We start from the raw sequence: 56,571 nt of genomic DNA on the forward strand, positions 1-56,571 counted from the left end.
AGGGTCCGGGGCCCGGGGGCCGAGGTGCCGTAGGCGTTGACGGAGGCCCACACGTACCGCAGGGCGTCGGTGAGGTCGCCCTCCACCTCGATGCCGCCGGTGACGTAGGCGCGGGACAGGCCCAGTTCACCGGGTCGGGCCAGCACGTGGCGGAGGGCGTCGCGGTCGCGGACCGTCACGCGCGGGGCGTCCTCCGGTCCGGTCTCGCTGCCGTCCCAGGCGCGCAGCCGCACGGGCAGCACCCCGTTGAGGAAGGCCGCGACCAGGGGTCCGATGAAGTGGGCGGCGCCGCGCGGGCGGAAGGTCTGGACGGTCATGCGGCACGCTCCATGGTGATCTGTTCGACGTCGATGATTCCGGACCGGAAACCGGCTTCGCAGTAGGCCAGGTAGAAGGTCCACATGCGGCGGAAGGTGTCGTCGAAGCCCAGCTCCCGCACCCTCTCGGCAGCGTCGGTGAAGCTGTCCCGCCACAGGCGCAGGGTCTCGGCGTAGTCCTGGCCGAAGGCGAGGCGGTCGGTGATCCGCAGTCCGGTGCGTGCGGAGAGCTGTTCGCGGACGGCGGTGACCGAGGGGATGAGCCCGCCGGGGAACACGTACTTGTGCATCCAGGTGTAGGCGGTGCGGGAGGCCCGCATCATCCGGTGCTCCATGGTGATGCTCTGCAGGGCGACCTTCCCGCCGGGGCGGACGAGCCGGTCCAGGGCCGCGAAGTAGGCGGGCCAGAAGCGTTCGCCGACCGCCTCGACCATTTCGCAGCTGACCACGGCGTCGTAGGAGCCGGTGGCGTCCCGGTAGTCGCACAGTTCGACGTCGACCAGGTCCGAGAGCCCTGCGGCGGCCACGCGTTCACGGGCGAGGTCGCGCTGCTCGGTGGAGAGGGTGATGGAGGTGACGCGGGCGCCGCGCCGGGCCGCGCGGACGGCCAGCTCTCCCCAGCCGGTACCGATTTCCAACAGCGTGGTGCCTTCGGCGACGTCGGCCGAGTCCAGGAGGCGGTCGATCTTGCGTTCCTGGGCGCGGACGAGGCCTTCCCGGTCGCGCGGGTCGTCGTCGGCGAACAGCGCCGACGAGTAGGTCATGGTGCGGTCCAGGAAAAGCGCGAAGAGGTCGTTGGACAGGTCGTAGTGGTGGCTGATGTGGCGCCGGGACCCGGACCGGGTGTTGCGGTCCGAGGCCGGACGGCGGGGCAGGGTGATGTGCCGGAACGGTTGGAGGGGCTTCGGGATGAGCTCCTCGTAGTGTTCGGCGAACCGGGTGAGTGTGGCGACCGGGTCGGGTGCGTCCCACTCCCCCGCCATGTAGGACTCGCCGAACCCGATGAGGCCGTCGTGGGCCAGGCGGGCGTGGAAGGCGTCGGGGTCGCGCAGCCACAGGACCGGTGCGTCTGCCTCGGTGGGCTCCGCCGGGGGTGCCTCGGGTCCGGTGTGCACGCGGATGCCGACCGCGGGGATGGCGCGGGCGGCGAGCAGGCGCGCCACGGCGGTGCGCAGTCTCCCGGACGGGACGCGGGCCACGTCGGGCCAGCGCTGCGGGTCGACTGCGGCGGGCGGGGTCGGGTCGGTGGTGGTCATGGTCGCGTTCCTCGTGGTTCGTGGTGGCCGGGGCGGTCCTGCACGGGGAGTCCGCGCAGGTAGAGCCAGACTCCGTGGGCCCGGATGCGGACGGCGTTGACGAGCGGGGCCAAGGGCTGCCGCAGAGAGAGGCGCAGTAGCTGCGCTGCGGTGGCGGGGCGGCGCAGGCCGCGCACGGACGCGGTGAAGGGCGGCCGCCCCTCCCGGTGGAGTGCGACGGTGAGGGCGAGCCGTTCGGCGGGTTCGGGCAGGCTGAGCCGGTAGTCGCCGTCGACCCGGTTGAACGGGGAGACGTACAGGGCCTTCTCGGCGGTGGCCCGGCCGCGGCCGTCGGGGTGTAGCAGGTAGCGGTGGCGGCCCCCGTAGGTGTTGTGCACCTCGGCGACCACCGCGCGCGGGGACCCGTCGGAGTCGCTGCACCAGAAGACGGTGAGCGGGTTGAACACGTAGCCGAGAACGCGGGCGTGCGCGAGCATCAGGATGCGGCCGCCGCGCAGGTCGATGCCCCGGTCGCGGAGGAAGGCGTCCAGGTCGGCGCGGAGCGTGGGCGCGGTGCCGGTGCCGTGGTCGGCGGGGTGGAACCCGGCCAGGGCGCGGAGCGGCCACGGGAACCGGGGCGGCCGGTCCAGGTCGATCAGCCAGTAGTGGGTGCGGTGCGCGAAGGCGTGCCGGACGGGTTCGGCGCGCGCGTGGTGCACGGTCGCCTCGTACAGGGCGGGCGCCGTGGCGGTACCCGCGAGCTCCGCCTCCCCTGCGGCCGTTCCCGCGCGCTCCCCCTCCCCCGGGGTCCGGGCCTTTCGGTGGTTCCGGGTCACCACTGCCTCCCCAGCGCTGCCGCGGCCTCGACCCCGGCGCGGCATCCGTCCTCGTGGAAGCCCCAGCCGTGGTGGGCGCCGGCGAAGGCGAGGGTGGGTCCGTCGAGTGCGGGCAGGTGCTTCTGTGCGGCGACCGATGCCGGGGTGAAGACGGGGTGGGCGTAGTCCATGGCGGCCACCACCCGGTCCGGGTCCACGCCGTCGTCCGCGTTGAGCGTCACGACGAAGTCCCGGCCAGCGGGGAGGCCTTGGAGACGGTTCATGTGGTAACTGACCCGTACGGGGTCGCCGCCGGGCTCGCAGGAGGTGAGCCGGTGGTTCCACGACGCCCAGGTGTCGCGGTCCTCGGGCAGCACCGAGGTGTCGGTGTGCAGCAGGGTGCGGTTGCGGGAGTAGGTGAAGGAGCCGAGGACGTCGAGTTCGTCGGCGGTGGGCGCGTCGAGGAGGGCGAGGGCCTGGTCGGCGTGGGTGGCGACGACGGCACCGTCGAAGTCCAGCTGCTCGGTGCCGGTGCGCAGGAGGACCCCGTTTTCGGTGCGGGCGAGGCCGCGCACGGGTGTGCCTGTGCGCACGGAGTGCAGGTTCTTGGCCACGCGCTCGACGTAGGTGTGCGAGCCGCCCTCGACCGTGCGCCAGCTCGGTGAGCCCCAGATCCCGAGCATGCCGTGGTGCTCGAGGAAGGCGAACAGGTGGCGGGCGGGGTAGTCCAGGGCGGTTCCGGGCGGGCACGACCAGACCGCCGAGACCAGCGGCAGCAGGAAGTGCGCGGTGAAGTACCGGGAGAAGCCGTGCCGTTCGACGAAGGTCCCGAGGGTGGGGCCGACCACGGTCCGCTTGGTGTCCGGGGTGCCCTTCGTGTCCTGGGTGCCCTTGGTATCCGGGGTGCTCCGAGCGCCCGCCGTGTCCTTGGCCTCCACGGCCTCGGCGGTGCGCAGCAGGCGGCGGGCCGCCCGGTGGAAACGGGGTATGTCGCCGAGCATCCGCAGGTAGGCGGCGCTGCGCCGGGAACGGCGGGGCCACAGCGCCCGGAGGCCGCGCGCGCCCGCGTACTCCAGCCCGCAGCCCTCGCAGTGCACCGAAAGGCTCATCTCGGTGGGGCGGGTGGCCACTCCCAGCTCGTCGAAGAGCCGCAGGAGGTACGGGTAGGTGCGCCGGTTGTGGACGATGAAACCGCTGTCCACGCCGACTTCGCCCCCGCTGAGCGCGTGGGTGTGTGCGTGCCCGCCCAGGCGGTCGTCGGCCTCGAACAGGGTGACGTCGTCGTGGCGGTGCAGGACGTGTGCGGCGGTCAGTCCGGAGACGCCGCTGCCGATGACCGCGATCTGCCGACGCCCGGGGATGTGAGTGTTCATTCGCCCTCTCGCGAAACCGGTGTGCAGGTGACACGGGTTATTCGGAGCGGGGAGCAGGGTGGATTGGTGGTGATTGGCGAAAAAAACTTCACGGAATCCGAGCATCCACGGGAGACACTCCGGCACCGCTTGGGTTCTGGTGGTGGTCGGACCCCAGAGAGTCAGGGCACCGGTCTGCTCAGGGCCCTCCCTAAGCGCCTGTTGAGAAGGGGTGTCGGCCCCTGCCCTTGGGTCCCCTTTCCCTCTGCCGGTAGGGGCTTTCCCGCGGGCACAGGAGGTCCACGTAAGTGCGGGTTTCCCCGTTTCCTGATAGCCGCCGACCCGCCGTCGCAGCGAAGCGGGTCAAGGTGGAGCGCCACTGACGCGCGAAGCGCTCGATGGCGACGACCTTGAGGCGCGTAGCGGAGACGGCCACCATCAAGCGGCAGGAAACGGGGAAACCACCCGCACCCACCAACAAACCCCGGCCCACCGGTGCCAGCAAACCCCCACCCACCGGGTCCCGGGCTACACCAGCGCCCCACTCACCAGTACTCACCAGCGCCCCGCACCGGGGGCTCAGCGCACCGGGAGTCAGGGAACCAGGGCGCGGATATCGACCACGGAGCCGTCGCCGTCGGTGGTGTAGGACACGACCGCCCCGGGGACCGGGAGCAGGCGGTACCCCTCTTCCGCACCGGAGGAGGCGGGACCTACCTCCAGCCACGCGCCGCCGAGGTCACCCGCGGCCAACGAGGCGACAAGGACCGACACCACACCGCCCTCCGCGCCCGACTGAGGGACGACCCGGGGGACGAGCAGCGTGTCCTCCAGTACGGCGGCGTGCGCGACGTGGCCCGAGTGCACCCCCTCCTCGTCGATCGTCACCCGGGCCCTGACGTCCCCATCGGCGTCGGCGGTGAGCACCTCGAACGCTTCCCGGTCTCCGGCGGCGAACTCCCCTTCAGGGTCCTCGGCAGGCACCGCCAGAACTGCCCCGTCGGCGTCCGCGCGCAGGACGCGTTCGGCGTCCGGACTGGGCAGCCCGTCCTCGTCGAGCGCCTCCTCGGGCTGGTCGAGCGGCTCCCCCGTACCGGGGTCGAGCAGGACCTGGCCGTCGTGGTCCATGAGCCGGAAAGCGTGCTCCGCCCCGAACTCGGACGGGGTTCCGCTCACCCGGTCCAGTTCGATCCGGTCCGCGGGTTCGGTGACCGGATACTCGTGGCGCCACAGCTCCTCCCCCGTGTCCAGGTCCATGGCGGAGACCACCGCGGCCATCGAGTCCAGCTGACCGCCGTAGACGAGGATGTCCTCGACGCCACCCGGTCCGGGGGCGTCGGCGGAGCCCGTGAGCGTCCCCTCCTCGTACTCCCGGGCGTCCACACAGGCCTGGGCCACCACTACGCGTCCCGCACCGGTGTCCGGCGCGTACGCCGGCCACGGGTGGGGCTGGTACTCGCAGAGCAGGTCGTCGGCCTCGGGGACGAAGGCCCACCGGGGGTCGCCGGAGTCCGCCTCGCGCGCCTCGAACCCCTGACGCCCGTCACCGTTCCGGTACTCGTGCAGGGTGGTCGGGAGGGTGTACGCCAGCACACCCTGTTCGGCCGCCGGGCGCTCGGCGGTGATCTCACCGGTTCCGGGGTCCAGCAGCGTCTCCGTCGACGGACCGTCGCCCGGACGGTGCACGAGCAGTGCCGCACCCTCGAACAAGCGGGTCTCCAGCCCGTCCGCGCGGGGCTTCCGATAGGTCCACAGCTCCTCACCCGTGGTCCCGTCCAGGGCCGTGAACCCGTCGCTGAGCTCCATGACCGGCCCGTGTGGCCCGGATCCCACAGCGGTCACCGTGGCACCCCGCGGCGGTTCCCAATCCCAGCCCGGCTCGCGGACGTCGAAGGGGTACGGCGGCGGATCACCGGGGTCCGTGTCGGCGACCCGGTGGACCGTGCCCGGGAAGGCGACGGAGACCGCCAGCCCGGCGGCGAGCACCACGGCCAGGGTCACGGCCGTGGACCAGAGCAGGGCACGGACCGGCACGCTGCGCCCGGTCGTCTCCGTGCTTTCCGCCAAGACCGCCTCCCGACCCGGGTTCGGGCGCCGCGCGCGAAGCCCCGCCGCCCGCCGTGCGATCGACAAACTAGCAGCGGCCGACGCACCGTCATCAGGCCCCGTTCGGGGCCCGTGTGTCAGTGGTCGGCGGACGCGCGGGGCCGCGGGACCAGCCCGAGCCCGGCGCGGAGTTCGGCGCACACGTCCTGGCAAGTCTCGTCCCTGGTCACCACGTCGACATCCCCACCGCGCGCCCAGCGAGCGAGCTGGTCGGCCCACTCGTAGCGCGGCATCGACACGACGTCCGGCGGCTCGGTCCCCTCGCTGACCGCGTCGGGGACACCGTCGGTGAGGACGGTGACCCGGCAGCCGGGGTGGGTCTCGTCGAGGTCGACGGTGAGCGGTTGCTCGGAGTGCAGGACCACGACGTGGATCGGGTCGGGGTTCTCGGTGGACATGGGCGCCTTTCCAAGGGGGAACGCCGGAAATCTACCTCTCCCGGGGCCCTACCGAAACGTCATCCCAGGGCCGGATCCGGTCACCCGCACCGGAAGCGGTATCGCGCTCGGAGCCGGTACCACTGGAACCGCACCGCCGGGGATCAGGGCACCAGGCCGTAGAGGACGGAGTGGTACCTGGAGCCCACCACGTTCTCCACCTGGAACACGACGGCTCCGGGCACCGCATGAGGGCCCTGCTCCTCGGAGAAGACGAGCTCTCTGTCCAGGGGGTCCTCGACCGGGATGACCCTCTCTGCTCTCTCCGCACCGAAGAGGTGTGTCTCGACCTGGAGTTGCCGCCCGTGGTCGCCCTCGCCGTACTCCGTCACCAGGTACCGGCCTGAGAGGACAGTGTCGCGGCGGTCGCGCCAGCTGGAGGGGGCGGGATCCGTGGGCCTCGTCGCGTCCGTCCTCCGCCGACCACCGGCGGTTGGTGAGGTTTCCCTCCGGGAAGTCATCGGTCCGGTAGATCACCGTCCCGGTGTCGAACCCGTGCAGCTCGGCCCAGTCGTAGCCGGTCAGGTCCACGACGTCGTCGCCGGTGGCCGGATCGACCACCGAGGCCGTCCGCACCCCCAGAGCCGTTTCCGCACCGCTGTTCAGGGGCGGCCGTCGATCAGGTTCAACCCTGCCAGGCGCCCCACGCGATCGCTCCGTGAGATGTCGTGCTCCCAGGTCCAGTCACGGGACCAGAGCTCGTCCCCGGTGCGCGCGTCCAGCGCCACCACGGATGCCTCCACCGGCCCGGAGAGTGACTCGGGCGCTTGCCCTTCGTCGTCCTCCCACTCCTGCTCCTCCTTCCACAGGTCGGGGTCGGCACAGCGGTACCCGAGCAGCACCGTGTCCCCGAAGGGCAGCGGCTCCTCCCCGTAGCAGAGCTCTTCGGGACCGCCTTCCGGCGTGTGCTCCCACACCGGCTCCGCACTCTCCGACTCGTAGGCGAAGACGGTCTGCTCGCCGTCCACCCGGCGGGGGTTCTCGGCACGCAGGGTGACACCGGCGGCGGTCACCGGCTCGTCGAGCACGTGCTCTGGATCGCTGACCTCGGGCCACTCCCCCTCTTCGACCACCTCACCGGTGGCGGTGTCCAGCAGCACCGTCCCCTCCCCGCTCTCGAACAGGTTGCGGTACCGGACATACGCCAGCTCCCCGCCGGCGATCACACCGCCGTCCACCTCTCCAGCGTTGGGGAGACGGTAGGCCCACAGCTCCTCCCCCGCCCGACCGTCCAGGGCGACCAGCCCGTCAGTGACCGTGAACACCGGCCCCCGGGCCCCGGCATCGGTCGAGAGGAGGTCCGTGTGTTCGGGCGGCTCCCAGGTCCACCCCACCCGGGTCACGTCCTCCGGTACCGGGACCGCCTCGCTCCCGGCGGACGCGACGGTGCGCACCGCGGTGCGGTAGTGGGTCAACGGCACGGCCAGCGCCGTCAGCAGGACCACGGCGACTACCCCGGCGGCCGTGCCCACGGCGGTGCGGCGCCAACCCGGGGGCACCGTGGCGGGGAAGGTCCGGCCGGGCCGTTCCCCGACCAGGATCACCAACACACCCAGGGTCACTCCACATCTGCCGAGCCACAGCGCCACCTCCGGCACCGACGGCGAGTGGTGACTGGCGGGGTCGGCCCACCAGCTGAACGCCTCGCGCGGGGCGTCGATCCAGGTGAACACGGCGAGACCGACGGCGAGCGCCGCCAGGAGGAGGAACCGCACCCGCGTCGAGTCCCGCGGCTCCCGCGCCCGGGGCACGTCCTCGCTCCGCGAGACCGGGTAGAGCCACAGGGCCGCGGCGAGGAAGAACAGCCACCAGAGGCCGCCCATGCTCTCCGGCAGAGTGTCGGGCTGGTGGACGAACAACCCCCAGGCAAGCGAGCCCACCACCAACGCGGCCCCACGACGATGAGCCACCGGCCCACCGCACCCGCGGGTCTGCCAGCACGCTGTTCGGTCTTCTCCGCCACTCTGTCTTGGTCCTGCCTCACCTGCGAGATGGGGGATTCGGGGCCCGCGAAAAGCTACCAGCCGGTGCGCACCAGGACCAGGGACCGGGAGGGATCGGCGGCTCGGCAGGTATGCGGGTACGACTACACGGCGGGCGCTTATGGACAACACACCCCGGGGGCACCAGGCTGGCTCCATGCGACTGCTCCAGCGGCTCCACCGGTTCGACCGACGCGTGTACGACCGGGTCACCCGGGTGGGCACACCCCACCTGGACGGGTACACGCCCAAGTTCGTCCAGACCACCGACAACATGGCGCCCTGGGTGCTGGTATCGGCCACCCTCGCGGTCACCGGCGGGCCCCGGCTGCGCCGCACCGCACTGCGCGCGATCGTCGCCGCTGGGGCGGCCAACATCGGCGCCACCGCCGTCAAGTACCTGGCCCGGCGCCCGCGGCCGGACAGCTCGGCGGTGCCCACCGCCCGTTTCCCCTACCGCAGCTACCTCAGCTCCTCCTTCCCGTCCGGGCACACCGCCGCCGCGACCGGCTACGCGGGCGGCGTCATGGCCGACGCCCCGGTCCCGCTGTCAGTGCTGGTGTCCGCGATGGCGGGCGCGGTCGGCTTCTCCCGCGTGTACAGCGGGGTGCACTACCCGGGTGACGTGCTCGGCGGCGTGGCCGTGGGCGCCAGCGCCGCCGTGCTCGCCCGGGCCCTCGTCCCGCCACGGCCCGAACTCGCCTTCGGGGCGAGCACCGTTCCCGCCGGTGAGGCCGCGGTGGACCGGGAGGGGGCCGGGGTGACCGTGGTGCTCAACCCGCGCGGGGGCGACGGTACGGTGCCCACCCTGACCACCGCCGACACCACCACCCGGGTGGCCCGGCACCTGCCCCGAGCACGCATCGTCCCGATGTCGGTCGACGACGACGTCGCCGAGGTGATGGACAAGGCGGCCCGCGACTGCGAGGTACTGGCGGTGGCGGGCGGCGACGGCACCGTCAACGCCGGGGCCACGGCCGCGCTGGCCCACGACCGGCCGCTGCTGGTGCTGCCGGACGGAACCCTGAACAACTTCGCCCGTACCTTGGGACTGACCTCGGTGGAGATCGCGCTGCGCGCCTTCGCCGACCGCCAGGTGGCCCGGGTGGACGTGGGAGAGGTGGACGGGCACGTCTTCCTCAACACGGCGTCGTTCGGGTCGTATCCGCGCATGGTGGAGCGGCGCGACCGCTGGGCCGACCGGATCGGCAAGTGGCCCGCGTTCGCGTTGGCGATCTGGCGGGACCTGCGCGAAGTCCAGCCCACGGCGGCGCTGGTGGACGGGCGCCCGGCCAAGGTGTGGTGGGCGTTCGTGGGCAACTGCCGGTACCGGACCCACGCGCGGGTGCCGGGGCTGCGGGAGAGCCTGGACGACGGCCGGTTGGACGTGCGGGTGCTGTGCGCCCGGTCGCCGTTCCCCAGGCTGCGTGCGGTGGCGGACGTGCTGTTCGGTCGGCATCTGGCCGGTGGGGGCTACACCGAGCGGCTGGCCGAGGCGTTGACGCTGGCCATTCCGGAGAGGCCGCGCCTGCTCGCGGTGGACGGCGAGGTGATGGAGGGCTCGGCTACCGTGGCGTTCCGCAAGCGCCCGGCCGCGCTGCGGGTGTTCGTTCCGGTGGTGACCCACAGCTGACACAGGGGTCGGGCGGCCGGACGGGGCGGGGCAGGCGGCGGAACCGAGCGGTCAGCCGTCCAGCCCGACCAGGATCGTGCCGAGGTCCCGCCAGGCCTGTTCGGTGTCGGGGCCGCGCTGGTGCGGCGCGGCGAACCAGTCGACGAACTCCACCACGTCCTGCAGGTCCCAGCGCAGCCGGTACAGGGAGAGCAGCGCGGGGTCGGGGACGTGCCCGGCCGCGTCGGCGTAGTGGGAGAGCTCGTCGGGGTCGTCGGTGACCAGCCAGAGGTCGCGTTCGGGGACGGCCAGTCCCACGGTGTCCCAGTCCACGAACAGCGGGCCGCCGTTGCGCCACAGCAGGTTGCCGGGGTGCGGTTCGCCGTGGGTGGTGACGGCGCGGGACGTGTCGACCTCGGAGGCGTGCCGGGCGAACTGGTCGAGGCGGCCCAGGAGTGCCGTGCGGTGACGGTGGAGGAGTTCCGCTGTCAGGACGGCGAAGGGCCCCTGGTCGCCGACCTTCTCCGGGTCCGCGGCGAGCTCGGCCAGCCGGTCGGCCCCGGCCAGCTCCGGGCGGGCCGCACGGATACTGTCCGGAGGGGTGCGCCGGTGCAGGCGGGCGAGGGTGTCCAGGACCCGGATGCGCTGTTCGGGTTCGAGTTCCTGCCCGAAGTCCCCCGAGGTGCCCTCGGTGTAGGGGAAGACGCTCAACGCGTAGCGGTGGCCGACCCGCTCGACGGTGGCCCCGGCGGCCGAGCGCAGCGGCGCCACCACGAACCCGAGCCCGCCCTCGTCGTGCAGCTGGGCGGCGGTGTCCGTGGCGCGGGCCAGGTTGCCGAGGACCGTGTCGGCATCCGCCCCGAGGAAGGGTTTGTGCTCCAGGTCGGCGAGGGTGAGGAACCAGCGCCGCCCGGAGGTGTCGGTGGCGCTCCAGTGGTGGTCGCCGAACCCCAAGGGGACGTACGCCATCGCCACGGCATGGATCCCCCAACCCGCCAACGCGTCCTGGATCCGGTATTCATCGAGGTCAACAGGCCTGTCCCACATACCCGTGACGCTAACAGCCCCTCCCTCACGGAGACACCCGGTTTCCGTCAGCCCGCCGCCGGACGTCGATGCGTTGTTTCCGCCCCGACGAGAACGCCGGCACGGAGCACGGACAGCGGTATGCGGGCCGACCGGTGAGGAGGCAGGGGTCAGGGCGGTTCCGGTTTCCAGTGGGTGCCAGCCGCACCCGCTTCGGTCCCGCTGTCTGCCGACTCCAACCGCAAGTCCCACCCCTGAGCCTCGAGCCAGGTCTCCACGGCCGCCTTCTCGTGCCGCAGCTGGTGGTAGCGGGAGCGCGCCCGGTCGCGCCGCCTCGACGGTCTGCTGCCCGACTGCCTCAGGTCGCGCGCCGCCTGGGCGATGCGCCGTTCGTAGTACACCCCGATGACGGCGGCGGCGTTCACGTGGCTCAGGTAGCCGTGTTCCTGCCACGCGGCCAAGTCCTGGGAGTGCAGGGATGCCAAGGCCTCACCCGCGGCGTTCGCGCCGCTGTGCGCCCCGCGGTTTCCCCGGTGGGCACTCAGCGTCTTCTCGAGGCGGCCGGTGAGGAACTCCTCGACCGCCTCGCACGCGACAGCTTCCACGTGCTGGGCATCCCAACCCTGCGGCATCGTCGCCACCTCCCCGTCTCCTGCCGATTCTAGGAGGGGCTCACACAGGTGGCGGGCTCATCCGCGGCGTCCCGGGGTAGCGCGCGGCGAAGGTCACTCCGCCCATGGGTCGATGGCCTCCGCAGTGCCTGTCCGACGTCCCTACTGCCTTCGGGTAGATGAGGGTTGACTGGAATCAGCTCGTTCGGTCGACTGGGTGAAGTGCCGGAAGGCACGGCCCGTCCTTGGCGGAGCCGCCCTGGATGAGCTGTCGGCGGTGCGGAAACCGGATCGAGGGGGAAGATCATGGCAGCGGAGCAGGAGAACGGGTCCAAGGTCGTCGTCGGTGTCGACGGCTCATCCCATTCCCGGGCAGCCCTGGAGTGGGCCGCCGCGGAGGCCGCCCGCCGCGGGGCCGTACTGCGTATCGTGCACGCCCTCGGCCTGCCGGTGTTCGTGGCGACCGGACGGATGTCCCGCCTCTCACCGACCGACGAGATGACCGATCAGTCCACCGCCGTGCTCACCGAGGCCGACGAGCATGCGGCCCGGCTCCAGCCCGGGGTGGAGACCGAGACCGTCATGGCCATGGACGAGGCACCGTATGCGGTGATCAAGCAGAGCGACCCGCAGGATCTGATCGTGCTGGGCACCCGGGGCCTGGGCACGGTCGCCTCGGTGTTCGTGGGGTCGGTGAGCGTGCGCGTGGCCGCCCAAGCGCCCTGCCCAGTCGTCGTGGTGCCCGACGACGGCGAGGGGCGTCCGGCGACGACCTCCCTGGACCGCGTCGTCGTCGGTGTCGACGGTTCCGGCCCCTCCCGCCGAGCGCTGGGCTTGGCCGCGGACTTGGCGGCGGAGGCCGAGGGCGAGCTCGTCGTGGTCAACAGCTGGGAGGTGCCCCTCCCCTACGGCTACCCGACCGGGGCGTACGGCCCCGGCCTCCGGTCCCTGGAGGAGGTCTTCGACCAGCAGTCCGAGCAGCTGGTCACCGACTTGCTCGCGGAGGCACTCGAGGGCCGCGATGATTCCGCTGTCGAGGTCAGCGTCGTACGCACCGATTCCCACCCGGTCGACGCGGTGTTGAAGGCCGCCGAAGGGGCCGACGCGATCGTGGTCGGCTCCCGCGGCCGGGGCTCGGTCCGAGGGCTCTTCCTCGGCTCGGTGAGCCAGGGCCTCCTGCACCGTTCCCCCGTCCCCGTCGTGGTGCTGCCCAAGTCCAGCGGCGAAGACTGAGCTCACCGCAGCGAGTCCGTGCTTCCTCCCGGGCGGACTGCTCTTGAGCTGGTTCGCGGCCGAGGCCGTGGCCGACGCGGCCGCGGTCTCCGTACCCGGCGCAGCTCTGAACCTTCTCCTCGTCGCGCTCGGCAACATCGTCGGGGGCAGTCCCATGGTGACCCTGGTGTACTACTCCGTGTACCTGAGGCCGGGGGCGCTCGCCGCAGTGACCGGGGTCAGCGCGGCGCCGCCCCGCCCGGATCGGTATGGAACATGGAACGCGGTTCAGGCTGGCCCCCGTTGGGGGTGACCAGCCCGAACCCCGTCCGCCACCGCCCTGCTCGCTCCCGATTCACAGGGCCCGGTAGGCGGCCAGGCGCCGCTCGAACACCACGTCCACCGGGTGCGCCCTACTCCGGCTGCGGTCAGCGACCATGAGCAACTGGCGGGTGGCATCGCTGAGGAGTGCCGTCACCGCGTGCGCGAACGCCTCGGGAGGCAAAAGCGGTTCGGCGCCCAACACGAGGGGTTTGCGGGTCGCCCCCTCCAACCGTGCCCAGCCGTGCTGTTCGTCCCAGGACATCAGGACTCCGGGACTGTCCAGCGTGGGTTCCAGGCGCACCAGTGCGCGGCGACTGTCCCGGAGCTGGATCTGGCTCGTGGGGAGGTGGACCATCGGCTCGAAACGGACCTCCTTGCGCAACCGGTCCACGCAGGCGCGCACGTAGGCGTGGTGGTTGAGTGGCCACGGGACCGCGTTGACGTCCGGATAGGGGAGCCGTGTCCCGGCGAGGCGCGGAACCGGTTCGGCTCGTGGAGCCGGTGTGGGCTCAGGCTGGCTGCTCATGTTGCCCCCACGACAGTGAACAGCACCGTCACCGGGTAGCCGGACCGCCGTCCCTGGAGAGTCACCACGCGCTCGCGGCCTCCTCGGCGCTCGCGCCTGGACTCCTTCGGTTCGGCGAGTACCGATCTCCAGCGGGCGGCCACGCCGTCCGGTCCGAACAGCCTGTTCGCGTCGCGGCTGCCCCTGCCCGCCGCGTAGTGGACGATCAACCTCCCGTCTGTGTCGGTGACGCAGGTCGTCAGTCCGGGCCACAGGCCGGGCTCGCTTTCCAGAAGCCCTGCCACGTCCCGGGCAGAGCAGATCACCTTTCGGGGCCCGGGGATCAGGGGCTCGGAGGGGAACCCGGTCAGTGGCTTTGGCCGCGGCAGCGCTCGTGGAGCCATCGCGGGCAGTATGTTCATGTTCGTGCTCCCATCAGAGGCTTTCACGCGCTCTTCTCAGGTGGGAATCGCGCGACTCGGTGCGCGCCTTCTCCACATATTCGTTGATGGACTCGCACGTGATCCGTCGAATCCATTTTTTCGGTCCGATCTTCACCGACTCCAGTTCCTCGGTGTAGCAAAGGTCGTAGACGACACGTTCGGAGATGTCGAGGATTTCCGCAGCCTTGCGCACGCTTACCAGGAGCTTCTCATGCTCAATGACGCGGATTTCCCCCCGCGGCTCTGCCATGCTGCGAATCTAGCAACGGAGGTGGTTCCTGTACAGGGAAGGTACTGCCTTTACCCATTTCTGCCTGTTAACCTATGTCATAGTTCAGGCCTAAAGACCTGTCAGACAAAGAGGCCTTCGACTCCGGTGGATCCTGCTAACTACTGCGAGCCTCGAGAATGAACTTTTCCCGGTTGTGACCTAATCGTCAGCGAAACCCGGAGTGCAGCGGCATCCAGAACGGGGCTTCCTTCGTCCACAGGTCCCGCCCCGGGTTCAGGCATTGGCCCGGCTGGGCCCCTCAACCGAGCAGCCGCCAAGCGCAGACGGCCGCCGGGGATCTGTTTCGGTTCCCGGAAGGGCACCGGGAAGGCCGATGCTCCGGTCGGGCCACAAGGCGCCCGTGTTGCTCCGGCACGCGGCACAGTACCGGAGCCGCAAGCAAGGGTGCCCGCCCGGGGCAGCGGCGGTTCCACCGACTGGCCCCGGTTGCCACGAGGGGCCATTCCCAGCAGAAGTACCGGACGAACGTCGAAGTGAGAGGACTGAAGTCCTCGTACGTCAGGTCGGCGCCCATGGAAAGGCGCCACACAGCTACCGTGCTCATTTCCACTTAGGCGATCGGTTTCCGTGCTTCCGGCGCAAGGCCCACCATTCAGCCACGACACACCGCAGTACCCGTGAAAAACACGTGGAGGAGCACGCTGCTCTCCCCTCGCTCATTCTCCTGGTTCTCCGAGGGCAGGAAGCCTTGTTCCCCGAGCCTTTCCGGGGGCGCACCGGCCGAGGCACTCGCACCCTTGCTAGCTCCCGTCTAGCGGAAGCCTGACGCCGTCTCGCGCCTCCTGGGCAAGCAGCGAGACAGGCGGGAGGACAACGGCAATGGACGGCACCGGGACACTGGACCCGCTGGACGTGCAGTCGCCGCTGCGCACCGCGGTGATCGTGGGAAGCACGCGTGAAGCCCGCTCCGGCGGGGACATCGCCGCCTGGGTGGCCCGCGTGCTCAGGGCCCGCCCGGAGTTCACCCCCGAACTCGTCGACCTGGCGGCCTTCGACTTCCCGAACCGCTATCCGGCCGAACCCACCCCCGAGATGATCCGCTTCACAGAAGCCTTGGACCGGGCCGAGGGGTTCGTCGTCGTCACCCCCGAGTACAACCGCAGCTACCCCGCCTCCCTCAAACAGGCCATCGACTTCGGCTACGACGAATGGCGGGCCAAACCGGTGGGCTTCACCTCCTACGGCACCGGAGACACCGGCGTGCACGCCGTCGAGCACCTGCGCACCGTCTTCGTCGAACTCCAGGCGGTGACCATGCGCAACCGGGTCGGCCTGGACCTGCTCACCGAAGACCCGGCCCACCTGGGCGGTCCGCACGTCGAGAGGGCCGCGACGGCGATGCTCGACCAGCTCCGGTGGTGGGGCCTGGCCCTGCGCGAGGCCCGCGCGCGGCGCCCGTACCGGGAGTGGCCCCGATGATTCCCGCCTCCTCACACGGTCTCTCCCTACGGAGACCGACGATCCGCACTCAAGAATCCGCACTCAAGAAAGAAGGAGCCATGGCGATTCGCGACGATGACGCCGCCATCCGTGCCGAGGGCCTGGTGAAGGTCTTCGGGAAGAACCGCGCGGTGGACGGCCTGGACCTCACCGTCCCGGCAGGCCAGGTCTACGGTGTGCTCGGCCCCAACGGGGCCGGAAAGACCACGGCGGTGAAGATGCTGGCCACGCTCCTCCAAATGGACGGCGGACAGGCCCAGGTCATGGGCCTGGACGTACGCACGCAGGCCAACAAGGTACGGGACAAGGTCAGCCTGACCGGCCAGTTCGCGTCGGTCGACGAGGACCTCACCGGCATCGAGAACCTCATCCTCATCGGCAGGCTGGTCGGCTACCGCAAAGCGGCCGCCCGCCGCCGGGGCGAGCTACTGCTGGAGGCCTTCGACTTGCAGGACGCGGCCTACCGGCAGGCCAAGAACTACTCCGGGGGTATGCGCCGCCGCCTGGACATCGCCGCCAGCATCGTGCGCCCTCCGGAGCTGATGTTCCTGGACGAGCCGACCACCGGCCTGGACCCGCGCAGCCGCAACCAGGTGTGGGACATCGTGCGCATCATCGTCGCGCAGGGCACCACGGTGCTGCTCACCACCCAGTACCTGGACGAGGCCGACCAGCTGGCCTCCCGCATCGCCGTCATCGACCACGGCCGGGTCATCGCCGAAGGCACCCCGGGTGAGCTCAAGTCGTCCGTCGGCGCCGGGTCGGTTCAGCTGCGGCTGCGCGACGCGGCCCAGCTCGAGCAGGCCCGCCGGGTCCTGGCCCAGGCCATGGGCGCGGAGGTCACCAGCGGCGCCGACCCGGTGGCCCTCACCGCCCGGCTGACCGGATCCTCCGACGCCGCCGACCGGGCCGCCCACGCCTTGGCCGAACTGTCCCGCAACGGGGTGGCGGTCGACGACTTCGCGCTGGGCCAGCCCAGCCTGGACGAGGTCTTCCTCGCCCTGACCGACCACCCCGCCCACGACCAGAACACCGACGAGCAGACCGCGAAGGAGGCCGCGTAATGGCCACCGCACCGACCGACGCCGCACCCACCCCGTCGGCAACCGCCTCATCGAGCACTTCGTCGGCCGAACTGCGGGCCGTACTGATCCCGGAGGAGTGGCCCAAGCGGCCCAGCGCAGCGGCGTCCACCGCGGCCTTCGGCTGGCGTGCGATGCTCAAGATCAAGCACGTGCCGGAGCAGCTGTTCGACGTCACGGCCTTCCCGATCATGATGACGCTCATGTTCACCTACCTCTTCGGGGGCGCGATCGCCGGGGGCACCGGGGACTACATCCAGTTCCTGCTGCCCGGGATCATGGTCATGAGCGTCATCATGACCACGATGTACACGGGCTCCTCGGTCAAGAACGACATCGACAAGGGCGTGTTCGACCGTTTCCGCACCCTGCCGATCTGGCGACCCTCGCCCATGGTGGGCTACCTGTTGGGCGACGTGTTCCGCTACACCACCGCCTCGGTGGTGATCATGGGGTTGGGGTTGCTCCTGGGATTCCGGCCGGACGGGGGCCCGGCCGGAGTCGTGGCCGGAGTCCTGTTGCTGCTGGCGGCGGCCTTCTCGCTGTCGTGGATCTGGACCGCGATCGGCCTGATCGCCCGCACGGAGAAGTCGGTGATGGGCATCAGCATGCTGATCCTGTTCCCGCTGACGTTCCTCAGCAACGTGTTCGTGGACCCGCGGACCATGCCGGACTGGCTCCAGGTGTTCGTGGACCTGAACCCGATCACCCAGCTGGTGACCTCGATCCGCTCCGTGATGGCCGGAGTGCCCGACGCCGCCGCCATCACCTGGGTGGGCGTGTTCTGCGCGGCCTCGGTGCTGGTCTTCGGCTCGCTGACCATGTGGCTGTACAACCGCAAGTGAGCCGCGGTGGCGATCGACCCCGTCAACCGAGGCTGTGAGGCCGGGTCCCGCCCCGGAGAGGGGCGCTGGCCCGGCCCTACAGCCGCCAGCGGGGCCGCGTGTCCGGACGGTAGGAACAGTGCGCTCCGGTGGACACCGACTCGCGCAGATGGGCGGCGAGCTCGGGGTGGCGCCGGTCGAGGCGCCCCAGCGTGTCCCGGATGCGCGCGGTCACGGTCTTACGGGCGCGCTCGGCGGCGTCGCCCAGGCGTCGGGGGCGCCCGCCCAGACCCGCGGCCGAGCGCAGCTCCCCCAGCAGCGCCGCGCGCTCCCGGTCGCGGGCGGCGGCGCGCTCGTCGTCACCTAGCGCTTCGGCCTGCTCGATCAGCTCGTCCAGTTCGGTCAGCCTCCGCCGGAACTCCGCCTTGGCCCGCTCGTCCAGGACGTCGTCCCCGCCCATGCGGGCGGCGGACTCCGCCTCGGCACCGCCGGCCGGGTTGACGAGCCGTACCGCGGGCACGTCCACTCCGGGGCTGGACAGCAGAAGGTGCAGGTCGCGCAGGCCTTTGGCGTCCGGCATGTGAACGACCGCCCCGGCGAAGCGGAGCGACCAGGTCCCGGAGTCGAACCGGAACTCGTGGTCCGGCCCCGAATCCACCGGCGCCGGACCCGCCGCGGCCCGTTCGCGCTGCCGAGCCACGCGTGCGGGGACGTGGTGCATCCCCGCTGCCTGATCCCCGGCTTCGTCGAGGAGCGCGAGGGCCGCGTCCCCGTCACCGTCGTCCGCGCGGTCCAACAGCGTTTCGGCCAGCGCTAGCAGCGCCTCGACCGTCCACGGACGCGAGCGCAGCGCCCGCGCGGAGGCTACGGCCGCGCGCAGGTGCTCCAAGGCCGGCTCCCAGCGCCCTTGGGCGGCCTCCACCCGTCCCAGCCACAGGTCGGCCGGGCCCCCGATCTCAAAGCCGTACATCGACACCAGCCACTCTCCGGAGTAGGGGGCGAGGTCTCCGCGGGCGCGCTCGCTCAACCCCGGATCACGGGTGGCGGCGGCGACCTGTGCGCGCAGCCGCCACCACAGCGGGGCAGTGCCGTTCGGCGGCTCGCCGTCTTCGTGCTCGTCGAGGAAGGCGCGTGCGGCGGCCGCGTCGCCGCGCTGGACCGCGGCGATGGCCTGCTGCAATCCGGCCAGCAAGGGGGTGGGGCGCTGCAGGGGCCGACGGTACAGCTCCTCCAGCTCCGTGTGGCGGCCTTGGAGCAGGAGCAGGCCCCACTCCTCGTGTTTGAGCAGCTCGTCGCCTCCGCCCACCTTCTTCCCGGTTCCGGGGGCGAACCGGTGGGCCTCGGCCAAGGCTTCCGCGGACGCCCCGAAGTCTCCGAGGATCCCGGACACGATCGCTTGGTCGATCTGGCTCACGAGCACGAACAGCGGTGCGCCCTCGTTTCGGGCGCGGGCCGCGAACGTGCGGAACTGTTCCAGGTAGCGGGGGTCGCCGAGTTGCAGCAGCGCCACCCATTGCAGGGCCGAGGCGATGTGCACCAGCGGCTGGTCGTCGGTCTGCCGGGCCAGCTGTTCGATTTCCCGGCTGAGAGCGAGCCGTTCCCGCGCGCTTCCCGCTCCGAACACCGTGGTGTGCAGGAAGGACAGTGCGAAGGTCAGCGCTTCGTCGTCGTTCCGTTCTCTGGCCCGGCGGACCAGGTGTTCCAAGACCTCCCGCGCCTGGACCGCCGAGGTGCCCCGCCTCGTCCGGTCGGGCAGGAGACCGCGGTGCGCCTCCGCGACGAGCTCCTCCCATCTGCCGGAGCTCCCCTCCTGGCAGGTGTGGGGGAGGGACAGCACCACCCGCGCGAACAGTTCCGGTTCCCGGGCTTGCGAGGAGAGTTCGAGGGCCCGCTCGTACTCCCGGCCCGCGTGCGATTCCTCGCCCCACCGGCTCAGCATGGCGCTGTAGTCGAGTATGAGGAGCACGCGCGGCCGGGGTGCGAGTGAGTCCGCGCGCTCCAGGGCACGGCGGTAGTGCCGCAGGGACTCCTCCCCGGCCAGCCGACCTGCGGCGTCCTCGGCGGCCCGCGCCAGCAGTTCGACGGCCCTTTCCGCGTCCAGGTCCTCTCCGGCGGAGTAGGCGTGCCGGGCGAGGTCGGGAGGTGACATCATCCCGGCGATCCGGGGTGAGCGGTCCGCTGCCCGGACCACGCTGAGGTGCGCGGCGGCGCGGTCCCCTTCGGTGAGGTCGGCCTCCAAAGTCTCCCGTACCAGGTCGTGGGAGAAGGCGCAGTGCCCGCCGCCCTGGATCACCACCAGTTTCGCCACCGCGGCCTGCTCCAACAGGCGGTCCACCCGGGCGTCGGGCTGCCGCGACACCGCTGCCAGGATCTGGCGGTGGAACTCGCGGCCGAGCAGTGCAGCGGTGGTGAGCACGCCGCGCACCGGCTCGGGTAGTACGTCCAAGCGCCGCCGTACCGCCTCGCGCACCCCGGGTGCGAGGGTCGTGGCCCCGCTTCCGCCCTGCCACAGGCGTGCGGCCTGCTCGACGAAGAACGGGTTGCCGCCGGTCCAGCGGTGGAGCGCCTCGACGGTCTCCTCGTCCGGGCGCCGCCCCGCGGTGCGTTCGACCAGGGCACCCGTCTCCTTGGGTTCGAGACCGCTCAGCGCGAGTGTGACGGCCCTCGAAGCAAGCGACGCCAGGCGGCTCTGCAGGTGGTGGCCTTCGTTCTCCACCTCCGCGTCGCGGTAGGTCCCCACCACGAGGACCCGTTCGAACCAGGTGTGCTGGGCGACGAACTCCAAGACGTCCAGTGACGCCGTGTCCGCCCAGTGCAGGTCCTCCAGCACCACCAGGACCGGCCGGTTCCGGGCCAGGGACACCAAGGCCTCGGTCAGTGCGTCGAACAGGGCGAACCCGGCTCCCGGGTCTCCGGTGTTCTCACCGAACAGCACTGCCAGGGCCTCCCAGGTCCCCTGGTCGATCCGTGCCGCCCCCGGTAGGTCGGCCGCGCGGCGCAGCGCACGGCCGACCTGGATCCACGGCCACAGGTCGGGGACGCCATCGGAGTCCCAGCACGATCCGCTGAGCACCAAGGCCCCGGTACGGCGGGCCTCTTCCACGGCAGCGGTGGCCAGACTGGACTTGCCCACGCCGGCCTCACCGGTGATGAGCAACAGACCGCCGTGGCTGTGGGCCGTGCGCCCGATCGCCGAGTGCAGGACCGAGACGGGGTGCTCACGCCCGATAAGTCCGGTGCGGGCGCCGGGAAGGTCGTGGGAAGAGAGGGCCATGCCACTCCCAACACCACCGAGGGTGCCGGGCTTCCGCATTCCCGCACCGGAACCCGACGGGAACCCCGACTCGTCCGGTTTCAACCCACCGGGGTCGGCTGGAGTGTGCTGGCACCTCGATCAGCGGCACCGGCAACACTCTCAGCTGCGCATGACGAACGGATCCGCGACGGGTCCTTCATCGGTATTGATCCAGACGCTCTTGAGGCGGGTGTACTCGCGCATCGATTCGATGCCGTGTTCGACCCCGGCACCGCTGGCCTTGAACCCCTGCCGGGGCGACATCGGAGACATCGCCCGGTAAGTGTTGACCCATACCGTGCCGGCGTCCAAACTCCGGGACATCCGGTGCGCCCGTGCGAGATCGCGAGTCCACACACCCGCAGCGAGGCCGTAATCCGTGTCGTTCGCCAGCTGGAGGGCCTCCTCCTCAGTATCGAAGGGCATCACTGCTGCTACCGGGCCGAAGATCTCCTCCCGGGTAACCCGCATGTCGTTGGTGACACCGGTGAGCACCGTCGGGGCGTAGAAATACCCGGGCAACTCAGTGTCGGGACGGCACCCGCCGGTGAGTACCCGTGCCCCTTCCGCCGCACCGGCTTCGACATAGGAGTGCACCTTGTCGCGCTGGCCCTCGAAAGCGAGCGGCCCCAGCTCCGTCTCATCTTCCAGCGGGTCACCGATGACGATGCTCCGTGCCCGGAGTGAGACCTTCTCGAGCAGCTCGTCATAGACACTGCGGTGGGCGAAGACTCGGCTGCCAGCGATACAGGTCTGTCCCGCCGCAGCGAAAATGCCGGCGACCACGCCCATCGCCGCGTTGGAGACATCCGCGTCGCCGAAGACGATGTTCGGGCTCTTGCCGCCGAGCTCCAAGGTGCAACCGATGAACCGCGCGGCCGCGGAGGAGGCGATCGCTGAACCCGTCGCCGTCGACCCGGTGAAGGAGAGCTTCGCGATCCCGGGGTGGTCCACCAGCGGACGGCCGGCCTCTGCGCCGTATCCGGAGACGACGTTGACCACTCCGGCCGGAAACCCTGCCTCGGCGGCCAGTTCGGCAAGGCGCAGGACGGTTCGCGTGGTGTGTTCGGAAGGCTTGATGACCAGGGTGTTCCCGGCTGCCAGTGCGGGGGCCAGCTTCGAGGTCGTCAGCGTCAGCGGCGAGTTCCACGGCGTGATGGCCCCGACCACACCCAGCGGTTCCCGCAGGGTGTAGTTCAGCACGAGGTGGGAGCTGGTCGGGATCTGGTCGCCCTGCACCTTGTCGGCGAGTCCGGCGTAGTAGTAGAAGTACTCCGGCAGTGCTCTGAGCTGACCTCGCATCTCGCGCAGGAGCTTGCCGTTGTCCAAGGACTCGGACCGGGCCAGCTCCTCGGCGTTCTCCGCGACAAGATCACCCAGTCTCCGCAGCAGGTGCCCCCGCCGTGTCGGAGACAAGTCCCGCCACCGCTGGTCTCGGAAAGCCCTGTCAGCCGCCCGCACCGCCCGGTCCACGTCGACCTCGTCGCCCCGGGCGGCCTCGTAGAGGACCTCGAGCGTTGCGGGGTTGCGGCTCTCGAAATATCCGCCCTCGGTCGGAGCGACGTACCCGCCGCTGATGAAGTGGTCGTACCGGTCAGCCATACGGGTCTCCACTCGTCTCGTCGAGGAAGGTCAGGATGGTGTCGGCCAGCTCCTGGGGACACTCCGTCGGCAGCATGTGCCGTGCGCCGTCGACGACGACGCCTCGTCCGTCCGGGACGGTTCGAGCGATGCTTTCGGTCATCGCGGGCGTGGACCCGGGGTCCTCGGATCCGGTCACCGCGAGAACCGGCATCGCGAGGCCGGCGAGGTCCTCGGCGACCTGCTGGTCCGCCGTGGCGAAGACCTCGTAGACCCGAAGGTATGAGGCAGTGTCGTTGGAAAGGAGCACGCTCCGAGTGGCCTCGACCTGTTCTTCGGACACGGGGGTCCCCTCCGGGTACCACCGGCGGATCGACGCCTCCACGCTCGCGTGGAAGTCCCTGGTCGCGGTGTCGAGCCGGTCCCGCACCGACTGTGACTCGACCGGTGTGCGCTCATAGACGGAGCTGACGCAGGTCAGTGTCTCGATCCGGTCAGGGCGGCGGCTCGCCAGCCGCTCCGCGACGAGTGCCCCAACCGAGAACCCGACGAGGTGCATCCGCGCCGGCAGCCGCTCCGCAACGTCGTCGGCGAGCCCGTCGAGCGTCACCGCCTCCGGCAGAACCGGCTCCGAGCCGTGCCCCGGGAGATCGATCGCGACGACTGGACGATCGGTCCGCCGGGCGAGCTCGTCGACCAGTGGACCCCACATAGACGTGTCCAGCCCGACTCCGTGGAGGAGCGCGATGGGCACCGCCGTTTCGGTCATCTTCACTGCTCCGTGGACAGGGAGGCCAGCCGCTGTTGCGGACGGCCCTGTGCGGAGGCCGCGAGCGCGATGACGATCTCCCCGGCGTGCGGTGCGTCCGGCAGTCGGACCTCGACCGTCTGGTGGTGGGAACGGATCGTGGCATCGGTGATGTGCTTCAGCGGGATGTCGAAGACGACCCCGGCGGGTCCTCTCTTCTCCACGGCCGGGAGAAGGGTGGTCGCGGATGTGGCCTTGCGGAAGTGGTCGCCGAACTTCAGGGTGTGGATCAGGGCGGAACCGTGTTCGATCTCCCCGTCCAGGCCGACGATCGCACCCTTGCCGTAGGCCTCGACGGGAGCGCCGAGGGCATCCACGACCTTGGGTGCCAGCAGCGCCCCGATGTCGGAGGCGGTGGACTCGATCCCCTCCCCCAGGTCTTCGACGAAGCCCTGTCCTCGCCAGGGGTTGTCGAGCACCGCTGCGACCACGGCTACGCGCGCCGCGGGTTCGACCGGGCGTCCCCCTTCCTGGAGGATGTCTTCAACGATGGTGAAGGTCTTGCGGATATTCATGCTGTCACTCCTTCTAGGACATCGGATGTGACGACCGGGTCAGTGGTCCGGTCGCCCAGACGGGGGTGGGGCCGTGTCCCGGTCGAAGCCCCTGCGGCCAGGACGATTTCGTCCGGTGCGGGGCCGTCGCCGATACGGATACTGGTGGTCTGGTAGTGGTCCCGGCTCGCCGCGTGCTTCTTGTGCCACAGGGGTACGGTCAGCGGCTGGCCGGCGTCGGCGCGGTCGTCGGCGAAGCACAGCACCGACGAACCGTCCAGGAACTCACGGACGAGGTTGCCGAAGTACGGGGTGTGGATCAAGGCACCGGCGTGCTCGATCTCTCCGTGGAGTCCTACGATGGCCGCCTTTCCGAAGGCTTCGACGCGGTCGCGCCCACCGAGCGCGGCGCAGAGCCGGTCGGTCAGCAGCCGTGCCAGGCGCGGGGCGATGCGCTGGGCGTGCGGCCGGAGGTCTTCGCCTGTGCCGGTACCGGTCCACGGGTTCTTGACCACCGCGGTCACGGTCGCCTGGGTGATCGGGCGAGCGGGCTGCTCGCCTGCCTCTGAGACGGTTTCCTCGCGGAAGCAGACGATCTTTCTGAGGCCGAGGCCGTCGGCGTCGAGCAGATGTCCCTCAGGCATCAGTGGCTGCCGGCGGCGGTGTCGGCGAAGTGCGGCATCACCTCGGTGGAGAACAGTTCCAGGCTGCGCATCGCGTGTCCGTGCTGCAGACCGGGGTGCGTGGTCCAGAGCATCATGTGCTCGAGTCCCACCTCGTGCTGGAGCTCCTCGATCTTCTCCCGGACGTACTCCGGGGTGCCCACGAGCATGTTGCGCTCCATGAGCATGTCGAAGTCCAGGGTGTGCTCGTCGGTGAGCTGCTCCCCCTCCTCCATGAGGTTGCCGAGGCCCCGCCAGTGGGTGACCCAGCGGTAAGTGTTCATCACGGCCTGCTCGAACTCCTTGCGGGCCTGCTCCATGGTGTCGGCTACGTAGACGTCGCGTACGAGTGCGATGCCCTCGCCGAGCGGGACGTCGCGGCCTTGGGCCTCGGAGGCCTTGTCGCGGTAGAGCTCGAAGCGGCCCTTCAGGGCGCTCACCGGCGGAAGCCAGAAGATGCCCTGGATCCCCTGTTCAGCGGCGGAGGCGATGGAGCGCGGAGAATCGATGACCTGCCAGACGGGTGGCGTCGGCTGCTGCAGCGGACGGGGGACGAGGGAGATCTTGGTGATCTCGCCGTTTTCGGTGAACTCCGGGGTTGCCGGGGAAAGCGGATGGTCCCACTTCAGGCCCGGTTCCGGGAACTCGAAGAACTCTCCCTTGTGGCTGAAGAACTCGTTGCTCCACGCCTTCTGCAGGACCTCCATGGTCTCCTCGAAGAGCGCCCGGTTCTTAGCCTGGTCCCTGGGGTCGGCGGCGGGGTTGAGGTTGACCGCCTCGCGACCGTACAGTCCGCGGCCGACACCCACCTCCAGACGTCCACCGCTGAGCTGGTCCAGCAGAGCCAGGTCCTCAGCCAGGCGTAGGGGATGCCAGAAGGTGACGATGGAGGCCGCCTGGCCGATCCGCAGCGTGCTCGTCCGCGCGGCGATGTCGGCGCCCATCAGAATCGGGTTGGGCGTCAGCTCCTGTCCCTCGTGACCGAAGTGGTGCTCGGTGTACCACGCCGACCAGAAGCCCGCCTTCTCGGCGGCGACGGCGTATTCGCGAGCTTCATCCATGTGTTGCTGGTAGTGGGCCAGGTCGCCAGGTGCCCCGAGCCCGTGGAAAACGGAGAAGCGCACAGTAGTTCCCTTCTGTCGGCGTGTGTCGGTGACGTCGATCGCTGACCGTCGCTGTCAGTCCTCCTGCACAGCGGTCCGCGGGTCGGTGAGTACCTCGCGAACTGACGTGTACACGTGGTTGCGCATAGCGGACTCCGCCGCGAAGTGGTCCTTGGCCCGGATCATCTCCAGCACTGTGCTGTGCTCATTGGTGGAGGCACTGATCCGGCCCGGGTGTTCCGCGGTCCGCAGGACCATCCGGTGGAACGCAAGCTGGTTCATGAGCAGGTCGTAGTGCTCCACGAGCTTGCGGCTGTCCGAGCCGCGGATGATGGTGCGGTGGAACTCGTCGACCAAGTCCGCGTAGCGTTCGGCATCGTCGTCCGCCGCTGCCTGGGCTGACTCCTCGATGTTCCGGTCGAGGACGTCGAGCTCGGGCACCTGACCGCGCCGGGCCATGAGCCCCGCGGCGAGCCCTTCCAGGCTTTCCTTGAGCTGGAAGAGCTCCACGATCTCCCGACGGGTCGGCTCTCTGACGAAGGTCCCGACCTTGGGGCGGATCTCGACCAGGCCCTCCAACTGCAGCTGCTTGAGAGTCTCCCGGATGGGTGTGCGACTGACGTCGAACTTCTTCGCCAGCGAGATCTCGGAGACGGGTGCCCCTGGGGGGAGCTCTCCACTGATCACGAGCGAGCGCACCCGCTCCAACAGTGTGGGAATCGTCGGATCGATCGATGATGCCAGCTCTTTCATGCATGCAACATATCGGCGCCCGTTCAGCGGAGTCAACAGCACCCTGTCCGACAAATTCAAGGTGAGAAGAGTATTCACGCACCGAACTCACAACCATTGACGGCATACTGTGATCCGACTTACAGTCTCTTGCATGCAACAGAACCTCACAGGCGAGCTCAAGCATGCATGGCACGCCTCCTGGAACGAAGGCGACGTCGACTCCCTCACCGGTCTCATGGACGCGGAGTACGCCCGCGTCAGCCGGTCCTCCGGCGCAACCATGACGCTGAAGGAGCTCCAGTCTGAGATCCTGCGGATCCGAGAGGGCTTCCCCGACATCGAGACCACCATCGAATCGATCGTGGTCGAGGGGGACCGGATCGTCCTCTTCTGGTCCACCACCGGAACCCACACCGAGCCCTTCCTCGGCGTCCCTGCAACGGGAAAGACGGTGCGGACCTACGGCTCGAACCTGGTCACGGTCCGCGACGGGAGGATCGTCCGCGAGGAAGTGACCTGGGACGGCACCGAGATGCTGCACGCACTGGGCATCCGTCGTCTCAGCGATGCGGCGGAGCCTGTCGCGGCTCCGGTGACTGACACCCTGTCCGGGAATCCCGACCCCGAGGTGATGAAGACCTTCAACCGGCAGTTCATCACCGGTGTCACCGTGGTGACGACGCAGGACGACGGCCGCCCCCGCGGTCTCGCGGTGAACGCCTACGCCTCCGTGTCCCTGGAACCGCCGTTGGTCATGGTGTGCGTCCAGAAGTCGTCGTCGACCTATCCCGCCCTGTTCTCCTCAACGCATCTGGGCATCAACATCCTCGGCACTCAGCAGCGCGAGACGATCGCGACCTTCGCCTCCAAGGCACCGGACAAGTTCGCCTCGGTGGGCTGGCACCCGGCGCCCGAGGGCAGCCCGCTCATCGACGGGTCCCCCGCCTCACTCGAAGCGGAGATCAAGGAGAGGTTCCAGGCCACGACCCACACCGTCTTCGTCTGCCGGGTCCGCCACGCCGAGGTGACCGATGCGGATCCGATCATCTACAAGGCCGGCGGCTTCTTCGACAGCAACGGCATGCCCCAGCTGTGACGCCTGCTCTGGTCGGCCGCGCCTGAGGCGCAGCCGACCAGACCCGAATTCCCCCGGGCCGCACGGCCGCCCCTCCACCATCGCGGACCGCAGTCGGCCTCAGAGACGGAGAACACCATGCCGAGAACCACTCCATCCGGTACCGGCGGCCCGCCGCGCACCTCGGGCAGACCGCCGACCCTGGTCTTCGCCGCGTCAGTGACCCTGATCCTGGCCTTCATCCTCGCCGCGGCCGTCTTCCCGGAGACACTCAGCGCGATATCTTCGACGGGCTTGGCCTACGTCACGGAGACCACCGGGTGGTCGATGCTCCTCGTCCCGCTCGGGCTCATCGCACTGCTCCTGTTCCTGGCCGTCTCACGCTTCGGACGTATCCGGCTCGGCCCCGACGACGCCCGACCGGAGTATCCGACCTACGCCTGGATCGCCATGCTGTTGAGCGCGGTCATGGGTATCGGCCTCATCAGCTACGGCGTGGCCCAGCCCGTGTCCCACCTGCTCGTCCCTCCACACGGACTCACCGAGCCGGGCACCCAAGCGGCGGTGGTCGATGCGCTGCGCTTCTCGTTCCTGGACTGGGGCGTTCACGCTTGGGCGATCTTCGCACTCTTCGGTCTGGCCATCGGTTACTCCACCTACCGGCTGGGCAATAGGGGCCTCGTCTCCCCCGCCCTGCGCCCGCTGCTCGGCCGTCACGCAGACGGCGCGACCGGCAAGGTCATCGACGTCCTCGTGGTCATTTCAACCCTGTTCGGAACAGCAACGTCCCTGGGGCTCGGGGCAGCCCAAATCAGCCACGGGATGACGCTCCTGAGCGGTACCGACCTCACCTCCACGACGCTGCAGATCGTCATGATCGCTTCTCTCACAGTGATCTTCACCGTTTCCGCCATCTCCGGTATCAGTCGCGGTATCCGGTATCTGAGCGAGGTCACGATGGTGGTGGCGGGCCTTCTTCTCGTCTTCGTGTTCCTCACCGGCCCCAGCAGCTACCTCGTCCACGTCTTCCTCCGATCCGTCGGCAGCTACATCAGCGACTTCACCGCGTTGAGCCTGATGATGCCGACTACAGAGAACCACCTGGTCTGGATGCAGGACTGGACCTACTTCATGATGGCCTGGTGGGTCAGTTGGGGTGCTTTCGTCGGCATCTTCCTGGCCCGGATCTCCCGCGGCCGGACCATTCGCCAGTTCGTCTTCGTGGTCCTGGGCGTGCCCGCCCTGGTCTTCGCCGCCTGGTTCACCGTCTTCGGCGGCAGTGCCATGCACATGGACATCAACGACGGCACCGGAATCGGCGAGGCGGCATCGGAAGACGTCAACACGGCCTTCTTCGGCCTGCTCGAGCACCTACCGCTCACCCTGGTCACATCGGTCGTCGCCGTTCTGCTGGTGGTGATGTACTTCGTCACCAGCGCCGACTCGAACACCTACGTGCTGGCAGTGATCTCCTCGGACGGAGACATGGCCCCCCGGAAGAGAGTCCTGCTGGTCTGGGGCGTGCTCACCGGGTCGGTGGCCTCGATCCTGCTGTATGCGGGAGGACTGCAGGCCCTGCAGACGACAGTGATCCTGTCGGCGGCACCGTTCGTCTTCGTGATCCTGGCCTTGGCGGTCGCCACCGTCCTACAGCTGCGGAAAGACCCTTTGGTGCATGGGTCTGCTGACGCCCGCGGAGTTCTAGCGGACCCGGCCACACGGTCAGCGTCATACGGATCCCCTGACCCGGAGCCCGCGCCGGTGCGCCCGGAAAGGACGCGGACGGATACGGCAGACGTCCAGGACGAAGGGGGCCACTAGGGCATGTTCAGCGGACACATACCCTGCTGCGCGTCGCCCCAGCGGCACTGTCACCGCGCATCTCTCAGTCAACAGCCAAACCCGGGCGGGCCCCCGCTGTGCGATGCTGCCGAGCTTGCGAGGAAGCGCACAGCAGGGGAACTCCTTCTTCGGCCTTGTGCCAGCACCACTGGACACTCCCACCCGTCACCCGCCACCACCCTCAACGGACGCCTACGGCGCAGCACCCCCATTCGTCGCCCGCCACCACCCTCAACGGACACCTACGGCGCAGCACCTTCGCGACGGGCAGCATCCACCGAACACGCCCTTAGGCACGGAGCCCGTTCTCGACCAGGGTCATGAGTTCGAGCACGGGGTAGCCGTGGCGTTCCGAGACACCGAAGCGGACACGGTTGCGTTCGGTGTCGGGGCACTTCCGTGCGGACCCCTGACAGGAAGCGCGCAAGCGCTCACCATCCGGCCTTGGGAAACGTCCGTCGACTCAGCACCGTGCTCCGCCCCGGCAGTGTGTTCAACCGAGCATCCCTTCGCGGATGGCCCGCAGTACGGCATTGGTCCGGTCGCGGGCGCCGAGTTTCACCAGGATGGCGGAGATGTGGTTCTTCACCGTGCCTTGGGCCAAGTGGACCAGTTCGGCGATCTGACGGTTGGTGTATCCCTCGGCCACCAGACGTAGCACTTTGGTCTCACTGTCCGTGAGGCCCTCGACGACGGCGCCGGCGGGCGGCGGACCGGACCGGATCGCTCTGACCAGCCGTTCGGTGATGGACGGGCCGATCATCGTGCCTCCGGAGGCCAGGGACTCCACGGCGTGGGCGAGCTGGTCCACGGTGACGTCCTTGAGGAGGTATCCCCGGGCTCCGGCACGCAGGGCATCGAGCACCACGGTGTCGTCGTCGAAGCGTTCCAGTCCGCATGGCTGGGCGAGACAGTGGCCTGGGAGAACTGGGTCAGCCTCGGGGCCAGCACCGTGATCGGCGCCGGCGTGGCCGCCGCGCTCTTCCGCTGGGAATGACCCTTGGGCAGGCTCCTCGGCGGCCCTGCACTTGCCTCGGCACCTCAGGCCCGACCTGCCTCATAGGGGTCTGGCAGCGCCTCGTCTCCCAGGATCCGGGTCACCCAACGGGTGCCGTGGTGGTGCCCGGGGGCGGAGATGGAGTTGAGGATCTCTGCCGCGCGCGCGGTGTCCCCGCGAGCTGTCAACCATGCGGCCCGGGTCGCAACGGCGAACACCTCCCCGTACCAGAAGGCCACCGACCTGGCCAGGGCAAGCGCAGCCTCGATGGCCTGCTCAGCCGCCCCGAAGTCACCGGCGCGGAGGTTGTTCAGGGCGCGGATGGGGTACCAGTAGGCGGTTTCAGCATCCAGATCGAGGCTGGCCGCCAGCGCCAGGGCTTCTTCGGCGATGCCCTCGGCGACAGTGGTGCGGCCTTCGTTCTCCGCTCTCATGTGGAGCACCGACAGCAGCAGGATGAGGCCGTAGTGGTCCCCGCACTGGCGCAGGACGGCCTCCGCGTCATGGTCGCCGGGCAGTCCTTGTGGCGGAACATCCCAGTGGTCCAGCAGGAACCAGTCCCGCTGGGTCGTGGCGAAGGCCGCTCCGTGCAGGTCGCCGTGGTCGACCAGGTAGCTGATGGCTTCGTCTGCAAGCTGCTCGCCGGTGCGGCGGTACTCCTCGGAGACGATCAGCATGGTGGCGGGGAACCACTGCACCCGCATACGGGCCAGCACCGCCTGGTCGTCGCCGCCGAACGCGGCCAGGGCAGCGGTGATCTCCTCATACCAGTGGTGCGCGTCGTCACGCTCATCGGCCCTAGCTGCCAGGACCGCCACCTGTTTGTGGGCGTTGTCCCGCGGACCGGGACAGGCCTGGGTGGCCCGCAGCATCTGGACCAGGCCCCCCACTCTTCCGGTCATCCAGCGGTGCCAGAAGGTCGAGAGGGCCAGCCCGACGGCATTGGCCCCGTCCCCGATGCGCAGCGCCTCGGCATGGGCGTGGTCCAGGTGCGCCTGTTCCTGATCGATCCAGTCCATCCAGTCCCGGGCATGCGGGCCGAACAGAAAGTCACGGGCGCAGTCCGCCAGGGCCCGGTAGTAAGAGAGATGACGGGCCGCGACCCCCGGTCGCTCCGCGGAGTCCCCCAGCTTCTCCGTGGCATAGGTAGTCACTGTCTCCAGCAGCCGGTAACGCACTGCGGTACCGCTTCCGTTCTGGATGTGCACCGTGGAGACCAGGCTGCGGTCCACCAGTCGTGCGAGTGTGGGAAGGATTTCCGCGCGGCGCAGCCGGACACCGCGCAGCCCATGAGCCCGGTGCTCTTCCTGGTCGGCGCCTGGCGGGATCCCGCAATCCGCTGCGCCTGTGCTGGTGGCGTTGTCCGCACAGACCGCCTCGATGGCGTCCAAGGTCCAGCTGGCCGGGTGAACGGCCAGCCTGCGCAGCAGAGCACGCTCGGTCCCGTCCAGAAGCTCCCAGCTCCAGTCGAGCACACCGCGCAGAGTCTGTTGGCGGCGCGGGGCACCCCGTCCAGGCCGGGCGAGCAGATCGAGCCGGTCGGTGATGCGGTCCAGCAGACCTCGCGGTGCCAGGGCGTTCATCCGACCGGCGGCGAGCTCGATGGCCAGCGGCAGCCCGTCCAGGCGGCGGCAGAGCTCCGCGATGATGCCGAGGTCCTGGTCGCTGAGCTGAAAGTGCGGGGCGACCGTACGGCTACGGGCCAGGAACAGCGTTACCGCAGGGGCTTGGCTCCGCCACTCGGCGCCGTCCTGGGCGGAGGGGCCCTCATCGGCGGGGCCGGTGCTTTCCACCGCGAGCGGCGTCAGCGGGAACCGCTGCTCCTCCGGCAAGCCCAGCGGCTCACGGCTGGTGGCCAGTACACGCACATGCTCGGTCCTGCCGAGGAGCTCCGCGGTGAAGCCCGAGACAGCGTCGACCACGTGCTCGCAGTTGTCCAGCACCAGCAGCACCCCGCGCTCGTCCAGTACCGCGGCCACACGCGAGAGCAGCGCCTCATGGTCGCCGTAGGCCGCGGGCAGCTTGAGCAGGGCGACCAACTGCCCGGTGATGGATTCGACGGTCTCGCGCGCGGCCAGGGCGGTGAGATCGGCGAACCACGCCGAACCAGTGCCCGTCGTGGGAGCTTCAGGGTCGTCCTGCCGGGTCCGGACGATACCGGCCGCCACGGCCGTGGCCAGGCGGGTCTTGCCCACACCACCGACGCCGAGCACCGTCACCAGACGCTGGTCGCGCACCAGACTTCCCAGAGCGGCGGACTCGGTTTCCCGCCCGATCAGCGGTGAGCCGTGCCGCGGGAGATTCCCGCTCGGGCTCTCGCCGGACGCCGTGGAACCCGATACCCCGTGCTGTGCCTGTGTCTGGTCACCCGGCCCCGGAGCAGGTGTCAGCTGTGGGTCCTGCCGGAGGATCCTTTGGTGGAGCTCTTGGGTCGCGGCACTAGGGTCGGCTCCGAGCTCGTCGGCCAGGTGGGTGCGCAGCCTCTCGTAGAGCCGCAGCGACTCCGGGTGTCTGCCGGTCAGGTAGCAGGCGCGCATGGCGGCAGCCACCAGCGGCTCCCGGGTGGGGTGTTCCAGGAGCAGCGGTCGCAACACCGTGTAGGCGGATTCGGGGGACCCGGTCTCCAGCAGTGCCGCGGCCTGCAGCTCCACCGCTTGCAGACGCAGTTCCTCCAGTGCCGCGGTGTCCGCGGAGGCCCACAGCTCGTCGGCGAACTCGCCGTAGGGTCGGCCGCGCCAGAGTTCATGGAGGTCGTTGAGGAGGGCCAGCCGCTCGGCAGACTCTGCGGCCGCCCGCGCCCGGGCGACACCCCGGCGCAGCACGCCAGCATCGGTCTCCACCCCCGACGCAGGGCCCTCGGCCTCACGGTGACCGGTGACGAGCCGGTAGCCGCCCGGCTCACGGACCAGTATCGCGTGCCCGCCTCCGCCCGTGCTCTCGAGCAGGGTCCGCAGCTGGGAAAGCTTGGACTGCAGCACGCGCGCCGGATTGGCCGGCAGCGCCTCTCCCCAGACCTGGTCGAGGAGCGTCTGCGGGGACACCGCGTTGCCACCGGCAACGGACAGGGCGGCCAGCAGGGCACGGACCTTCCGCTCGGGCACCTCGACCACATCACCGGCGTGGTCCCGGAGCCGTACAGGTCCCAGCACCTCAATCCTCATGGGGCGATTCTAGGGTTCCGGTCACCCCTGCACGCCCGCGGTCAAGAGCACGTACACAAGGTCCAGGCCATGGCCCCGAGGAAGCCCCGGAGGCACGGGACTCGCACCCCCGGAGATCCTCCGGAGATCCGCCGGGGCCCTTCCGGAGACGCCGCGGTCCACGATCAGTGGCGAAAGGTTCTCCAACATGTCAGGGGCAACGATCATGCCCGCCTCCGCGACCCCCACCCTGGCCGTGGTCATCGGCAGTATCCGCCCCGACCGTTTCGGCCCCACCGTGGCCCGCTGGTTCACCGCAGAAGCCCGAAGGCACGGGGCCTTCGACATCGACCTCATCGACCTGGCCGACTACGAGCTCCCGGTAGAGCTCGCCGGCAACGACTACAGCGTCACGCCTCCTGAGGACGTCGTCCGGCTCGGCAGCCGACTGGCCAAGGCCGATGCCTTCACGCTCATCACCCCGGTCTACAACCGCAGCTACCCGGCGTCGCTGAAGACCGCGATCGACTGGTTCTACAGCGAGTGGGTGCTCCGCCCGATCTCCTTCATCTCCTACGGCGGGATCACCGGCGGACTGACCGCCGTGGAACACCTGCGCGGGATCTTCCCGGAGTTCCCAGCCATCACCACCAAGAGCTTCGTCTCCCTGGCCAACTTCGAGAAGGCCTTCGACTACGACGGGCGCCCCGTGGACTCCGCCGGTCTGCGCACACCGGCCACCGCGGTGCTCGATGAGCTCGCTTGGTGGGCTCCCATGCTGCGCGAGGCCCGCAGGACGCGACCCTACCCGGGTCTGGATTTCGAGCTTCCGGCCAGTGGCGAGAGCCACGCCAGCGCGAACACCCACAAGGTCCTCGGATAGCACACCGGGAGCCAGCCGGATCGGGACCACCCGATAAGTAGCCAGAGCGAGATTCAAGGAACTCCGATGTCTGCCGCACCCACCACCGAGCGGGCCACGAAGAAGCAATGGGCCGGGCTCATCCTGCTGGTACTGCCGATGCTGATGGTCGCCTCCGACCTGACGGTGCTGTTCCTGGCGCTGCCCTCCCTCAGCGCGGATCTGGAACCCAGCGCCTCCCAGGGACTATGGATCACCCACATCTACGGGTTCGTCATCGCCAGCCTGCTGGTGACAGCAGGACGCCTGGGAGACCGGGCCGGGCCCCGGCGGGTACTGCTGATCGGGGCTGCCGCCTTCGGTGTCCTCTCCGCCGTCGCCGCGTTCTCCGTCAACGCCGAGATGCTCATCATCGCCCGCGCCCTGCTGGGTGCGGCCGGGGCGACACTGATGCCTTCCCTGTTCTCGCTGTTGCGGACCATGTTCGCCGACGAGAGCCAACGCCGACTGGCCATCGCAATCATGCTCAGCGCACTCACCGTCGGAGGGGCGATCGGCCCCGTCATGGGCGGAGCACTCCTGGAGTTCTTCTGGTGGGGCGCGGTGTTCCTGATCAACGTCCCGTTCGTGGTGCTGCTGATGCTGCTTGGCCCCTGGCTGCTGCCTGAACGCGCCGAGCGCAACAGCGCCCGACTGGACCTGCCCAGCGTCGCACTGTCCGTGGCCGGGATCCTCGCGCTGGTCTACGGCCTACAGGAGCTGGCCGCAGGGCAGGAGACCGGGGAGGGGTCGATCCTGCCGAACCTGGCCGTCGCCGCCGCCGGGGTTCTGCTGCTGGGGCTCTTCGTCCGTCGGCAACAGCGGCTTGCTTCCCCGCTGTTCGACCTGGACCTGTTGAGGAACCCGCGGATCGGGGCCTCGCTCTGCGCGATGCTGCTCGTCGCCGTCGGCGTACTCGGGATGTTCTTCCTCCTCACCCAGTACATGCAGCTGGTGGTCGGGCTCACCCCGTTGCAAGCCGGACTGTGGACGCTTCCCTTCGCCGCGACCAACATCGTCGGAGCGATGCTCGCCCCCCAACTGGCCAAGCGGCTGCGCCCGGCGGTGGTGGTCGCGCTCGGACTCGGCGTCGTCCTGGCCGGGGCGGTGCTGATGGCCGTGACCGTCGGCCCCGACACACCGCTGCCGATCGTCATCGCCGCCATGTCGGTGCTCGGATTCGGACAAGGTCTGGCCTTCGCCCTGGTCACGGATCTGATCGTCTCCAGCGCGCCGACGGAGAAGACCGGATCCGTCAGCGCGGCACAGGAAGTCAGCGGGGAACTCGGCCACGCCCTCGGAATCGCGGCGGGTGGTGCTGTGGGCACGGTGGTCTACCGTGCCTGGCTGGAGTCGGTGATGCCGGCCGAAGTACCCGAATCCGCTGCCGATACGGCGCTCTCCAGCCTCCATGGCGGGGTCGCCGCGGCGGAAGGCCTGGGCTCGGGTGGTCCGGCTCTTCTTGATCCCGTGCACGACGCGATCGTCCTGGGACTGCAGACGTACGCGGTCATCGGGGGCGTGCTCATCGGACTCGCCACACTGCTGGTCACCGTCGTCCTCGTCATCCGGGACCGCGGACGTCACCACGACCGCGACGCCGACCGGGAACCAGACTCTGCGCAGCACGAACAGGACGCCCTGAGCGGGCACGAGGAGACATGACCATGTCGGACAACGAAGAGGCAGTTGTCGACCGAAGCGGACCCGTCACCGTGCTCGGTACCGGCGCGATGGGCAGCGCGATCGCCCGGGCAGTACTGGCGGTCGGGCGGTCGGCCACGGTCTGGAACCGGACGCCCGCACGCGCACAGGCACTTGTCGCCAACGGGGCCGACGTCGCCGAGTCGCCGGACCAAGCGGTACGAGCCGCGGAGCTGGTCCTGGTCTGCCTGCTGGACCATGCCGCGGCGACCCGGGTGCTCGGTTCTCTGGGGTCTGCTCTCGCCGACCGGACACTGGTCAACTTCACCAGCACCAACCCCGCCCAGGCCCGCGAGACGGCCCGACGGGTCGAAGCACACCGTGCTCGGTATCTGGACGCGAGCATCATGGCGGGCCCCGAGGACATCGGATCCGAGGAGGCCTTCCTGTTCTACAGCGGATCAGGGGCGGCCTATCGAGAACACGAACGCTTCCTGAACAGCCTCGGTGGTGTCACGGCGTACTACGGGGCAGATCCGGGATCGGCGGCCGCGTACTTCACGGCACTGGTGAACCTCGGATACGAGACCTGGGAGGCCCACCTGCGGGCCCTCGCCCACATCGAGGCTGAGGGCGCCGACCCCGGTGACTTCTCCCCGGTCGCGGTGGACTCGGTGATCTCCTCCGGCCCGCTGCTGGAAGCCATGACGCAAGCAGCGCGGACCGGCGTCCACCCGCCGCTGACGGGACCACTGCGCACCCACGCCGCACTGATGGGCGACCTGATCGAAAGCCGGGAGCAGGCCGGTGTCGACGCTGCACCGTTGCGCCAGCTCAAGGCATGGATCGACCAGAGCGTTCACAGGGGTCACGGCGAGGACGGCTTCTCGCGCCTGATCGATGAGATCCGGCCCGCACGCCGTCGGCCACGTGATGGCGAAGACGCTACCGACGAGCGCTGGCAACACCCCATACCCAAGAAGCAACGGGACACGCCGTGTCACTGACGAGCACCAACCCACCCGAACTGTTCGGGATCGAAGCCGTTGCGGCAAGGAGCTGAGTACCCGTGTCCCTCCAAGACGCCAACCGTGGCTCCGGACAGTCGCCGACGCCTGGCAGTCACCGTCTGGTGGCCCCTGACCTTGCCAGGGGCTTCATGCTGCTGCTGATCGTGCTCGCGCATGCACCGCTGTACCTGGTGGGTGCTGGTAGCGGCGTGCTCGGGCTGCCAGCAGGCGGGACGATCGTCGATCAGGCCGTCAGGGTCTTCAACATCCTGATGGTGGACGCACGGGCATATCCGATGTTCGCCGCCCTGTTCGGTTACGGCCTGGTCCTGATGCTCCAGCGGCGCCGGCAGCAGGGCACCGCTGAACGGATCTGCCGTCGGCTGTTGCGGCGGCGGGGTGCAGGGCTTGTGCTGCTCGGGCTCGCCCATGCGGTGCTGGTAACCCCGATGGACATCCTGGGCGCCTACGGTGTGGCTGCACTTCTGGTGGGGTGGCTGCTGTTGCGGTCCCCACGGTCACTGGCTATCGCCGTGGCGGTGCTGGCTCCCGTGTTCTTGGTGACCATTGCCGGTTTCTTCGCCTTCGGAGGGGCGGAGGGCGCCGAGGCCGATGCGTTCGCCCTGGGTGTCCTGGGTTATGGGGTCGCCGACCTGATGATCCGGGTTGCCGGCTGGGCGGTCGGCACCCTCATCATGAACCTCGCGGTGTACCCCGTCATCATTGCCATCCTGTTGGGAGCCCTTGCGGCGAAATATCGCTTGTTGGAGGAGCCCGACGCACATCGTGGACTGTTGCGATGGTTCGCGTTCGCCGGTGTTGCGGTGGCCGTCGCCGGAGCTGTGCCGCTGGCCTGGATCGAACTAACCCAGACCACAGGCGGCCTGCTGTGGGTGTGGCAGACGCTCCACGTGGTCACCGGTATCGCCGGTGGACTGGGCTACACCGCGATATTCGGCTTGCTCGGTCGGCGCCTGCAGCAACGTGCCTCCAACGGTGTCACCCTGCTGTCAGCTGCCGGCAAACGCTCTCTGACCTGCTATCTGCTGCAATCAACCGTCCTCGTTGTGCTGTTGTCGCAGACGTTCGCGGGGTTGGGAGACCGAATCAATAGTGCGGGCGCCGCGGCTGTTGCAGTCGTGGCATGGTTGACCGGCCTTCTGTGTGCGGTGCTGCTGGAGCGCGCCAACCGTGCCGGCCCCGCGGAAGTCCTGCTCCGCCGCTTCATCCACCGACCATTGGAGCGAACAACCGGACCAGCAGTGTGACCGGCGGCCTGCTGATGGCACGGCTTCCGGCGACGGGACAGGCGGTTCGAGAGAGGAAGTACGCCTAGAACTCGTGGTCCCGGACAGGCCGGTCGTGACCCGTGGTCGTCAGAACCGCCCCGTCGGGTGGCAGACGCAGCTGCCACTCCGCGGGTGTACGCACCGCCCTGTCCACGACCGCTTCGACCGCCAGCATCGCCGGAGTGGGGTGGACCGCCCACGTGTCCAGGTATATCGGCCGGTCACCGGCGACCTCGATCGCGACCCAGGGCCAGGGGTAGACGAACCGCGCGGCGGTCGCCTCGGTGATGAGGATGCCGTCAGCCTGGGTACTGGCGGCCATCAGTCCGACGTGTTCACCGAACTGCCGGAAGCGCCAGTCGATGGTCACACCCGCCGCCTGACTGACCTTCTCGAGAACACTGATCTGCCCCGACACCTCCCAAGAGGTATGCGCCAGGATTCGGGCACCGTCCAGTTCCGTCAGCGTCCGCGCGGACCGGAACCGGTGCCGCCCCGGCCTCAGGGCCACGCCGAGCGTCTGCCGCAGCACGTGGGTGCTGCGGTAACCGGAGGGGGTGTGGTGCATGAAGGCCAGGTCGAGCCTGGACCGGCCGAGCGCCCGCTCCTGCTCCGGGCTGGACAGGTCCACGAGGTCGAGCTCCACATTGGGGTACTCCTCGCGGAGCCCGGTCAGCACGCCGAGAAACCATGTCGAGGGCAGACCGGGCGGCAACCCCACCCGCACGAACTCCTTGCCCTCGAAGGCGGCCTCGACGACCTCGGGGACCCGTGCGATCTCGGCCGACACCCTTTGGTAGTGGCGCAGAAGTCCCTCACCCGCCGGTGTCGTACGGACGCCGTTCGCGCTACGCCGCAGCAGGCTGACGCCCAGTTCCTTCTCCAAGGCCCTGATCTGACGGCTGACGGAGGGCTGACTCGTACCGAGCCGGGTCGCCGCCCGCGAAATCGAACCGGTTTCGGCAGCGGCAGCGAAATAGGCGAGATGTCGGATCTCCATAACACGATGTTATGCCCTCAAGGCATGACCCCACCAGAATCCGGCAGTTCCTGGATGGCTTTCCGGGTGTCAACATCAGGAAACACAGACGTAACAAGGACGCCACCTGCACGGGACGACCGGTGACGCCGGGACCAGGACCTCATCACACGGGCTCCGCGTAGCCCAGCAACCGAGGAGGACACACGTGGAAGAGTTCGATGTGGCAGTCGTCGGCGGCGGTGCGGCCGGGATCGCGGCCGCCGTGGGCGCGGCGAGGTCGGGGGCGCGCGTGTGCCTGATCGAGCGCTACGGGTTCCTCGGCGGCGCTGCCACCGCCAGCTCGGTCCTCACGCACTGCGGCTTCTTCGACCAGAACGGCGAGCAGGTGGTACGCGGGGTAGGGCAGAGCGTCCTGGACAGACTCGCCGCCCAGGACCTCTACCGGACCCACACGGTGGCGGCAACGGGCAACAAGGTGGTCCTCCTGGACCTGGAGACGATGAAGCGGGTATACGACGAGATCGTCCTCGAGGCGGGAGTCTCCCTCTACCTGCACTCCTTCCTGGTCAGTGCTGAGGCGCCTGACGGATCAGTCGAATCCGTCACGCTCGCCCACCGGGGCGGCGTACGGACCATCACCGCCACCAGCTTCGTGGACGCCAGCGGGGACGGTGTGCTCATCAAGGCAGCGGAGGCCGAAGAGCTCCTCTCACCGCCCCGTGAGCGCCAAGCCTCCACCTTGGTCATGCGGGTCGGCGGTGTGCACAAGGACCACGCCGACGGTGTCTCCGCCAGGATGGCGCAGGCCGTCGAGCGCTACGCCGAGACCACGGGCGTGCACCTGCCCCGCACCTCGGGGATCGCCGTGCGCATGCCCGTGGTCGGCGACGTCATGATGCTGGTCGCGGACCAGCACATCGACATCATGGACGTCGGGGCGTTGACCTCGGCCGAGGTCAACGCCCGTGCCGACGCCTGGCACTACGTCCGCGCCTTTCGCGAGTTCCTGCCCGGTTGGGAGGACGCCTACCTGCTGACCACCGGTCCGCAGATCGGCATCAGGGAGACCAGGCGCCTGGCCGGCCGCGATGTCGTCGCAGCCGACGACGTGGTCTCCGGGCGCAAGCGGCCCGAGGACGCGATCGCACGCTGCGGATGGCCGATGGAGGAGCACGTGGCGCGTGGCCGGACCGACTACACCAGAATAGCCGGGGGCGGCTGGTACCACCTGCCCTACGGCTCCGTCACTTCGCGCTCGACGGACAACCTGTGGGCCGGCGGGCGGCTGACCAGCTGTGACCAGAGCTCGTTCGCGTCGCTACGGGTGATGGGAACCTCCTTCGGAACGGGTCACGCCGCCGGTGTCGCCGCCGCCGTCACCGCGGACCGCGGCACAGAAGACGTGGCAGCCGTACGCGCCGAGCTGGCTGGACAGGGGGCGCTGACGTGACTGGACACCCCGCAGACAGCGGACTCCGAACAGGCCGCTCGGACGGCGCCCACGGTGCCGTCGTCATCACCGGCGCGGCTGGCGCCCTGGCCTCCGACATCACCGACGGGATCGCGGCGGCCGGTTGGACAGTACGGGCCTTGGACCAACGGCCCGTGGCAGCACGCGCTGGCGTCGAACCGGTCACCGCCGACATCCGCGACGCGGAGGCGATCGACCCGGCCCTGGCCGGAGCGGCCGCTGTGGTCCATCTGGCCGGGATCCCCCTGGAAGACGACTGGGGCCGGCTGCTCGCCGTCAACATCGACGGCACCTATCGAGTACTCGAAGCCGCGCGAGCAGCGGGCGTGCGCCGAGTGGTGCTGGCCAGCTCCATCCACGCCGCGGGCTTCCAACCCGTACCCGTAGACGGCTTCATCGAGGACGACGTCTCCATCCGGCCCGACACGCTCTACGGCGTGAGCAAAGCTGCGCTCGAAGCGCTGGGGTCCCTGTACGCCGACCGCTACGGGATCGAGGTGGTCGCCCTGCGCATCGCCTCGCGTCAGTCAGCCCCCACGACACGCCGAACACTCAGCACCTGGCTCTCCCCCGCCGATGCCACAGCGCTGGTACTGGCAGCCCTCAACGGGCCGGCACCGGGGTTCCGCACCGTCTGGGGGGTATCAGCCAACACAAGCGGATACCTCTCGCGCGTCGGAGGAGAGGAGTTGGGATTCCGGGCCGCTGACGACAGCGAGGCCGCGCGCGCCCAGGTGGAGTCGGTTCCGGAGGAGGCGGATCCGTCCGCCCAGTGGCTCCACCTCCTGGGCGGGGAGTTCTGCTCGCGCCGTCCGCCACGCGTGGTCGGCCAGCGAGCCGATGGTGCCAGTTCGGAAAGGAGCTCGTGACCGTGTCCCACAATGACCTCGCTTACGCGGTACGGGACGTATCCAAGGTGTTCTTCGCGGCCAACGGAGCGACCCACGCGATGGAGCGGGTCTCGTTCGACATCGAACGCGGCTCCTTCGTCTGTGTCCTGGGGCCTTCCGGGTGCGGGAAGTCAACCCTCCTGCGGATCCTCGGATCCCTGGAGGAGGCGACCACCGGCCAGACCAACGCCGCATCGGCGGACCGGCCCGCTTTCGTGTTCCAGGAGCACGGTGTCTTCCCTTGGTTCAACGTCCTGGACAACGTCGCCTTCGGCCTGCGGATGAACGGTGTGGGCAAACGCGAGCGGAACGCCACCGCCCGTGAATGGATCAACGCCGTCGGCCTCCAAGCCTTCACCACCGCCTATCCCAACAGCCTCTCCGGAGGTATGCGACAGCGCATCGCCATCGCCCGTGCCTTCGCGACGGGTTCCGAGGTCCTGCTCATGGACGAACCGCTCGGGGCCCTCGACGCCCAGACCCGCCTGTTCATGCAGGAGGAACTCCTCCGGTTGTGGGAGCAGGAGAAGAAGACCGTGGTCCTGGTCACCCATTCCATCGAGGAAGCGCTGGTGCTGGGCGACTGGGTGTTCGTGATGAGTGCACGCCCGGGGCGGATCAAGAGGGTGGTGGACGTGCCCTTCGCGCGCCCGCGCCCTTCCGGGATCGAGGGCACCCAGGAGTTCGCCTCGCTGCGCCAGTCGATCTGGGAGGACCTGCGCGACGAGGTGCAGCTAAGCCAGGAGGCGCAGCAAGCATGAGCCAGTCGACCACGACCCCCGCCCAGGACACCGGCAACGCCGAGGTCGTCGAAAACGCTGCCCGCCGTGAGATGAGACGCGAGCGCCGACTGCGGCGCCGCGACATCGCCCTGTCGATCGGCACCCCGGTGGTCCTGCTCCTGGCCTGGGAGGCCGCCGCGCGCACCGGTGTCATCGACGCACGGCTGTTCTCGCCGCCGACGGCGATCTTCGCCAACGCGTGGGCGATGATCCTCAGCGGAGAACTCTGGGAGCACTCCTCGGCGACGATCTACCGGTTCCTGACCGGATACCTCCTCGGCGGACTGGCGGGAACCTTCGCCGGGATGATCATGGGGATGTCGCGGCCGCTCAACGCCGCGTTCGGACCGATGTTCTCCGCGCTGTACGCGCTTCCCAAGATCGCCATCCTGCCCCTGCTGCTGCTCATCTTCGGCCTGTCGGACCTGCCGCGCATCCTGGCCGTGGCCTTCACGGTGTTCTTCGTCCTGCAGATCAACACCCTGGGCGGCATCCGCCAGTTCGACCCCAAGACCATGGAGGCTGCCACCGCCTACGGAGCGGTCGGCTGGAAACGGATGGCGTTCGTCATCTTCCCCGGTGTGCTGCCCTCCATCCTCACCGGATTCCGAGTCGCGGCCGGCCTGGGCGTCGTGGTGGTCACCGCTGTGGAGTTCGTCGCGTCGAACTCCGGCCTCGGCTACCTGATCTGGAACTCCTGGCAGCTCTTCCAAGCCGGGAACATGTACGTCGGGCTGGTCGCTGTCGCGCTCCTGGGTGCCCTGGCGACGTTCGCCGTCGCCACGGTCGAGTACTTCGCGCTCCCGTGGCGCAGGACCGGGCCGCGGCGGTCGGCCCGGTGACCCATCACCCCACACAGCGGAAAGGCTGGTCGGCCACATGAGGAAACACACTTCGGCGGTTGTCGCCGCCGCTTCGGTACTGGTGGTAACTGCGGCGTGTGCGGGCGCCGACGGCGGTGAAGACGGCGACCTGGAGGTCGTCGACGTCATCCACGTGCCGTCGACCCTGTTCTCCCCGCTGTATGTGGCCGACGCCCGCGGCTACTTCGCGGACGAGGGACTCGAACTCAGCATGGAGACCGTCCAGGCCGGACAGGACGCCATTCCGCTGACCGCCGCCGGACAGGCCGACGTGCTGGTGGCGGGTCTCGGATCAGGCCTGTTCAGCGCCGTCAACGACGACCTGGAGATCAAGGTCGTCGGTTCCATGGGCGGTGGCGGCGGTGAGGAGGACAACTCCCCCAGCGCACTCATGGTGGCCGCGGACCTGGTCGAATCCGGTGAGATCGCGGAGGTCGGCGACCTCGAGGGGCGCACGGTCGCGCTCTCCGGCGACCTCGGCGGTGCCGGCGCCTACCAGTTGGCCACGATCCTGGAACAGGGTGACCTGACCCTGGACGACATCGAGGCCCTCAACGTCGACTTCGGTGACATGGCCGGGGCGCTGGAAAGCGGGGGCGCCGATGCCGCCCTGCCCCCGGCTCCGTTCACGAGCGCCATGATCGAGGACGGCACGGCGGAACAGTTCGCGCTGCCGCCGGAGGGCACCATCGCGAGCGGGGTCCTCTACGGTGAGCACTTCCTGGAGAGCGATCAGGCCCAGCCGTTCTTCGACGCGCTCGTCAGGGCCTCCGCTGACCTGCAAGAGGACCCCTACGACCCGGAGATCCTGGAGGTCCTCGCGGAGGCCACGGAACAGGATATCGAAGTCCTGGAGGAGAGCCCGACCTACGTGTGGTACCCGGACCTGGCCCCCGCGCAGGACCAGCTCGAGGCTCAGCAGGAGGCCTACCGGGAGGCCGGTCTCTTCGATTTCCCCGAATCGGTATCCATCGAGGAACAAGTCGTCGACACCTCGTTCGCCGAGGCTTCTGATGCAGGGGCCGCGCAGGACTGAATACACGGCCCGCACGCGGCCGTCCCTGAGGGCCGCCGACCGCTCGTCGGCGGCCGCACACCCACCCGAAGGAGGAACAGGCCATGGGTGAGGTTTCGGAACACGTCGGGCCCGGCCTCCTTCCACAGGGAACCGACCTGGACGACGCAGTGGCCTGGATCACCGACGGCTCTGGGGTGGTCGGCTCGGGCGGGTGGACGGTCGAGCTCACGGGCGCGGACCGGTTGCGCCGCATGTCAGCGATCTGGCGGCAGGTCAGCGCGGGCGTGCCGGGCCTGACGTGTTTCGTCTCCTCCGTCTTCGACGATGCCTCAGCCACCACGAGCGTGCTCCGCATCCCCGCGGAGATCAGGTCCGTAGGCCGCGGGGGCGGTGCGGCGCGGACCCAGTACATCGATGCCGAGCGCCTCTGCGCAGCAGCGGCCGCGCACGCCCCGGCCACGGTCGCGGACCGGGTCACACCCGAGCCGCCGAACAGAGGGAGGCTTGGACGCGAGGGCTACACCAGTGCCGTGCGCTCGGCGCTGGAGGCGATCTCCCGCGGCCGCGTGAGCAAGGTGGTGCTGTGCAGGGACGAGGTCGTCGAGGCCGACGAGGCCGCCCGCACGGCCGTGCTGGACCGCTTGGCCCTCAGGTTCCCCACCTGTTGGACGTTCACGATCGGCGGACTGGTCGGAGCGACACCCGAAATGCTCGCCGCTCGCCGCGACGGGAGGGTCAGCTCGCGCGTCCTTGCCGGCAGCCTTCCGCGCGGGCTGAGGCCCGATGCGGAACAGCACCGTCGGCTCACCACGGAAAGCGGCTTCGCCGACGAACACGCCCACGCGGTCCGTTCCGTCATCGACGGCCTGGCCGGAATCGTGGATCTTGAGGACTCTTGCCCTGAACCGTTCGTCCTCGAACTGCCGAACATCCACCACCTCGCCACCGACGTGCGCGGCCGGGTACGCGACAGCGCCACCTCCGTACTCGAGCTCACCGGAGCCATCCATCCCACGGCCGCCGTCGCGGGTGTCCCCCGCAGCTCCGCGTTAGACGTCCTCAACCAGCTGGAACCGCACGACCGCGGCCGCTACGCGGGTCCGGTGGGATGGATGGACTCCGAGGGCGACGGACAGATCGGCCTGGCCCTGCGCTGCGGTCGGCAGGAGGCCGACGGTGTGCGCTTGTACGCCGGAGGAGGGATCGTGGCCGGGGCCGACCCCGACGCCGAGTACGCGGAGACGGTGAGCAAGCTCGCCCCCATGCTGTGCGCGCTCGACCCGGGTACCGCCCCGCACTCAACGCCGGGTTCGAAGCCTGCCCGCTACACCACATAGCCGCAGTTCAGAAGGCTTGATCATCTCCCCCGAACGGAACACCGCACCCGGACTCGCCGGTGCGCACGTGTGCGATACGCAGGCAGTTCTGTTCGATGAACGCGGTGTCTACCGTGTGGCCGAGTCCAGGGGACCTGGGAACGGTCACCTTACCGTGGTCCGCGGTGACCTCGGGTTCGATGACGTCGCGCGCGTAGTACTTCGACGACGCCGACACGTCCGACGGCAGTGTAAAGCCGGGCAAGCTCGACAACGCGACGTTGGCCGCCCGCCCGATGCCGAACTCGTGCATGCCGCCGCACCACACCGGTACACCGTGCTCACCAGCCAGGTCGTGCGCCGCTACGGCGGCGGTCAGGCCACCCATCCGCGACGCCTTCACGTTGAGGATCCGCACCGCGCCCAACGCCAGCGCCGTGCGCAGATCGTCGAGATCCTCCACCGACTCGTCCAAGCACACGGGGGTATCCATAGTCCGCTGGAGCGCGGCGTGGGACAGCAGGTCGCGCGGTTCGAAGGGCTGTTCCACCATGAGAAGGCCGAAGTCGTCCAGCCCGCGCAGCACCGCCATCTCCTCGGGTCCCCCTTGATAGGCACCGTTGGCGTCGACGTGAACGTCGAGGTCGGGGAACGCTTCGCGTACCAGGCGCACCGGCTCGGCGTCCCAGCCCGGCGCGATCTTCAGCTTCACCCGTGGATAGCCGGCCTCCACCTGGCGGTCGACTTCGGCCAGCAGCGCGTCATAGGTGGGTTCGATGCCCAGTGAGACACCGGCGACGGCCTCGCCGCGGGTCCCGCCGAGTGCCGCGGCAAGCGGCACCCCTGCGGCCGCCGACCACAGCGCCCAGCCCGCGGCATCCACGCCGGCGGTGGCGAACCGGTTGCCGCGCACTCGGCGCCACAGGGCCGGCAGCTCGGAAGGGTGGTCCCAGTCGGCGCCGACAACGGCGGGCAGCAGGTACCGCTCCGCGATGTGCCAGCAGGTCTCGGTGGTCTCCCCGGAGTAGTAGGGGTCGGAGGGGGAAGCGACCTCGCCCCATCCCTCCGCGCCGGACTCGTCCACCACGCGCACCAGAATGTGGTCGAGGTGCTCCTTGCGGTGCGAGCTCGTCTCGAACGCGTGCACCAGGGGAAGCCGGACCAGGTGCAGGGAAGCCTCCGTGATGCGGATGGGTCAGCCCTCCAGGTAGGTGTCGAGCGTCCGGCTGATCCGGTCGCGCTCGGCGAGTCGGCGCCGCGCGCCTTTGGAACTGGCGGTGGTCAGCGTGGTCAGCAGGTGGACCACAGCGGCGACCGCGGTGGGAGAATCGGCGTAGGAGGCGCTGTCGGTGGTGGCGACGATCGTCTCGGACGCGGTGGCCGCCAGCGGCGCCCCGGGGTCGTCGGTAATGCCCACGACGGTGCCGCCCTCTGACGCGAAGTGCTCGGCGAAAGATACGGTGTCGCGGCGGTAGCGGCGCATCGACACCGCGACCAGCACGTCACTGGAGCGGACCTCGCCGAGGATGTCTAGCGGACGTACGACGGCTCCGTCGATGAGTGTCGTGTTGGACAGGCCGGCGGCCAGGTCGGTGGCGAGCAGCGAGGCGTAGGCGAACGATTTGCCGGTACCGGTGATGAAACGGCGCCGGGCTGCCACGATCAAGGCTGCCGCTCCCGCGACCGATCCGTCCTCCTCCACCCGGTGAAGGGCCTCGCGCAGATGGCGCGTCTCCTGCTCGATCAGGCGGCGTTGCAGCGCCTCGGCGGAGGAAGGCCGCTGCAGTCTCGCACGGAACCGTTCGCCCTGGCTGCGCAGGCTGCGGTTCTCCGCGTGGCCCGCGTTTCCAGGGACCTCCGCAGCGGTGCTGGGGCTGACACAACCCTCGGGACCGTGGGCACCGGTTACGGCGGTCCCGGTACCGGCGGGCTCAGGGGTAGCGGCGGGATCACCGGAACCGGGGGTACTGGCGGTATGGCTCATCGGGAACGCTCCAGTCGGTACAGGCCCGTGCCGCCGTCGGGCACCGTGCAGGACACGACGGACCAGCCGGCCTCGGTCAACGTCCCCAGTGTCTCGGCGATCCGGCCGCGCGCATCGTCGGCCCGGCCGCGGTCGGTGCGCGCCAGCGCGGCGGTGTCGGAGGGCACCGGGACCCAGATCCGAGCGCTGTCGCGCACCGGCCGGCCCCAAGGCTCCTCGGCGGCCGCGCAAGGTGCCGCCACCGGTTCGGCCGTAGGCCCCGGAGGGCGCTCCAGATCCCAGTCGACCGTGATCCGGTCGGTACCGTCGCCGAAGAACCCGGGGTGGAACCAGCGTCCCACCGATCCGAGCACGTCGAGGTTGAAGTGGGCGTTCCGGGTGATCAGCGGATCGAACGTCCAGCGCATCCTCCGCGTGCCCCAGCTGAGGGCGACGTCGCGCTGCGCCGCCTTCAGCGCCCGCCCCAGCCCGCGACCCTGGTGGGCCGCTTCGACGACCGCGGCCTGGGAGTAGTGGTAGGTGCTGTGCCCGTCTGTGCCGGGGAACCCGTAGGCGAAGGCGATGACGCGCCCAGAGGAGTCGTGGGCGCCGACCACCGATCCCCCGTTGCCGCGCAGCGCAGTGAGCAGACGTGGGCTCGCCCCCTGGCGCAGGTCGGTGTAACCGAACACGTCGCGGTACAACGCGGTCGCCTGTTCGAGCTCCGCAGGGCGGGTCAGGGTCGCGACCAACGGGGTCGTAGCAGGAGGCATGGGAGGGCGGCTCCTCGACGCGGGCAGACCACCGTTTCCGTTGATCCGCAACGTAAATTTGCTGAGGTGAAGTCCTACCAAGCGCTTGAGAGACCTGTCAACGGTCACTTAACAGCGATATCTTCAGACAACAGCAGGGCGAACTCACCCCTGGACCGACCGGTCCGTGTGTGTATACGTTTCGTATATTGCCTCACTCCCGAGACCTTCAGGAACCCGCATGCCCGGTGATCCCCTCAGTTCCGCTTCCTCCGCCACCCTCCGGCGTGCCGCGCGCAGCCGCACGCCGGAGCTGCTGCGGCGCGTCCGCGCCTATGTCGAGCACGAAACGCCCACCGGCGACCGCGCCGCGCTCGACGCCTTCGCTGAGCGGCTGGTACGGCGCTACGGAGAACTCGGCTGCACCGCACGGCGCGTTGCCGCGCCGCACGGCGACCACGTGGCGGCCGACCACCCGGGCCATCCCGACCGCGCGGGTGAGAAGCCGCTCCTGTTCATCGGCCACCACGACACCGTGTGGCCGCACGGGCACGTCACCGGCCCGATGCCCTGGCAGCACGACGAGGACCCAGGCGAGTACTCCGGTGACGGCCCCGACGGCCCCGGGACGGTCGCGGACGCAGGCGAAGTGGCCCGCGGCCCAGGCGTCTTCGACATGAAGAGCGGACTCGTCGTCATGGAGGCGGCCCTGGCTCTCGCGGCTGAGGCGGGACTCGCACACCGCCCGGTCCGGATCGTCGTGGTCGCTGACGAGGAGGTCGGCTCACCGACCTCCACCGACCTGGTACGCGACCGTGCCGAAGGAGCCTGCGCCGCCCTCGGGTTCGAGTCGCCGCACCCCGGAGGGGCGTTGAAGCAGGGCAGGCGCGGCAGCACCCGGCTCCGGCTGCACGCCGCCGGCCGGGCCGCGCATGCGGCCCTCGACCCGGACCAAGGCGTCTCAGCGATCGACGAACTGGTCGACGCCCTCGTTGCCGTCCGCGGTATCGCCGAAAGCCACGCTCCTGGCCTACTGTGCAACGTGGGTACTGTCACCGGAGGCGGCCGGACCAACGTGGTGGCCGACGCCGCCTCCGCCGACATCGGACTGCGCTTCTCCGATGCGGCTACGGAGCGCGCCGTCCTCGACGACCTCTCGGCGCTGCGGCCGGCCCGTCCGGGCGCGGAGCTTCGCACCGAGACCCTTTCGAGCCGACCTACCTGGGCCGTCGACGGCGGGGAGGATATGCTCACCCGAGCTGCCGCGGCCGCCGCCGACCGTCTCGGCCTGCCGTTCGACGCCGCACCGGCCGCGGGCGCGGCCGACACCAATACTGTCGGCGCTCTCGGCCTGCCCGCCCTTGACGGCCTCGGCCCCGACGGTGCGGGAGCCCACGCACTCCACGAGCGGATCCTAGTCCCGTCCCTGCCCGACCGGGCAGCCCTCGTCACCGCCCTCCTCGCCGAGCTCTGACCCCGCTGGCCCGGCGCTCACCCGGCTTCGGACCGGATGGGACGGCCGGGCAGCGCAGTGGACTGCAGCTCACCCTCATACACCACGAACTCGCCGCCGACCAGGACGTACTCGATCCCCTGTGCCGGAGCCAGTTGTTCGAAGGTTGCGCGGTCTGTGACCGTTGCGGGGTCCAACACGGTCAAATCGGCGTCGCATCCGGTACGGACCCGTCCCTTGTGCCGCATGGCCGGCACGAAGCTCTCCAGGATCGTAGCGGGCAAGTAGCTGCACCGAGCGATTGCCTCGTTGAGCGACATCAACCCCAGCTCCCGGCAGATGTGGCCGATGGTCCTGGTGAATGTGCCTGCTGTGCGCGGATGCGCGAAGGCGGCCTCAGGCACCGGCCACTGCGTTTCCAGATCCGCCCCGGTGCGCCGCCCCTCGATCTGCAACAGCATGGCGTCGGAGGCCACTACTGTCCCGGGGAAGGCCACCATCCGGTGGAGCCACCCCATCTGTTCGGGGTCTTCGGGATCCAGGTAGTCCTTGATGACGGTACCGGCGGGATCCTCGGCCCGCAGCTGTGCCAGTCGCTGGTAGTCGGCCACACGTTCGCCGGTCTTGAGGTACCGGATACGGGACGCCGGTTTGCCGCGGCTGCGCATCTGTTCTGGCGAGAGGAAAGGCGCACCTATCGCGGTGGAGGACGCATGATACGGGTACGCCTCCGTGGTGATCCTCACGCCTCTGCGCTGCGCTTGGGTGAGGGCGTCGAGAACCATGTCCGCGTTCACCGCGTAGGTGGAGTTGATGTGGCACAGGTGCACGTGGGCGTCCGTGGCTGCTGCCAGAGCGATCAGCTCGAGCAGCCCCTCAACTCCCGACAACGGGTCATCGGCCTCGGTGTAGCGACCGTGGACGAAGAGCGGGACCCCTAGTTCGCTGGCGAGCCGAGCGAGCCTGAGCATCTCGACCCGGCCCGAATCAGGCGAGTACCCCACGAGCACACCGATACCGATCCCGCCTTCGTGGACGCCCTCGGAGACGCGGTCAAGGATTCGGCCGACCGTACGGGCGTCTGCGGGGTACCGCCAGTCTTCGAGGCCCTCCTTAGCGGCAAGAACGGATGCCGACCCGTTCTTGACATTGCCATTGGGCTCGAGGGTGATGCCCTCGATCTCACTGACACGGGCAGCCAGCCAATTGGAGGCGTACCCGTAGTTGATGGGCCTGCCCTGGGCCTCCGCCTCGGCGTAGGTTGCGGCCACCGGCAACACCCCGGCCTCAAGGTCCAGCGCCGTGGTCACACCGTCCAGGGCTTGGAAGCGCAGTCCGTTCACCGTCTGGGAATGGCTGTGCAGGTCGATGAATCCGGGCGCCAACACCAATCCGCTCAGGTCGACGCGCTGGGCAGCAGGCCGAAGCCCGCTGTCAGCAGCGTCGACACCGACGATCCTTCCCGCGTCGACCGCCACATGCCGCAGCCCGTCGACGCCCGACTCCGGGTCGACGACCCGGGCGTTGGTCAGCAGCAGATCAACTGAACCGGTACCAGGCATTCTTCACTCCCTATTCAGCAGAGGGCGGACCTGCTGCTCCAGATCGCGTTCGATTCCCAACGCCGGGTGGGCAGTTCCGGGCTCTAGTCCCCGGATTCGCGGACGTTGTAGAAGATGTCTCCGGAGAGACCGGCGTACTCGTAGCCGTCCAGGTCCGCACGCATGCCGGTCACGGTCCATTTGTCGCCGAATTTCACCATCGGAACATAGTCGTAGAAGGCCTGCTGGAGATCTTCGGCGGCTTCGAGCGCCTCGCCCTCGTCCGGAGCAGTGCTGATCTGGTCCAGCGCACCGGCGATCTCCTCGCTGTCCGTCCAGCCCGGCCAGTTGTCGTAGAGGAACACGAAGCTGGACGGAACCGTCACCGGGGCGAAACCGGTGATGAACATGTCGTAGGCAGCGGGATCGTCCCGGTCCTGCAGAACTGTGGCCCAGTCGGTGACGATCAGGTCCACGTCCATACCGGCGTCCTCCAGGTGCTGCTGCATCGGAACTGCCGCGTTGTAGTGATCCATGTACTCGCGGCTGGTCAGGATGCGCACCGTTTCGCCGTCGTATCCGGCCTCGTCGAGCAGGTCCTCCGCCTCGGAGGGGTCGTTGTTCGCGAAGAGTTCCTGCCCGACGTCGGAATGCCAGTCGGAGTCCTCGGGCATCAACGCTCCGTTGGTATTGTAGAACTCCTCGGAGACGAAGGCCGACTGCTGCAGCGCCTCGACGTCTGTAGCGGCAAGCACGGCCTGCCGCATGGTTTCATCAGACATCAGGCCTTCTTGCTTGTTGAAGATGGCGCCGTTGAAACCCTGTTCGCCGGAGACCAACTCGATGCCGTCGTCGCCCTCCAGCATCTCCACATTGTCCAGCGGCAAGGCGTTGGCGGCATCGTACTCACCCGACTGCAGGCCGGAGACCCGCGTCGACGGGTCGGTGACGATATGGAAATTGATGGTGTCGTAGTAGGGGTTCCTCTCCCCTGCTGTTCCGTGCGTATCGCCGCCGGGAGACTCATAGTCCTCGAACCGCTCCAGCCGCACGAACTGGTCAGTGCTCCATTCGGCCATTTCATAGGGTCCGGTTCCGATATACTCTTCGACCCCCTCTTCGGGAGCGTTCTCGATGATCTCGGCCGGCATGATCATCGGCAGCTGCCCCTGATCCGCCAACAGCTGCATTGCGATATACATCGGTTCCGGAAGGGTGATGGTGACAACACCTTCCTCCTCGGTGGCCGCCTCAGCCTCGGAGAAGAAGGTCTGTCCCACTCCGGTGCGTTCCATCCACCCCTGCAGGGAGGCGACGACGTCGTCCTCTTCCATTTCCGTGCCGTCGTGGAATGTCACCCCTTCGCGGAGGGTGAAGGTGATGACCAGTCCGTCGTCGGAGACTTCGTAGTCCTCGGCAAGCACGGTCTGGACCTCGCCGTCGGGATCCATAGTGACCAGCGGCTCGAAGAAGTTCCGTGATATGTCGCGGGTTGCTGTCGACGTGGTGACCAGCGGGTCCAGCGTCGGTGGCTGCGCGTTCCAGGCGATGTCGAATTCGCCCCCACCGGCGGCTCCGTTGTCGCCATCGGGTGTGCCGTCCCCTCCGCAGGCGCTCAGCGCCAGTGCGAGCACCGCACCAGTGGCCAGTACGTGGCGTTGTCCCATGATGTTTCCTTACCTCGAAGAATCTTTTCGGGGAGTCCTACGGTGACGCCTGTTGGAATACGGGCTGGCCGGGGCACTGGTCGGGGATCAGCTCGCCGTTGCGAACCACCGCCGTGCCCGCCACCAGCACATGGTCGATTCCTCTGCTGGGGACGACCGGGGCGAAACTGGTGTTGGGCTCGAGCCGGTCCAGGTCGAAGACCACCAGGTCGGCGTCGGCCCCTACGGCTAGGTGTCCCTTGTGTTCCATGGCCGGTACCGATGACCGCAGGATGCGGGCCGGAAGTGCCGTGGAACGTCCGATCACGTCGGTGAGGCTCAGTGTTCCTGTGTCTCGATGCAGCCACGCCAGTGCACGCACATAGCAGGAGGTGGTGCGCGGGTGGACGGTGATGCCGTCAGCCGGCAGCGGCCACTGGTTCAGGTCGAGGTCGGAGCCGTCGGCGCTCCGGTCCAGAGCCTGGACCACCATCGAGTCGGAGGCGAAGGCGGCTCCCTGCAATGTGACCGCCCGCTTCAGCTGCTCAAGCTGCGCGGGTTCGCGTTCGTCGTAGTAGCGGATCAGGCAGAGCCCACCGGGGTCCTCGGCGCGCAGCTCGCGAAGGCGTTCGTAGCTGGCAGCCTCTTCCCCGGTCTTCAGATAGGTGACGACACTGGCCGGCGTGTTGGTGGCCTCCAGTGCCTCCGGTGCCAGAAACTCTGCTCCGATCACCGTGGAGGCCAGCCCGAAGGGATAGGACTCAGTGGTGAAGGGCAACCCTTCGGCCTGGGCCTGGGCGATCAGCTTGGCTGACTCCTCGACTGCGGAGGCGTTGGAGCTGGCGAAGTGACACAGGTGGACCTGAGCTCCGGTGCTTCGGCTCAGCTCGAGGAGCTCCGCGACGGCCTCTACGGGGGTGTGGCCGGGAACTCTGGCTCCCCAGCGCATGTGAACGAACAGTGGCACCCGGTGGTTGACCGCCAGCTCTCCCAGAGCCCGCAGTTCCTCAGCGGAAGTCCTGGGGGCATAGCCCAGCAGCACACCGATGCCGATGGCACCAGCGTGCAGCTGCCCTTCCACCAGCGCGACGATCTGCTTGAGCTCCTCCGCACTGGCCGGCTCGCCCCAGCGCTCACCGCTTTGGATGGCGGAGAAGGTGTCCAGTGGGAGCGCGGGGAGAGCAGCAACTGCGGCGTCGTCGAGCTGCTCCTTGACGATGGCCCGGCTGTAGAGCCAGCCTGCGGAATAGCCGTAGTGCAGGGGGCGGCCCTCAGCGCTGGACCAGTCGTAGGATCTCAGCACCGTCGCGGCCCCTCCTTCCAGCTCCAGGGAGGTGGTGACTCCGTCCAGAGCCTGCAGCCGGTGGCCGGCCAGGTCTTGGGCGTGGCTGTGGAGGTCGATGAACCCCGGAGCCACGATCCTTCCGGCAGCGTCGATAACCGCGTGGGCCTCAGGGACCTCGTCTCCGACGTAGGCGATCCTGCCGTCGGTAATGCCGATGTTCACCTGGGTGTCCACTGTGTTCTCCGGGTCGATCACACGACCGTGGGCGATCAGCAGATCGTAGGGGCGGGGAGCCATCGTGTCGTATCTCTTCCTTGCTCTTGGCGTCGGCTGGCAGGCGGGACCGGGCCACGGGGGGACCCTCTGGCTCAGCGGATGTCGGGAAATCGCTCCTGGGGCGCGGAGAAGTCGGTCTGCGGAACAACCGCGCCGGATCCGCAGAGATCCTCGATCCGCTTGGCGTAGTCCAACAGGACTGCCTCGTTGCGGTAGGACCCCACGACTTGCAGGCCCACAGGGTGGCCTTCCGCGGTGAAGCCCACCGGCACCGAGACAGCCGGGTGGTTGGTGACCGAGATGATGCTGGGCAGGGTCATCCACTCCAGGTAGTCGGCCATCACCGTGCCGTCGATCTCAGGCGGGTAGCGCCGACCCAGCTCGAAAGGGGTCACCTGGCAGGTAGGGGTGATCAGGATGTCGTACCCGGCGGTCGTGGTACCGGCGCCCTCTCGGGGCAGGAACTCGGCCATCCGCTGGAAACACAGGCCCTGTACCTGCTGGGCGCGCGCTGCCTGATCGCCGGTGACGTCCCGACCGACCTGGACGTTCCACCGGGCGTCATCCTTCAGCCTTTCCGGGTGCTTCTCCTCCAGCGGTCCCAGTGCGGCGAGCATCTGTAGCCCGCGCAGTGTGCGGAAGGCTTCCTTGGCGCCCCGGATGTCCGGATGGGCCGCTTCGACCTCGATACCGGCGTCGCCCAGCTGCGCGACCACCGGTTCCAGCACCTCGAGCACACTCCGGGAAACCGGGAAGAAGCCGTTGAAGTCTGCTGTCCAGGCGGCCCGGACCCGCTGCCTTCCGATCCGAGCTCCCGGAGCCGATTCGGCAACCGCCAAGTACCGGGCGGGATCGTCGTCGACACTCACCGGGTCACGGTGGTTCATTCCCACCATGGTGCTCATCAGCAGGGCTGTGTCCCGTACGCTGCGGCCCATGGGGCCTTTCACGGAGATCGTGCTGTAGGGGAAGGCGGACGGCAGGTTCGGGACACGTCCCGGCGAGGGGCGCAGCCCGACCACGTTGCAGAAAGAAGCGGGGTTGCGCAGGGAACCCCCGGTGTCGCTGCCGTCCGCGACGGGCAGCATCCGCGCGGCCAAGGCAGCCGCCGCCCCACCGGAGCTTCCTCCTGCAGTGCGGCTGAGGTCGTAGGGATTGCGGGTCGCACCATAAACCGGGTTGAAGGTGTGCGACCCCAAGCCGAACTCCGGCGTATTGGTCTTCCCGATGACCACGGCTCCGGCTGCCCGCATACGGGCGACGAAGAGAGCGTCGGCGTCGGCAACGCGTCCGGCGAATATCGGGCTGCCCTGGGTGTAGCGGAAGCCTGCAGCCGGGGCCAGGTCCTTGACCGCCACCGGCAGTCCGGCCAGCGGCAGCTTCCTGCGCTCCTCCGTCGGCACAGCATCGACGGCGCGGGCCCGGTCCAGAGCAGTCTGCGTCCGCAGGTCCTGAACAGCGTTGACGGCGCGGTTGACCTCCGCAATGCGGTCCAGGTGTGCCCGCATCACCTCCACCGCGCTCAGAGCGCCCGTACCTACGTCTGCGGCCAGGTCGCGTGCGCTGCGCTGGGTCAGCTGCACTGTCTCGTCACGGGCCCTCATGGCGATGTCTCCAGATCAAGGAGGAATGACGAGGTCGTCAGCTCCTCGAGCAGGTCGCGCCGCACCTCGTAGCCGAGGCCGGGGCCGCCGGGCACGGTGATCTGCCCGTCGCGCATCACCACTTCGGGATCGATGATGTCTTGGGCCCAGTACCTGGACGAGGGAGCGGTATCGCCGGGCAGAGTGAATCCCTCCAGGGCGGCGATAGCCACGTTGTGCGCACGTCCGATCCCGGTTTCCAGCATGCCGCCGCACCAGAGGTCGGTGCCGGTCTCACGGCATATCCTTTCGATCTTCTGGGATTCGGCGATACCTCCGACCCTGCCGATCTTCACGTTGATGATCTTGCACGCGCCCGATTCGACGGCCTGGCGGGCGTCCTCTGCCGAATGAATGGATTCGTCCAGGCAGATCGGAGTGCGGATACGGTTCTGGAGGTGCCGATGGGCGACGAGGTCCTGCGCCAACGGCTGTTCGATCATCATCAGGTCCAGATCGTCCATGGCCGTGAAGAGTTCCGCATCGTCGAGGGTGTAGG

Annotated in this window: 52 protein-coding genes (2 of these 52 only partly in view); 20 read left to right on the forward strand and 32 right to left on the reverse strand. The window is 69.2% G+C overall.

From position 1 onward, the window contains the following. From ACYVD1_RS02095 to ACYVD1_RS02130, 8 genes are all read right to left on the reverse strand, one after another. A protein-coding gene (locus ACYVD1_RS02095; protein ID WP_460766998.1) for a class I SAM-dependent methyltransferase crosses the window boundary here: on the reverse strand, positions 1-317 show its 5' end (the start). It extends 1,012 nt beyond the left edge of the window; 317 of the gene's 1,329 nt are visible here — the first part of the coding sequence; it begins with the start codon at positions 315-317; the stop codon falls past the left edge of the window. Further along, positions 314-1,573 (reverse strand): class I SAM-dependent methyltransferase, encoded by a 1,260-nt coding sequence (locus ACYVD1_RS02100; RefSeq protein WP_460767002.1) that lies wholly within the window; start codon positions 1,571-1,573, stop codon positions 314-316. Before ACYVD1_RS02100 ends, ACYVD1_RS02095 begins: the two co-directional genes overlap by 4 nt. Then, positions 1,570-2,388 (reverse strand): DUF1365 domain-containing protein, encoded by an 819-nt coding sequence (locus ACYVD1_RS02105; RefSeq protein ID WP_460767007.1) that lies wholly within the window; start codon positions 2,386-2,388, stop codon positions 1,570-1,572. The genes ACYVD1_RS02100 and ACYVD1_RS02105 overlap by 4 nt, the downstream gene beginning before the upstream one ends. Further along, positions 2,385-3,740 carry an NAD(P)/FAD-dependent oxidoreductase gene (locus tag ACYVD1_RS02110; RefSeq protein ID WP_460767010.1) on the reverse strand — a complete coding sequence of 452 codons (1,356 nt, stop codon included), beginning with the start codon at positions 3,738-3,740 and terminating at the stop codon, positions 2,385-2,387. Before ACYVD1_RS02110 ends, ACYVD1_RS02105 begins: the two co-directional genes overlap by 4 nt. Positions 3,741-4,313: 573 nt before the next feature. Beyond that, positions 4,314-5,786, reverse strand: coding sequence for a hypothetical protein (locus tag ACYVD1_RS02115; RefSeq protein ID WP_460767016.1), 1,473 nt, complete (start codon positions 5,784-5,786; stop codon positions 4,314-4,316). A gap of 116 nt (positions 5,787-5,902) precedes the next feature. Then, the gene (locus ACYVD1_RS02120; RefSeq protein ID WP_460767021.1) at positions 5,903-6,223 is read right to left on the reverse strand and encodes a hypothetical protein; all 321 of its coding nucleotides are present in this window, start codon (positions 6,221-6,223) and stop codon (positions 5,903-5,905) included. 143 nt (positions 6,224-6,366) lie between these two features. Beyond that, positions 6,367-6,594, reverse strand: coding sequence for a hypothetical protein (locus ACYVD1_RS02125; RefSeq protein WP_460767024.1), 228 nt, complete (start codon positions 6,592-6,594; stop codon positions 6,367-6,369). A 270-nt stretch (positions 6,595-6,864) separates the two neighbouring features. Continuing rightward, positions 6,865-8,172, reverse strand: a complete 1,308-nt coding sequence (locus tag ACYVD1_RS02130; protein ID WP_460767027.1) for an outer membrane protein assembly factor BamB family protein — start codon at positions 8,170-8,172, stop codon at positions 6,865-6,867. 229 nt (positions 8,173-8,401) lie between these two features. Between ACYVD1_RS02130 and ACYVD1_RS02135 the strand changes: the two genes are divergently transcribed. Continuing rightward, positions 8,402-9,877: a bifunctional phosphatase PAP2/diacylglycerol kinase family protein gene (locus tag ACYVD1_RS02135; RefSeq protein ID WP_460767030.1), complete on the forward strand. Its 1,476-nt coding sequence runs from the start codon at positions 8,402-8,404 to the stop codon at positions 9,875-9,877. A gap of 51 nt (positions 9,878-9,928) precedes the next feature. Here ACYVD1_RS02135 and ACYVD1_RS02140 read toward each other — a convergent pair whose 3' ends face one another. After that, the gene (locus ACYVD1_RS02140) at positions 9,929-10,903 is read right to left on the reverse strand and encodes a phosphotransferase (RefSeq protein WP_460767033.1); all 975 of its coding nucleotides are present in this window, start codon (positions 10,901-10,903) and stop codon (positions 9,929-9,931) included. A 149-nt stretch (positions 10,904-11,052) separates the two neighbouring features. Beyond that, positions 11,053-11,523 (reverse strand): hypothetical protein, encoded by a 471-nt coding sequence (locus ACYVD1_RS02145; RefSeq protein WP_460767037.1) that lies wholly within the window; start codon positions 11,521-11,523, stop codon positions 11,053-11,055. Positions 11,524-11,799: 276 nt separating this feature from the next. On the opposite strand from ACYVD1_RS02145, the gene ACYVD1_RS02150 reads away from it, so the two are divergent. Together ACYVD1_RS02150 and ACYVD1_RS02155 are read left to right on the forward strand one after the other, a co-directional pair. Further along, positions 11,800-12,726 carry a universal stress protein gene (locus ACYVD1_RS02150; protein WP_460767042.1) on the forward strand — a complete coding sequence of 309 codons (927 nt, stop codon included), beginning with the start codon at positions 11,800-11,802 and terminating at the stop codon, positions 12,724-12,726. 43 nt (positions 12,727-12,769) lie between these two features. After that, a complete protein-coding gene (locus tag ACYVD1_RS02155; protein WP_460767045.1) occupies positions 12,770-13,018 on the forward strand; it encodes a hypothetical protein in 249 nt (82 codons plus the stop codon). Between the two features lie 42 nt (positions 13,019-13,060). On the opposite strand, the gene ACYVD1_RS02160 is transcribed toward ACYVD1_RS02155, so the two are convergent. The 3 genes from ACYVD1_RS02160 to ACYVD1_RS02170 are packed head-to-tail and all read right to left on the reverse strand — an operon-like array spanning position 13,061 to position 14,227. Then, entirely contained in the window at positions 13,061-13,555 is a 495-nt protein-coding gene (locus ACYVD1_RS02160; protein ID WP_460767049.1) for a hypothetical protein, read from the reverse strand. After that, complete coding sequence (locus ACYVD1_RS02165) at positions 13,552-13,938, reverse strand: hypothetical protein (RefSeq protein ID WP_460767054.1); 387 nt, start codon at positions 13,936-13,938, stop codon at positions 13,552-13,554. Before ACYVD1_RS02165 ends, ACYVD1_RS02160 begins: the two co-directional genes overlap by 4 nt. 31 nt (positions 13,939-13,969) lie before the next feature. After that, a complete protein-coding gene (locus ACYVD1_RS02170) occupies positions 13,970-14,227 on the reverse strand; it encodes a helix-turn-helix domain-containing protein (protein ID WP_460767059.1) in 258 nt (85 codons plus the stop codon). A gap of 861 nt (positions 14,228-15,088) precedes the next feature. Between ACYVD1_RS02170 and ACYVD1_RS02175 the strand changes: the two genes are divergently transcribed. The 3 genes from ACYVD1_RS02175 (at position 15,089) to ACYVD1_RS02185 (ending at position 17,636) form a co-directional block, all read left to right on the forward strand. Beyond that, entirely contained in the window at positions 15,089-15,688 is a 600-nt protein-coding gene (locus tag ACYVD1_RS02175) for an NADPH-dependent FMN reductase (protein ID WP_460767063.1), read from the forward strand. A gap of 80 nt (positions 15,689-15,768) precedes the next feature. Next, entirely contained in the window at positions 15,769-16,773 is a 1,005-nt protein-coding gene (locus ACYVD1_RS02180; protein WP_460767068.1) for an ATP-binding cassette domain-containing protein, read from the forward strand. Beyond that, positions 16,773-17,636, forward strand: a complete 864-nt coding sequence (locus ACYVD1_RS02185; RefSeq protein WP_460767071.1) for an ABC transporter permease — start codon at positions 16,773-16,775, stop codon at positions 17,634-17,636. Before ACYVD1_RS02180 ends, ACYVD1_RS02185 begins: the two co-directional genes overlap by 1 nt. A 76-nt stretch (positions 17,637-17,712) precedes the next feature. Here the strand turns inward: ACYVD1_RS02185 and ACYVD1_RS02190 are convergent, their stop codons facing one another. The 7 genes from ACYVD1_RS02190 to ACYVD1_RS02220 all read right to left on the reverse strand — a co-directional run bounded on the left by ACYVD1_RS02190 (position 17,713) and on the right by ACYVD1_RS02220 (position 26,311). After that, positions 17,713-20,889: an ATP-binding protein gene (locus ACYVD1_RS02190; protein ID WP_460767076.1), complete on the reverse strand. Its 3,177-nt coding sequence runs from the start codon at positions 20,887-20,889 to the stop codon at positions 17,713-17,715. Positions 20,890-21,030: 141 nt separating this feature from the next. Next, a complete protein-coding gene (locus tag ACYVD1_RS02195; RefSeq protein ID WP_460767079.1) occupies positions 21,031-22,512 on the reverse strand; it encodes an aldehyde dehydrogenase in 1,482 nt (493 codons plus the stop codon). Beyond that, on the reverse strand, positions 22,505-23,260 hold the full coding sequence (locus ACYVD1_RS02200) for an alpha/beta fold hydrolase (protein WP_460767082.1): 756 nt from the start codon (positions 23,258-23,260) through the stop codon (positions 22,505-22,507). Before ACYVD1_RS02200 ends, ACYVD1_RS02195 begins: the two co-directional genes overlap by 8 nt. A gap of 2 nt (positions 23,261-23,262) precedes the next feature. After that, positions 23,263-23,814, reverse strand: a complete 552-nt coding sequence (locus ACYVD1_RS02205) for an amino acid synthesis family protein (protein WP_460767085.1) — start codon at positions 23,812-23,814, stop codon at positions 23,263-23,265. Next, positions 23,811-24,437, reverse strand: coding sequence for an amino acid synthesis family protein (locus ACYVD1_RS02210; RefSeq protein ID WP_460767089.1), 627 nt, complete (start codon positions 24,435-24,437; stop codon positions 23,811-23,813). The genes ACYVD1_RS02205 and ACYVD1_RS02210 overlap by 4 nt, the downstream gene beginning before the upstream one ends. Beyond that, positions 24,437-25,579, reverse strand: a complete 1,143-nt coding sequence (locus ACYVD1_RS02215; RefSeq protein WP_460767094.1) for an LLM class flavin-dependent oxidoreductase — start codon at positions 25,577-25,579, stop codon at positions 24,437-24,439. The genes ACYVD1_RS02210 and ACYVD1_RS02215 overlap by 1 nt, the downstream gene beginning before the upstream one ends. Positions 25,580-25,633: 54 nt before the next feature. Further along, complete coding sequence (locus ACYVD1_RS02220; RefSeq protein ID WP_460767097.1) at positions 25,634-26,311, reverse strand: GntR family transcriptional regulator; 678 nt, start codon at positions 26,309-26,311, stop codon at positions 25,634-25,636. A gap of 133 nt (positions 26,312-26,444) precedes the next feature. Here ACYVD1_RS02220 and ACYVD1_RS02225 point away from each other — a divergent pair, with 133 nt between their 5' ends. Next, a complete protein-coding gene (locus ACYVD1_RS02225) occupies positions 26,445-27,389 on the forward strand; it encodes a flavin reductase (protein WP_460767100.1) in 945 nt (314 codons plus the stop codon). 117 nt (positions 27,390-27,506) lie between these two features. Further along, positions 27,507-29,189: a BCCT family transporter gene (locus tag ACYVD1_RS02230; RefSeq protein WP_460767103.1), complete on the forward strand. Its 1,683-nt coding sequence runs from the start codon at positions 27,507-27,509 to the stop codon at positions 29,187-29,189. A gap of 310 nt (positions 29,190-29,499) precedes the next feature. Here the strand turns inward: ACYVD1_RS02230 and ACYVD1_RS02235 are convergent, their stop codons facing one another. Together ACYVD1_RS02235 and ACYVD1_RS02240 are read right to left on the reverse strand one after the other, a co-directional pair. Further along, on the reverse strand, positions 29,500-29,637 hold the full coding sequence (locus ACYVD1_RS02235; RefSeq protein WP_460767107.1) for a hypothetical protein: 138 nt from the start codon (positions 29,635-29,637) through the stop codon (positions 29,500-29,502). 66 nt (positions 29,638-29,703) lie between these two features. After that, positions 29,704-30,021, reverse strand: a complete 318-nt coding sequence (locus ACYVD1_RS02240) for a response regulator transcription factor (RefSeq protein WP_460767114.1) — start codon at positions 30,019-30,021, stop codon at positions 29,704-29,706. Between ACYVD1_RS02240 and ACYVD1_RS02245 the strand changes: the two genes are divergently transcribed. After that, positions 30,004-30,207: a hypothetical protein gene (locus ACYVD1_RS02245; protein WP_460767117.1), complete on the forward strand. Its 204-nt coding sequence runs from the start codon at positions 30,004-30,006 to the stop codon at positions 30,205-30,207. The genes ACYVD1_RS02240 and ACYVD1_RS02245 overlap by 18 nt on opposite strands. Positions 30,208-30,251: 44 nt before the next feature. On the opposite strand, the gene ACYVD1_RS02250 is transcribed toward ACYVD1_RS02245, so the two are convergent. Next, positions 30,252-33,368 carry an AfsR/SARP family transcriptional regulator gene (locus tag ACYVD1_RS02250; RefSeq protein ID WP_460767122.1) on the reverse strand — a complete coding sequence of 1,039 codons (3,117 nt, stop codon included), beginning with the start codon at positions 33,366-33,368 and terminating at the stop codon, positions 30,252-30,254. A 187-nt stretch (positions 33,369-33,555) separates the two neighbouring features. Here ACYVD1_RS02250 and ACYVD1_RS02255 point away from each other — a divergent pair, with 187 nt between their 5' ends. The 4 genes from ACYVD1_RS02255 to ACYVD1_RS02270 all read left to right on the forward strand — a co-directional run bounded on the left by ACYVD1_RS02255 (position 33,556) and on the right by ACYVD1_RS02270 (position 38,170). After that, complete coding sequence (locus tag ACYVD1_RS02255) at positions 33,556-34,230, forward strand: NADPH-dependent FMN reductase (protein WP_460767125.1); 675 nt, start codon at positions 33,556-33,558, stop codon at positions 34,228-34,230. A gap of 66 nt (positions 34,231-34,296) precedes the next feature. After that, positions 34,297-35,913: an MFS transporter gene (locus ACYVD1_RS02260; RefSeq protein ID WP_460767130.1), complete on the forward strand. Its 1,617-nt coding sequence runs from the start codon at positions 34,297-34,299 to the stop codon at positions 35,911-35,913. 2 nt (positions 35,914-35,915) lie between these two features. After that, positions 35,916-36,899, forward strand: coding sequence for an NAD(P)-dependent oxidoreductase (locus ACYVD1_RS02265; RefSeq protein WP_460767133.1), 984 nt, complete (start codon positions 35,916-35,918; stop codon positions 36,897-36,899). Between the two features lie 152 nt (positions 36,900-37,051). Continuing rightward, positions 37,052-38,170 (forward strand): DUF418 domain-containing protein, encoded by a 1,119-nt coding sequence (locus tag ACYVD1_RS02270; protein ID WP_460767136.1) that lies wholly within the window; start codon positions 37,052-37,054, stop codon positions 38,168-38,170. A 64-nt stretch (positions 38,171-38,234) separates the two neighbouring features. Here the strand turns inward: ACYVD1_RS02270 and ACYVD1_RS02275 are convergent, their stop codons facing one another. Then, on the reverse strand, positions 38,235-39,191 hold the full coding sequence (locus tag ACYVD1_RS02275) for a LysR family transcriptional regulator (RefSeq protein WP_460767141.1): 957 nt from the start codon (positions 39,189-39,191) through the stop codon (positions 38,235-38,237). Between the two features lie 187 nt (positions 39,192-39,378). Between ACYVD1_RS02275 and ACYVD1_RS02280 the strand changes: the two genes are divergently transcribed. The 6 genes from ACYVD1_RS02280 to ACYVD1_RS02305 all read left to right on the forward strand — a co-directional run bounded on the left by ACYVD1_RS02280 (position 39,379) and on the right by ACYVD1_RS02305 (position 45,534). Beyond that, complete coding sequence (locus ACYVD1_RS02280) at positions 39,379-40,623, forward strand: FAD-dependent oxidoreductase (RefSeq protein WP_460767144.1); 1,245 nt, start codon at positions 39,379-39,381, stop codon at positions 40,621-40,623. Beyond that, positions 40,620-41,513, forward strand: coding sequence for an NAD-dependent epimerase/dehydratase family protein (locus tag ACYVD1_RS02285; RefSeq protein ID WP_460767147.1), 894 nt, complete (start codon positions 40,620-40,622; stop codon positions 41,511-41,513). Before ACYVD1_RS02280 ends, ACYVD1_RS02285 begins: the two co-directional genes overlap by 4 nt. A gap of 2 nt (positions 41,514-41,515) precedes the next feature. After that, complete coding sequence (locus ACYVD1_RS02290; RefSeq protein WP_460767151.1) at positions 41,516-42,295, forward strand: ABC transporter ATP-binding protein; 780 nt, start codon at positions 41,516-41,518, stop codon at positions 42,293-42,295. Further along, positions 42,292-43,158 carry an ABC transporter permease gene (locus ACYVD1_RS02295; RefSeq protein ID WP_460767156.1) on the forward strand — a complete coding sequence of 289 codons (867 nt, stop codon included), beginning with the start codon at positions 42,292-42,294 and terminating at the stop codon, positions 43,156-43,158. Before ACYVD1_RS02290 ends, ACYVD1_RS02295 begins: the two co-directional genes overlap by 4 nt. A gap of 37 nt (positions 43,159-43,195) precedes the next feature. Further along, on the forward strand, positions 43,196-44,215 hold the full coding sequence (locus tag ACYVD1_RS02300; protein ID WP_460767159.1) for an ABC transporter substrate-binding protein: 1,020 nt from the start codon (positions 43,196-43,198) through the stop codon (positions 44,213-44,215). Between the two features lie 83 nt (positions 44,216-44,298). Then, complete coding sequence (locus ACYVD1_RS02305; RefSeq protein WP_460767162.1) at positions 44,299-45,534, forward strand: isochorismate synthase; 1,236 nt, start codon at positions 44,299-44,301, stop codon at positions 45,532-45,534. A 7-nt stretch (positions 45,535-45,541) separates the two neighbouring features. Here the strand turns inward: ACYVD1_RS02305 and menC (ACYVD1_RS02310) are convergent, their stop codons facing one another. Genes menC (ACYVD1_RS02310) through ACYVD1_RS02320 form a run of 3 tightly spaced genes read right to left on the reverse strand, consistent with a single transcriptional unit; the run spans position 45,542 to position 48,249 of the window. Next, positions 45,542-46,705: an o-succinylbenzoate synthase gene (gene menC / locus ACYVD1_RS02310; RefSeq protein WP_460767382.1), complete on the reverse strand. Its 1,164-nt coding sequence runs from the start codon at positions 46,703-46,705 to the stop codon at positions 45,542-45,544. Between the two features lie 3 nt (positions 46,706-46,708). Then, positions 46,709-47,497 (reverse strand): MurR/RpiR family transcriptional regulator, encoded by a 789-nt coding sequence (locus tag ACYVD1_RS02315; protein ID WP_460767165.1) that lies wholly within the window; start codon positions 47,495-47,497, stop codon positions 46,709-46,711. Beyond that, a complete protein-coding gene (locus tag ACYVD1_RS02320) occupies positions 47,494-48,249 on the reverse strand; it encodes a GNAT family N-acetyltransferase (protein ID WP_460767168.1) in 756 nt (251 codons plus the stop codon). The genes ACYVD1_RS02315 and ACYVD1_RS02320 overlap by 4 nt, the downstream gene beginning before the upstream one ends. A 220-nt stretch (positions 48,250-48,469) precedes the next feature. Here ACYVD1_RS02320 and ACYVD1_RS02325 point away from each other — a divergent pair, with 220 nt between their 5' ends. Further along, complete coding sequence (locus ACYVD1_RS02325; protein WP_460767173.1) at positions 48,470-49,702, forward strand: M20/M25/M40 family metallo-hydrolase; 1,233 nt, start codon at positions 48,470-48,472, stop codon at positions 49,700-49,702. Positions 49,703-49,719: 17 nt separating this feature from the next. Here the strand turns inward: ACYVD1_RS02325 and ACYVD1_RS02330 are convergent, their stop codons facing one another. The 5 genes from ACYVD1_RS02330 to menC (ACYVD1_RS02350) all read right to left on the reverse strand — a co-directional run. After that, a complete protein-coding gene (locus tag ACYVD1_RS02330) occupies positions 49,720-51,243 on the reverse strand; it encodes an amidohydrolase family protein (RefSeq protein ID WP_460767176.1) in 1,524 nt (507 codons plus the stop codon). Between the two features lie 83 nt (positions 51,244-51,326). Next, entirely contained in the window at positions 51,327-52,889 is a 1,563-nt protein-coding gene (locus tag ACYVD1_RS02335; RefSeq protein WP_460767180.1) for an ABC transporter substrate-binding protein, read from the reverse strand. A gap of 37 nt (positions 52,890-52,926) precedes the next feature. Beyond that, the gene (locus tag ACYVD1_RS02340) at positions 52,927-54,450 is read right to left on the reverse strand and encodes an amidohydrolase family protein (RefSeq protein ID WP_460767183.1); all 1,524 of its coding nucleotides are present in this window, start codon (positions 54,448-54,450) and stop codon (positions 52,927-52,929) included. Positions 54,451-54,521: 71 nt separating this feature from the next. After that, positions 54,522-56,033 (reverse strand): amidase family protein, encoded by a 1,512-nt coding sequence (locus ACYVD1_RS02345; protein WP_460767186.1) that lies wholly within the window; start codon positions 56,031-56,033, stop codon positions 54,522-54,524. Further along, positions 56,030-56,571: the end of an o-succinylbenzoate synthase gene (menC, locus tag ACYVD1_RS02350; protein ID WP_460767190.1), read on the reverse strand. 574 nt of this gene lie beyond the right edge of the window; 542 of the gene's 1,116 nt are visible here — the last part of the coding sequence; the start codon falls outside the window, past its right edge; its stop codon occupies positions 56,030-56,032. Before menC (ACYVD1_RS02350) ends, ACYVD1_RS02345 begins: the two co-directional genes overlap by 4 nt.

The sequence above is a fragment of the Nocardiopsis nanhaiensis genome (assembly GCF_054778635.1).

Bases quoted from the DNA above. Each gene is read 5' to 3' on its own strand.
- ACYVD1_RS02100 (WP_460767002.1), bottom strand. From the start codon at position 1,573: ATGACCACCACCGACCCGACCCCGCCCGCCGCAGTCGACCCGCAGCGC.
- ACYVD1_RS02110 (WP_460767010.1), bottom strand. From the start codon at position 3,740: ATGAACACTCACATCCCCGGGCGTCGGCAGATCGCGGTCATCGGCAGC.
- ACYVD1_RS02120 (WP_460767021.1), bottom strand. From the start codon at position 6,223: ATGTCCACCGAGAACCCCGACCCGATCCACGTCGTGGTCCTGCACTCC.
- ACYVD1_RS02135 (WP_460767030.1), top strand. From the start codon at position 8,402: ATGCGACTGCTCCAGCGGCTCCACCGGTTCGACCGACGCGTGTACGAC.
- ACYVD1_RS02140 (WP_460767033.1), bottom strand. From the start codon at position 10,903: ATGTGGGACAGGCCTGTTGACCTCGATGAATACCGGATCCAGGACGCG.
- ACYVD1_RS02150 (WP_460767042.1), top strand. From the start codon at position 11,800: ATGGCAGCGGAGCAGGAGAACGGGTCCAAGGTCGTCGTCGGTGTCGAC.
- ACYVD1_RS02160 (WP_460767049.1), bottom strand. From the start codon at position 13,555: ATGAGCAGCCAGCCTGAGCCCACACCGGCTCCACGAGCCGAACCGGTT.
- ACYVD1_RS02165 (WP_460767054.1), bottom strand. From the start codon at position 13,938: ATGGCTCCACGAGCGCTGCCGCGGCCAAAGCCACTGACCGGGTTCCCC.
- ACYVD1_RS02170 (WP_460767059.1), bottom strand. From the start codon at position 14,227: ATGGCAGAGCCGCGGGGGGAAATCCGCGTCATTGAGCATGAGAAGCTC.
- ACYVD1_RS02175 (WP_460767063.1), top strand. From the start codon at position 15,089: ATGGACGGCACCGGGACACTGGACCCGCTGGACGTGCAGTCGCCGCTG.
- ACYVD1_RS02180 (WP_460767068.1), top strand. From the start codon at position 15,769: ATGGCGATTCGCGACGATGACGCCGCCATCCGTGCCGAGGGCCTGGTG.
- ACYVD1_RS02185 (WP_460767071.1), top strand. From the start codon at position 16,773: ATGGCCACCGCACCGACCGACGCCGCACCCACCCCGTCGGCAACCGCC.
- ACYVD1_RS02190 (WP_460767076.1), bottom strand. From the start codon at position 20,889: ATGGCCCTCTCTTCCCACGACCTTCCCGGCGCCCGCACCGGACTTATC.
- ACYVD1_RS02195 (WP_460767079.1), bottom strand. From the start codon at position 22,512: ATGGCTGACCGGTACGACCACTTCATCAGCGGCGGGTACGTCGCTCCG.
- ACYVD1_RS02200 (WP_460767082.1), bottom strand. From the start codon at position 23,260: ATGACCGAAACGGCGGTGCCCATCGCGCTCCTCCACGGAGTCGGGCTG.
- ACYVD1_RS02205 (WP_460767085.1), bottom strand. From the start codon at position 23,814: ATGAATATCCGCAAGACCTTCACCATCGTTGAAGACATCCTCCAGGAA.
- ACYVD1_RS02210 (WP_460767089.1), bottom strand. From the start codon at position 24,437: ATGCCTGAGGGACATCTGCTCGACGCCGACGGCCTCGGCCTCAGAAAG.
- ACYVD1_RS02220 (WP_460767097.1), bottom strand. From the start codon at position 26,311: ATGAAAGAGCTGGCATCATCGATCGATCCGACGATTCCCACACTGTTG.
- ACYVD1_RS02225 (WP_460767100.1), top strand. From the start codon at position 26,445: ATGCAACAGAACCTCACAGGCGAGCTCAAGCATGCATGGCACGCCTCC.
- ACYVD1_RS02230 (WP_460767103.1), top strand. From the start codon at position 27,507: ATGCCGAGAACCACTCCATCCGGTACCGGCGGCCCGCCGCGCACCTCG.
- ACYVD1_RS02250 (WP_460767122.1), bottom strand. From the start codon at position 33,368: ATGAGGATTGAGGTGCTGGGACCTGTACGGCTCCGGGACCACGCCGGT.
- ACYVD1_RS02255 (WP_460767125.1), top strand. From the start codon at position 33,556: ATGTCAGGGGCAACGATCATGCCCGCCTCCGCGACCCCCACCCTGGCC.
- ACYVD1_RS02260 (WP_460767130.1), top strand. From the start codon at position 34,297: ATGTCTGCCGCACCCACCACCGAGCGGGCCACGAAGAAGCAATGGGCC.
- ACYVD1_RS02265 (WP_460767133.1), top strand. From the start codon at position 35,916: ATGTCGGACAACGAAGAGGCAGTTGTCGACCGAAGCGGACCCGTCACC.
- ACYVD1_RS02270 (WP_460767136.1), top strand. From the start codon at position 37,052: ATGCTGCTGCTGATCGTGCTCGCGCATGCACCGCTGTACCTGGTGGGT.
- ACYVD1_RS02275 (WP_460767141.1), bottom strand. From the start codon at position 39,191: ATGGAGATCCGACATCTCGCCTATTTCGCTGCCGCTGCCGAAACCGGT.
- ACYVD1_RS02295 (WP_460767156.1), top strand. From the start codon at position 42,292: ATGAGCCAGTCGACCACGACCCCCGCCCAGGACACCGGCAACGCCGAG.
- ACYVD1_RS02300 (WP_460767159.1), top strand. From the start codon at position 43,196: ATGAGGAAACACACTTCGGCGGTTGTCGCCGCCGCTTCGGTACTGGTG.
- ACYVD1_RS02305 (WP_460767162.1), top strand. From the start codon at position 44,299: ATGGGTGAGGTTTCGGAACACGTCGGGCCCGGCCTCCTTCCACAGGGA.
- ACYVD1_RS02315 (WP_460767165.1), bottom strand. From the start codon at position 47,497: ATGAGCCATACCGCCAGTACCCCCGGTTCCGGTGATCCCGCCGCTACC.
- ACYVD1_RS02320 (WP_460767168.1), bottom strand. From the start codon at position 48,249: ATGCCTCCTGCTACGACCCCGTTGGTCGCGACCCTGACCCGCCCTGCG.
- ACYVD1_RS02325 (WP_460767173.1), top strand. From the start codon at position 48,470: ATGCCCGGTGATCCCCTCAGTTCCGCTTCCTCCGCCACCCTCCGGCGT.
- ACYVD1_RS02330 (WP_460767176.1), bottom strand. From the start codon at position 51,243: ATGCCTGGTACCGGTTCAGTTGATCTGCTGCTGACCAACGCCCGGGTC.
- ACYVD1_RS02335 (WP_460767180.1), bottom strand. From the start codon at position 52,889: ATGGGACAACGCCACGTACTGGCCACTGGTGCGGTGCTCGCACTGGCG.
- ACYVD1_RS02340 (WP_460767183.1), bottom strand. From the start codon at position 54,450: ATGGCTCCCCGCCCCTACGATCTGCTGATCGCCCACGGTCGTGTGATC.
- ACYVD1_RS02345 (WP_460767186.1), bottom strand. From the start codon at position 56,033: ATGAGGGCCCGTGACGAGACAGTGCAGCTGACCCAGCGCAGCGCACGC.